This window comes from Pseudomonas sp. QD4 (assembly GCF_049199125.1).
Lineage (GTDB): Bacteria > Pseudomonadota > Gammaproteobacteria > Pseudomonadales > Pseudomonadaceae > Aquipseudomonas.
Genome location: NZ_JBLZOM010000001.1, coordinates 1,307,524 through 1,362,650 on the forward strand (window position 1 = coordinate 1,307,524; position 55,127 = coordinate 1,362,650).

A 55,127-nucleotide genomic window follows, 5' to 3' on the forward strand; every position below is an offset into this window, starting at 1 on the left:
GTTGGCGGCCTTGCCGGCAATGCCGTCGGTGATCTTGGCGCTCTCGGTGTTCTGGGTGATGGAGGCCGACATCTGCTCCACCGAGGCACTGGTCTGCTCGACGCTGGCCGCCTGCTCGTTGGCGGCCTGGCTCAGGGATTGCGAAGTCGAGCTGACTTGCTCCGACGCCGAAGACAACGCATCGGCTGCGCTGCGCACATCGCCGAGGATGCTGCGCAGGCGCAGGGTCATGTTCTGCATGGCGCTGAGCAATTGCCCGGTTTCATCCTTGCTGGTGGCTGCCAGATCCTGGCTCAGGTCGCCGGCGGCCCTGCGGTTGGCCGCCGCCACTGCGCCGTTGAGCGGACGGGTGATGCTGCGGGTGACCAGCACCCCGATCAGCATGCCCATCAAGGTGGCCACCGCCACCAGCGAGATCATCTGCACCCGGGAGTTGGCGGCAATGTCGCTGATCTGCTGGTTGGCTTCGCTGGCCCGCTCCTGCTTGTGCCGGGTCACCTGGCCGATCATCTGGTCCACCGCGTCGCCACTGACCACAGCCTTGGGCAGCAGGTCGGTGATGTCGCTGGTCTCCTGCAACTGCCCGGATTGCTGATGCATGCCCAGCACCTGCTGCACCAGCTCCTGGTACTCCTTGAGCGGGCCTTGCAGCTGGTCGATCTTGGCCTGGCCTTCCTTGGTGATAAAGCTGGTGCGGGCCTTGGCGATCAGGCTCGCGGTCTGTTCCAGGGCGGCACGCGCCTGACTGGCGGCCTGCTCGCGCCCGGCCTGGCTGGTGGCCAACAGGCTGTGGCGCATCGAGCGCCCGGCAGTGATCAGTTGGATATTGGCCTCCTGCAACTGGCTCAGGCCGGTGACGTCCAGCTCGTACATCCGGTCGGACAGGTCATTGACCTGCTCCAGGTTGCGGATGCCGATAAACCCGATGGCGGCGGTCAAGGCCACCACCACCAGGAACCCCAAGGTCAACCGGATGCCTATCTTCATGTTGCGAATGAACTGCATGGTGTTTCTCCTGAAAGGCTAGGCAAGGGTTTCTGCAAGGCCGAGTGCCGGCCGCGGGGCCCCGTCGATGCGGGTTTGCAGGTGTCGAAAGAGGCTGGGGATATCAAGAATCAGCGCCACATGACCGGAGCCGAGAATGGTCGAGCCGCTGATGCCGCGCAGGTGGCGAAACATCTGGCCCAGGGGTTTGATCACCGTCTGCAGCTCGCCCTGCAGGTGGTCGACGATCAGCCCGGCCTGTTGCCGGCCCTGGCTGACCACCACGATATTGCGCCGCCGCACGCCACTGTCGGGCAGGCCGAAATGGCGGTCCAGGGCGATACAGGGCAAGGGTTTGCCGCGCAGGTCGAGGTAGCCGTAACCGCCCTCGAAGGCGCTGTCGCTGGCCTCCATGCATTCGGTGACCATGTCCAGCGGGATCACGAAACTGTCGTCGCCCACCCCCACCAGAAAGCCGTCGATGATCGCCAGCGTCAGCGGCAGGCGCACACGAAAGGTGCAGCCCTGGCCGGCGCTGGAGTCGATCTCGATGACCCCGCGCAACTGGTCGATGGCGCTGCGCACCACGTCCATGCCCACGCCGCGTCCGGAGAGGTTGGACACCTGTTCGGCGGTGGAGAATCCGGCTTCGAAAATCAGCAGGTGGATCTGCTGCTCGCTCAGTTGCGCGTCGACCTCGACCATGCCCCTGGCCACGGCTTTTTCGAGGATGCGCGCAGTGTTCAGGCCGCGTCCGTCGTCGCTGATTTCCAGCACGATCATCCCCGAGTCGTGATAGGCGTTGAGGCTCAATTTGCCCTCGGCGGGCTTGCCCAGCGCCAGGCGTTCCTCGGGGGTTTCGATGCCGTGGTCGATGGCGTTGCGCACCAGATGGGTCAGGGGGTCGGCGATTTTGTCGATCACCGACTTGTCCAGCTCGGTCTCGCCGCCGCGGATGCTCAGCTGGATCTTTTTTTCCAGCTCCTGGCTGACATCGCGCACCACGCGGTGAAACCGATTGAAGGTCTCGCCGACCTCGACCATGCGCAGCTTCAGCGCGCTGTCGCGGATCTGCTCCACGTACTGGAACAGCGCCTGGGTGCTTTCGATGCAGGCCGGGTCGCCATTGCGCCGGGCCTGCATCTGCGCGCCGGCAGTGCTGATCACCAGCTCCCCCACCAGGTTGATCAACTCATCGAGCTTGTGCGCCGCAACCTTGACCAGGGCGGTGTCCTGGGGCCGGCGCTCGCGATTGGCCACGGTCATGGCGGGCGCGGCCAGTGGCGGCGCGACAGGTGCCACGGCCGGTTCCGCGGCGGCTGGCAGGGGTTCGAGGGGCACGATGCCCAGGCTGCAGAAGTCCTCGATAAACTGGAACACCTCGCGGATCTGCACCTCGCTCGCGGTGCTGCGCAAGGTCAGCTCCAGGCCCAGGTAACAGCTCTCGGGATCGAAGCTGTGCAGGTCCGGCAACTGCCGGGTCAGGGTCTGCAGGGTGACGATGTCCCCCAGGCGCTTGAGGTAGCGCAAAAACGCCGCCGGGTCGAAGCCATTGCGCAACAGGTCCTGGGCAAAGCCGATGGAGATCTGCCACAGCACCGCGTCGCCCTCGGCTTCAGCCAGGGCCGTGCCGGGCTCGTCGGCTTGCTCCAACGAAGGGCTGTGGGGGGCCAGGTCCTGGGCTTCGGCCAAGGCCGCCAGCAGGATCGCCTGCTGCCCCTGGTCGGTGTCGAGCAGGCCGCTGTCGGGGTCGACGCGCTCGATCATGGCAGTGAGCTCATCCATGCAACTGAGCATCAGCGAGGTCAGGGCCGGCGTCAGTTGGCGCTGGCCGTCGCGCACCGACATCAGCAGGCTTTCCAGGTGATGGGTCAGGTTGACCAGGGGCGTCAGCGAGAAGATCCCCGCCGAGCCCTTGAGCGTATGCACGGCGCGAAACAGGCTGTTGATCGCCGCGTCGTCCTGCGGGGCGCTTTCCAGGCACAGCAGGCTGTCTTCAGCGTCCTTGAGCAGGTCGCGCCCTTCGCTGAGAAAACCCTGGAGCAACTGATTCCACTGGTCGCCACTGAGCATCGCTCAATCCTCGGTTGGTGCTGCGGGGTACAGGGTTTCCAGGCGCAGCAGCTCGATCAGCTCATGCACCTGCGGCGCGCAGCCGACCACGCTGACCGGGCTGCCGTTGCTCGACAGGTTGCGTTGCAGCACCAGCAGCAACTGCACGCCGGCGCTGTCGAATTCTTCGATCGCACTCAGGTCCAGCTGCCAGGCCGGAGCGTCGAAGGGCAGCAACTGCAGGAGCGCTTCCCGGGCCTCGGCCACCTGATAGATGGTCAGGTCGCCGGCCACCTGCAACCGGGCCGGGCCGTCGAAGGCCGAGGGCGTCAGCGTGAACACCGGCTCAACCCAGCAACTTGTCGACCGCCGCCAGCAACTGCTGGGGCTGGAACGGCTTGACGATCCAGGCCCTGGCGCCGGCCGCCTGGCCTTCGGCCTTCTTCGCCTGCTCGCTTTCGGTGGTGAGCATGATGATCGGCGTGAAGCGGTATTCATTGCGCGCCTTGACCGCCTTCACCAGGCCGATGCCGTCGAGGTTGGGCATGTTCACGTCGCTGATGATCAGGTTGACCTTGCGCCCATCCAGCTTGCTCAGGGCATCGCGCCCATCGCAGGCCTCGATCACCTCATGCCCGGCCCCGGTGAGGCTCATCTTTACCAGTTGGCGCATCGACAGCGAGTCGTCGACGATCAGAATTGTCTTGGCCATATGCCGCTCCTTGGGAAATGAAAACGCTTGAAAGTCGGGGCCCTAGAAAAACGTCACCTCGTTCACAGCCGCGCCCTGGGACTGGCCGTGACGCTCTTCATGGGTGGTAAATCGCTGGCGCTGGCGTTCGAGCCAGGCCTTGGGGTCGTGCAGGCTCGGGTCATCCTGGTCGATGGCCGCCAGCAGTTGCCGCAGGTCCAGCTGTACGTGGTCGAGCATCTGGTCGGTGCGGTCCTGGAACTGCAGGTTGACCATGATCGCCTGGATGTCGTGCTGGGTATCCCGAGCCTCGCGCTGCAACGCCCCGGAGACGTCGGACAGCTGATTGAGGTTGTCGCCCAGGCGCGCCATGACGTCGCTTACCGAGCGGTTAAGGAAGTCCAGGTTGCTCTGCTCGCTGTTGCCCAGCTCGGCCGCGGCGGCAATCGTGTCCTGGATCGCGTGGTTGATTTCACCGACCTTGGCGTCCATCCCCTGCCCGGTTTCCGCCGACAGCGTGGACAGCTTGCGCACCTCATCGGCCACCACCGAAAAGCCCCGCCCATATTCCCCGGCGCGGGCGGCTTCGATGGCCGCGTTGAGGGCCAGAAGGTTGGTCTGGCTGGCTATGTCCTGGACCCGCTTGGCCATCTGCTGCAACTGACTGGTGTAGGTGTCGAGGTGGCTGATGGTGCCGAGCAGTTCCTGTTGACGCTGGCTGCTGGCCTGAAACGAAGCGCTGACTTCGTGCAGCCGCTGGTTGGCGTCGCGCAGGCTTTCGCCCACCCCGCCGCTGCCGAGCACGCCTTCGGAACTGCTCAGGCTGCCGTCCAGGCGTGCGGCGATATTGTGGAAGCTGTGGAACAGCTCGGTGATATTGGAGTGCAATAATTCCCGGCTGCGGCCGAGGCTCTCGTGCCAGCTGGGAGCAATGGCCAGCACCAGGTTCTGCAACGGTGACGCGGCGTTATCGGCGACGACTTCGATCAGCGGTTCGGTCGCTGGCGACAACGGCCGTGGCACCGGGCGCAGACCAATCAGCAACAGGGCGCTGAAGACAAGAGCAGCTATCGTAAGCGTAGGCGAGGCCAGGATCAGCCCTGTGACACTGAGCGCGAGCCCCAACCAAACCCCTAGATAAATCCGCATTGTCGGCATCCACTGCACCCGTCGAAGTGCGCAGATAGTACCGATGGCACATTGAGATCAACATAAGGATAACCCTTAATCCATTCAGCACCCCGGCTGCTGGGCACATGACGCTTCCAGGGCATAAAAATTCCGCCGCCCATGCCCGGATCGGTCCAGCCCAAAGCGCTTGCCGCTCGCGCCAAAAAAACCGCGTACAAAAAACTGTCGCCGCTTAGGGAATCGCCTTAAGGGCGCCGCAGGTTTTGGCCTGCACTCGGCCGCGCGACACCCCACGAGCAGCCGGGCCCGCCTGTGCAATTAGGACTGTTCCTATATCCATCGCGCAAAGGAAAACCTAGCCTGCCCGCCGCTACAAACACACCTTGTAAGACGCGGCCAACCGCTTAATCAGGTTAAACACACGCCTAATTCGCAGACTACCGCCCCCATGACGCGCCCATTGACCAACCGCCACCTGAACCCAACCCTGGCTAGTCTGTTACGGGCTGCCGCATTGGTTTGCGCACTGGTGCTGCCCCCCACCGTCCAGGCCGACCTGTCGTTCAACGATGGCCGCACCCGCCTGATTCTCGATGGCCGCCAACAGCGCTGGCCGGTCAACATCGTCAACCTGGGCAAGGAGCCGGCACTGATGCAACTGAGCCTCAACTGGGGCGATAAGCGAGACACCCGGAACATCCCGCTGGCGATCTCCAACCCCTTGCTGCTGATCCAGCCCGGGCAACGCAAATCCATCGAAATCTTTTATCAGGGCCACGGGCTGCCCGATGACCGCGAGACTTACCTGCTGCTCGATGTACTCAAACTGCCCGACGCTGCGGAGAGCGGGACCAACCAATTGCAGATTGCACCGCTGCATCACTTCAAGGTGTTCTACCGGCCGCCGCTGGAAAGGAATCCGGCCAGGGCTGCGGCCGAAGTGAGCTGGAAACTGCTGACCGAACAAGGGTCACCCAAGGCCCTGCTGGCCAACCCTTCGCCTTATCACGTGACCTTCACCGACATCGAGCCCCTCGATGCTCGCCACCAACCCTGTGCACCGCCCACGATCCACCTGATGCTCGCGCCCTTTTCCGAGCAGACCCTGGCCCTGGACTGCAAGCAGCCCCCAACCAGCGTCGACTACCAGGCCATCAGCGACGGCGGCAGCTCCAAGGAACAGCGAGCAAGGCTGTCAAGCAGCAGTAGCCATGGCGAGGTCAAACCTTGAGCCAGAGAATAAACCTGGAAACCGGCGCTTATACATGAACCCATTAAAACTACTATTGATCACACTGTTGCTGTTCGGCTTTATAGAGAACAGCCAGGCGACAATGAATTGTGCTTCGAACGGTATTACCCAGGCATATACCGACATACCCAATACCATCAGCGTGCCCAATGAAGCAGCAGCGGGCACCGTTCTTTGGCGCTCCACCAGTACTTCGCTGACCCTTAAATGCAGATTGGACACAAACGACTCATGGCAGTACGTAATGCTCAAGCTTAGCCCTGACGATACGAGTAACAGCAGCCTGGGCCCACATGTCGAGATGGGGGTCAACTACAACGGGACGGACTATCGGTGTTCCCAGACACAAGGCTGCCGGATAAACACCAATGTAAAAATTAACTGCAATACCGGGGGCGATGGCTGCCACGAATATGATGTGCCGATGACTTACAGTCTGTTCCTCGTAAAAAAGAGCGCACCCGGCACCAATAGCAGCGGCCCCATCACCCAACTTATAAACTACAAGGCATTCCAGATAAGCGGCGACAGCCCGGGGATGACGGACCCTAGAAAAAGTTACAGCCTGACTGTACGCAACATGAACCTCATCAACTATATTCTGTGCCCGGCCACGGTAAGTTTCTCCACTCAAAACATCGACTTCGGAACCCTCTACAGTGGGCAGGCCACTCCCAACAAAGTGGCCAGCCACCGCAAACTGACTCTTACTGCCACCAGGCGCTGTAACGACGACACCGTCTTCAGCATGAGCACCTATATGAAGCCTGCCAACTTCAGCACCATCAGCCCCGGCGAAGACCTGCTTATCCCCCATGACGTGAATAACAAACCCTTCAACTCGGTAGCCTTCGAACTGCGCAGAAACGGCATTCGCATCCCTTTCAACCGGGAATCACCCATGTTCGACGCCAGTAAGGACATATCTCGTAGTCAGGACCTGGAAGCCAACTTGATCTGGCGCACCGACAAACCCAGGATCGGCACGTTCACCGGTGGGGTGATCATGGAGTTCTTCCATCGTTAGGCTGTTTGCAATGCGCCTATCCAGCACACCTACGGCCAATGAAAGCACCCCTTTGTTCAAGGGGCTTGGCCATGTCACTCGCCTGCAACACCCACCCCAGCCCTTTAGCTGCCCCCCTCATCAGGGCCGGCCAATTGTTTAAAGTCACTCGTTGCCACGCCCACCGGCAAAGGACCAATCCTGTGCCTCGGTGCTGCTGATCACCACCATCACATCCTCCGGGTCCAGCCCCAGGGATTGCTCCAGGCGCTCGACCAACGCCCGGTAAAAACGCCGCTTGGTCTCGCCCGTGCGAGGCCGGCCAGCGGTGATCACAATCAGCAGGTAATCGTCAGTGCGCGGTCCGCCCAGGTAGTGCGCATTGAAAATCAACTCGCCCGCTTCATGTTGGTGGATCACCTGAAAGCAGTCGTCTGGCGGCACCTCGAACGCCTCCACCAAGGCCTGATGCACGCCTTCGGACAGGCGTTGCAGGTAGTCCCGGGATTTGCCCCGATGCAGGGAGATACGGGCGAATGGCATGGGCCTTACTCCTGTTCTGCGGCGGGTTGCGGGACAGGCTGCTGCTCGCCAGCGGCTTGTTCCAGCAGCATCAAGGCCGAAGCCGCTGTTGGCCAACCGGAGTAAAACGCCAAGTGGGTGATCACTTCGCTCAACTGCGCCGTGCTCACACCGTTGTCACGCGCCCGCTGCAAATGAAAGGGCAACTGCTCCAGCCGATACAGCGCCACCAACGCCGCCACCGTCACCAGGCTGCGCTCCCGTGGCGACAGCTCGGGGCGCTGCCAGATATCACCAAACAATAGGTCCTGGGTCAGTTCGGCGAACTTCCCGGTGAATGTTGGCGCAGGTCGATCTGTTGAGGTCGGGCTCATTGCGAAACTCATGGTTGGCACTCCTGAAATTGAATTTGACGGAGGCAAACTATCAAGCCAGGATCATCCCGAATATCAGATTACTCAAGATCAACAATCCCGATTTACTGGACTATCCCATGCGCCGCCCGACCTTTGATCTCGATGTATTGCGCACCTTCGTCACCGGCACCGAGCTCAACAGCTTCGCCAAGGCCGCCGACCGCCTCGGCCGCTCGACCTCGGCCGTCAGCGCCCAACTGAAAAAACTCGAAGAGCAGGTCGGCAGCCCGGTGCTGATGAAATCCGGCCGTGGCCTGGTGCTGACACCGGTGGGCGAAAGCCTGCTCGGTCAGGCCCGGCACCTGTTGCAGCTCAATGACGATATTTTCGCCGACCTGCAGGCCACGCAGATCGAAGGCAGCGTGCGGCTGGGGTTGCAGGAGGACTTCGGCGAACACCTGCTCAGCGATGTACTGCGGCGTTTTGCCAAGGTCCATCCTCGGGTCACCCTGGAGGTGCGCATCGCCCGCAACACCGAACTGCTGAGCCTGGTCGACAGCGCCCGCCTGGACCTGGCGCTGGCCTGGGACAGCGGAGCACGCACCGCCCACTGCCAGCCCCTGGGCGCCGCGCAAATGCACTGGATCGGTACTCGGGAACTGCCCGAACTGCCGGCATCACAGGAGTCGCCGTTACCCCTGGTGATGTTCGATGCACCCTGCGTGCTGCGCAGCGCCGCGACCCAGGCCCTGGACCAGGCCCGCATCCCCTGGCGCATCGCCCTGACCAGTCCCAGCGTCAGCGGCCTGTGGGCCGCCGTCAGCGCCGGGCTGGGCGTCACCCTGCGCACCCGCATCGGCCTTCCCGCTCATCTGCAGGTTCTCGACGGCCTGCCGCCGCTGCCGACCCTGGGCTACAGGCTGCACCGCGCGCAGCAACGGCCAGCGCCGGAGGTCGAGCAATTGGCGACGCTGATTGCCGCCAGCCTGGAACGCCAGACCGTGGACTAATCAAAGACCTTGGTGATGCGCAACTGCTCGACCCCAAGCCCATGCATATTGGCCGCCTCGCCTTCGCTGCGGCTGTTGGCGAACAACTTGCTGCGCAACATCCTGGCCAGGATCAAGTCGGCATACAGGCTGCCGCTGCCCATCAGGGTATAGGGCGCGGTGTACGGCGGGCGGTGCCTGACCGACTCCGCCACGAACTCCAGTTGCTCGCTGCGGGTGGCCCCATGGGCGGCCCGGGCTTGTTCTTCGAAAGCCGGCAGCAGGCTGATGTTTTCGAAGTCCAGGTCAAACACCTCATCGGCTAACAATCGGAACTCCCTTGGCACGGGCAATACCGTCAAGCGGCCCCTGGACAAGCCCGCCTCGGCACCGGCCAGGCTGGCTTCCAACAGCTTGTCCAGTTCGGCCAGCACCAGAGAGTCATTGCCCGACAAGCGCTGCATACCCCTAGTTACGTGGGCCGCCAGATCGACCCGGGCACTGAGCAAGCGATCAAACGTCAGTTCCGACGTGCACAGTTCGTAGTGGCCCAGGGCTTCACTGACGCAACCACCCTGCACCACCCGCATCAGGGCCTCGAATGTGACGACCCCGGCAATCCCTGCCTGGGAGGCGGTGTGGTGCTCAGGATGGCGATAGTCGTAGCCGAGATCGAATGCATTCCAGCGCATGGACCAGAAGCGGTCCAACTCCTGCGGATCTTCGCACTCAGGTGGCTCGGGTTGTCCGGTCATAGCCCTGAAAGACTTGGCTTGCAGCTCACGGGTAATATCGAACGTGCGCAACTCACGAACCCCAGACCGGATCACCCTGGCTCTTTCGGCATCCTGCAACCGCCACTCCCGACCGAAGACGCCGCGATTGAAGTAGAAATCGATTTTCTCAAGAGACTCCACCACCTCGTTCGACGCTTTCAGGTCGCTGATCCGATAACCCCTCGCCCACAACACCGCCTGATGCTGCAACCGCGGATTGTCAGCATTGAGCAGCACAAACAACGCCAGGCAGGCTTTATCATCAAAACTGCCGGCCATGCTGTCCAGCGCCCAGAGGCTGCGCCGTAAAGCGTCCTGGAACACCCGGGACGCGCTGATGCGGTCCTCTTCGAAATAGGCGCGCACCCTCAGCCCGCGCAATGCCTGCAAGGCCGACACCGGCTCGGCGGTCACCCCATGGAAATCGAACCCCTGAAGCTCGGGTATTTTCTCGAAAGCCTGGAGCGGCGAATTGAATGGGAAGCGCGCAATCCCCGGCAGACCAGCGCTGGATGGAAGCAGGAACGGGCTGGCCGCACGCACGTTCACCCGGCCTGGGCCAGGCTCGGTGCGGGTGGCCAGCTCGGGGCCGAGATGCTCCAGGATCGTCTGTCGGTCCACGGTTGCGCCATTGCGATTCAATTGCGTCGCCAGCAACACCAACCTCGCCCAGATAAATGTAGGCGATAGCTCGGCGCCAAAGTGGCCGGCAATCATCGCCATAATGGCGCTGTTTTCCACTGAGCCTTCGGCGTTCAGGTCGTGACGGTAAAACCACAGCGACTTCAAGAACGCCCAGAGCTGCGTGGCTTCCTCTTCGCCGCCCTGGGCCTGCGGCATGACCACGGTCCTGATGGTGTCCAGCATCTTGCTGGTTTTTTTGTACGTGCACTTGTGCACGAAATCCTGTGCACCGACGGAGGCTCTTGCCAGTTCGGTCACGTGCGCGGCGTCTTTCATGGACTCGCTCGAGGTCGCCGGATCATAGACCAGCACCAGCCGATCGACGCCGCGGGTAAAAGACCCTCCGTCGCTATCACTGCCCCCCGCAAAGTCGCCCCAGGCCCCGGTCAGCGCCTTGCAGAAAGCGCTATCGGAGGCCCGGGCATGCAAGGTGATCTTGCACTGCATATAGACCCGGGTCCGGGTATCTCCAAGCTGATGGGTGCAGATGATGTCATCGGTGGCCAGGCCGGACATCTGGCCCTGGAACTGAATCTGCACCAGCGGCCCAAGGCCCAGGCCGGTCGGATGGCCATTTATCAGCAGCAACAGGTAATAGGCCTGGACCCGATGTTCAAAGCTGTTTCCCGCGCCGCCCGTTGCCTGGGGACTTGCGTATTTCTTGCCGTCAGCCACCACGTTGACCCGCTCCCTGCCTGTTTGATCCGCTGATCCCGAGTACCGCCCTGCCAGGCTCCACCGCCACGCCCTCAGCCATCCACCTGCAGCACCTCGATCCCCTGCTGCCGATACGCCTCGATATCACCCGAGGCCAGGTAGCGCTCGGTGATCATGCTGTGCAGTCGGTTGCAGGGCGCGACGACAAAGGGCTCGACGGCACCCAGTTTGTCGGCGGTGGTGACCGCGATGACCTGGGACGCACTGTCGAGCATGGCCTGCTTGAGCGGCAGTTCATCGAAATGCAACGTGCTGATACCGACCTGGGGGTGGATCGCGCAGACCCCGGTGAACAGCAGGTCGGCCTTGATGCCCTGGATCAGCCGCAGCGCCTCGTGGCCGGTGGCCGCCATAGTAATCGGGTTGAGCTGGCCACCGGCAAGAATCACTTTGATCCCGCTGTGTTCGGCCAGGGTCATGGCGATCATCGGTGAGGCAGTGACAGCGGTGATCGTCAGCCGGGGCGCCAGGGACTGGGCGATCATCAGGGTGGTGGTGCCGGAATCGAACAGCACGATCTGCCCATCCTCCACCCGTCGCGCCGCGTGTTGCGCCAGCTGACGCTTGATCTCGCTGACTTCCCCCATGCGCGTCAGGTAGTCCTTGCCGGTGTCCCGCGGACGCGGCAGCGCGCCGCCATGCACCCGCTGCACCAGGCCGGCGCTGGCCAGTTCAGCCAGGTCGCGGCGGATGGTGTCTTCGGACACGGCGAAATGCTGGCTCAACTGCGCGGCCATGACCTTGCCGTCGCGTTCGAGCAGCAGCAGGATTTTCTGCCGACGCAGGGAAGGCAGTTCGGCGAGGGAATGTTCACTGTGCATGTTTGTGCCTGCTTATGCGGGTTTGCGCGAGATTAGCCAAACCCGGAGCCGAGCACAATGTGTCGTCGGGGCTTTCTCCGCTGCCCATGGGCAAAGCCGATAACAGGTGGCTATGATTGGCCCCATGACGCCCATTCCCCCGCTCCGTCAACCCTGCCCACCCGGTGCCTGCATCTGCGAGCGCGAGCGCCTGCTCGACCAACCCGAGGCGGACCTGCGCATCCTCGGCCTGACCCGCCAGGAAGAAAAGCGCCTGCTCGAGCGCCTGGAAAACCTCAAGAGCCTGCAGGACCTCGAATTCCTGCAACGCCGGCTCTACGAGCAATTGGGCATCCGCCTGGAGATCGCCCCGGGCTTCAACGAGGTGCGCAGCATGCGCGGCATCGGCATCCATATCGACGAGCTGCCGGGCCTATGCCGCAAGACCCGCCAGTCAATCCCCGCCGCCATTCGCCGCGGCCTGGAAAAAAACCCGGAAATCGCCTACGAACTCCTCAACTCTCGCGACTTGCTGCGTGACGCGTAATTTCAAACCCTGCCTAGCACTCCGTAATCTGCTGGTGTCGCGCCCTGCCCCGGCTGGTTTATGATCGCTCCCCCGCCCCGAGAAAACCCCAGAGTCCCCCATGCCAGGCCGCGTTCAATACCATCAGGTCACGCAAACCCCGGGGCTGGTGCTGGGTGAAGCCGACCTCGGCGGTTTTTGTTTCAAGCGCCACTTCCACCTCGACTTTCACGTCGGCCTGGTGACCCGGGGCATGGAGAAGATTGGTTATCGCGGCACGTCAGCGTGCCTGGAGCGGGGTTCGGTGTCGTTCATGCCGGCCCACGAAATCCACGACGGCGCGGGCGATACCGCCAGTGGCGCGATTCACACCCTGAAGACATTTCGCATCAGCGCCGAGCTGATGACGGCCATGGTCCGGGACATCAGTGGCGACGATCAGCCGCTGCACCTGCGACCGGCGCTGATTCGCGCGCCCCAGTGGTGGCAGCAGTTGGCGTTGGTGCACCAGAGCCTGGCGGGCAACTCATCGATGTCGGCCCTGGCCACCGATGAGCAACTGCTGCACCTGGTCAAATCACTGCTGGAGCACTCCCAGAGCGTCAAGCCGGAGGCGATCGATGAAAAACTCGGCCACCGACAATGGGCCACGCTGCTGGATTTCTGCCACGCGCACCTGGCGCAGAAGATCAGCCTGGAGGACCTGGCCGACCTCTGCGGGCTGAGCCGCTTTCAGTTTCTGCGGCGGTTTTCCAAGACCACCGGCATCACGCCCTACGCCTGGCTGCTGCGGCTGCGCCTGGAAAGCGCCTGCCGCTTGCTCGCCAGCGGGCGCCAGAGCATCGCCCAGGTCGCGGCCGAGGTCGGTTTTTACGACCAGAGCCACTTCAACCGGGCGTTCAAGCTGGCCTACAAGGTCGCGCCGTCGGATTACTGATGGATGGCGGCAGGCACCTGCCAGTCGACAACCTGCTGCGCGCTGATACTCACCCCGCCGCACACCACAATCACCACATCCCGAGCTTCGGCCAGGGCCGGGTGATCGAGGTAGGCCACCGCCAGCGACACGCCGCAGGAGGGTTCGACCAATTGCCGCAGATCATCGGCGTAGCGCACCACGCCCATGATTGCCTCGGCATCCGACAGCACCACGCTGCGGTGCTGGAACTCAGCGATCATCTGCACCGGCCCGAGTGCCACCTGACGTGCGGCCAGGGTGCTGGCGACAGTCTTGACCTCATCCAGCTGCACCGGATGCCCGGCCGCGAGCGCTGCGGCAAAGGACGCCGCGCCTTGGGTTTCACAGGCGACGATGCGGCAATCGGTGCGGCCATGGCGCTTGAGCCCGGTGAGCAGCCCGGCAAGCAGGCCACCACCGCCCACCGAGGCGACCAGGGTGTCGACCTGAGGGCAGTCTTCGAGGATTTCATCGACCATGCTGCTGTGCCCCTGCCACAGGATCGGGTGATCGAAGGCCGGCACGTACTGGCTGTCCGGGTCTTCGGCCAGCTCCAGGGCCAGTTGGTTGGACTGGTCCCAGACCGAGCCGTGGACGATCACTTCGGCGCCGATGGCGGCGATCCGTTGCCGGGTCATCGGCGAGGTGGTATCGGGCACCACGATGCAGGCGCCCAGGCCCAGGCGGGTGGCCGCCACGGCCGTGGCCAGCCCGGCATTGCCACCCGAGGCACAGATCACCCGACGCTTGCCCTGCTCCGCCGCCTGGCTGCACATCAGGCCCATGCCGCGCATCTTGAACGAGCCGCTGGGTTGCAGGTTTTCCAGCTTGAGCCAGATGCGCCGGGTCGGGCTCGAAAGGCCGGGGTGAAGAATCAACGGGGTGCGGATATGCAGCATCGGATCAGCCTTTTTTGACAGCAGGAAATAGACCCCCAGGCTACTGAGTCGATACCGCCCCCGGCTTGTAAAAAATTGCAGGCCCGGCCCCGAGTCTGGTAAATGCATGGGCGGCCTTGCTTTCGTCCCCCCCGGGGCGCCCTGAGCTGCGCAGGCTCCCCTAACCGGCCCGGCGCCGGCCACCACCATCGCCCCCTTGCCCAGCGGACTATTCGATATGCCCCAAGACTCCCTCGATGCCATACGCCACAAGGTCGCGCAGATGCCGCTCAGCCCCGCGCCGCTGCCCTGGAAGCTCGTCACCGAGATGGCCGCCGGCAGCCTGCTGGAAGTGGGTTTCGACCGCGACCTGCCGTTGCTGCTGGTGACGTCCAGCGCAGGGCGCAGCGTGATCGACTGCCACAGCGGGGAGAAAATCGCCCGCGACTACCGCGAAGGTTTCGACAGCGACCTGCACCTGGAAACCCCAGGCATCGGCCCGCTGGACGGCAAGACCCTGCGCATGAGCGGCATCAACGGCGGTGGCCTGCTGCTGGGCACCAGCGATGGCTGGATGGTCGAAAGCGTGACCCTGTGCTGGCCGGAACAGCATCTGCTTCTGGTGGAGCCGGGCTCCTGGCTGTACGGCAACCTCCAGGACCGGCCTGGCGTCATGCACAAACTGGCGATCGAACGGGAAATGCGCGCCTTCGGCTTTTCTCCCTGCGGCACGATCCTGGTCCTGGCCAGCAATAACGAGTTGACGATTTACCGCCGCGACCTGCCATCGCGTTAAGCCCTGGCCCGTCGCGCCTGGAGCAGCGCGGGGCCCTGGCCAAGCGGCGGATTCCTGCTAGCGTTTCATCCAACCTCCCGCCGTTATCAGCGATGCCGAAGGCCGTCGGCCCTCGGCGCGCTGCCAAGCGGCAACTGCCCCGCCCCCCCGGAAACCCGCCCCCCATGAGCAGCGTCGACGACCGTCTGAAACTCGGCAAGCAAGCCCGCAAGCAATGCCCGCGCAGCAGCCAGGCCGCCCCCGGCAAGATCAAGCGCGACCCGCTGCCACTGATCGAAGCCTCAAGCCAGGGCCGGGTGCGCTCGCTGGTGGAGTTGCGCTACGGGCGCATGCTGGTCTCGCCCTTCACCTTTTATCGCGGCAATGCCCTGCTCCAGGCCCATGACCTTTCCACCACCCCCGACATGGGGCTGTCCTCGACCATCTGCGGCGATTGCCACCTGATGAATTTCGGCGGTTTCGCCACCCCGGAACGCAACCTGCTGTTCAGCGTCAACGACTTCGATGAAGTCCACCCCGGGCCCTGGGAGTGGGACCTCAAGCGCCTGGTGGCGAGTTTTCTGATCGCCGCCCGCGACCTGCGCCACGGCGAAGCGGTCGAGGAAGAACTGTGCCGGCAACTGGTGGGCGCCTACCAGCGCAGCATGGCCAACTGCGCCGGGGAAAGCGCGCTGGATATCTGGTACGACGCCCTGACCTATGAAGACCTGCTGGAACAGGCGCAGTCCAACCGCGCCACCCTGGAGCACGTGCAACGCGCCATGGACAAGGCCGAGCGGCGCACCCACGCCGAGCTGCTGCCCAAGATCAGCGAGCGCGATGCCCGTGGCCGCCTGCGGATTCGCGACGATCTGCCGGAAATCTTCCACCTGCACAAGAACACCACCCTGCTCGACGCTGACGATGACTGGATGCGCCTGGGGGACTGGCGGCCGCTGTACGAGACCTTGATGCGCGACTATCGCGGCACCTTGCAGGCCGACCGGCGCGACCTGCTGGCGCGCTTCAAGGCTCGCGACCTGGCGTTCAAGGTGGTGGGCGTGGGGAGCGTCGGCACCCGCTGCCTGGTGTCGCTGCTGACCGACGACCAGGAGCGGCCGCTGTTCCTGCAATTCAAGGAAGCCCGGCGTTCGGTGCTGGCCGGCTACGTGCGCGGCAAATCGCGCCCCAGTCATAACGGCCAGCGCGTGGTCGAGGGCCAGCGCCTGATGCAGTCGGCCAGCGACCTGTTCCTGGGCTGGACCACCGGGCCCAATGGCCGGCATTTCTACGTGCGCCAACTGCGCGACATGAAGGTCTCGGCGGAACTGGAAACCTTCGACGCCGAGACCTTCGGCGCCTACGCGCGGATCTGCGGCCGGGCCCTGGCTCGGGCCCACGCCAAGGCCTCAGGGCAGGCGCCGCTGATCAGCGGCTACATCGGCAAGAGCGAGACCCTGGCCGAGGCCCTGTGGCAGTACGCCAAGGCCTATGCCACACAAAACGAGCGCGACTTCGAACGCTTCCAGCAAGCCTGTCGCAAGGGCCGTTTGCAGGCGCGTTCAGAGGCGGACTTTGCCGCCGACCATCTGCCTTGAACCTCAGTTGGGTGTGGTGTCTGCGGCCGGGTCCCGGGCGCCCAGCAGGGCCTTGATGGCCTGGGCATCCATCGGCTGGTTGAGGTAGAACCCCTGGGCCTCGTCACAACGGATGGCGCCCAGCGCCTGCAACTGATCGATGGTTTCCACGCCCTCGGCGGTGACCGTCAGCGACAGCGCGCGGCCCAGGCCGACAATCGCCTGGATGATCGAATGGTCGCCGCCGCTGGCGGTCAGGCCACCGACGAAACTGCGATCGATCTTCAGGCCGTCGAACGGGAACGAGCGCAGGTAACTCAGGGACGAGTAGCCAGTGCCGAAATCGTCCATCAGCAGCCGCACCCCCAGGGCCTTGAGGCCCTGCATGATGACCAGCGCACCCTGGGCATCGTCGAGCATCACGCTTTCGGTCAGCTCCAGCTCCAGGCGCGCCGGGTTCAGCCCGGTCTCGGCCAGCACCGCCTTGACCCGCGCCACCAGGTGCCCGCGCTGGAATTCGGTGGGCGATAGGTTGACCGAGATCATCACCTCTTCCGGCCAACTCGCCGCCGCCTCGCAGGCGTGCTGCAGCACCCAGTTGCTCAGGGGCAGGATCAAGCCGGTTTCCTCGGCGATATGGATAAACCGATCCGGCCCCAGCAGCCCACGCTGCGGATGCTGCCAGCGCACCAGCGCCTCGGCCCCGGCCAGCCGCTGGCCCTCGATGCGGTAGCGCGGTTGGAAGTCCAGGCGCAGCTCGCCATGCTTGATCGCGTGGCGCAGGTCGCTTTCGAGCTGGCGGCGCTCGATGATCCGCGCGTTCATGTCACCGGCGTAAAAGCGCCAGGTGGCGCGCCCGGCGTCCTTGGCTTCATACAGCGCGATATCGGCGTAGCGCAGCAGCTCCTCGGCCAGGATGGCGTCGGCCGGGGCCATGGCGATGCCGATGCTGGCGCTGATAAACACTTCGTGCTCGGCGATCTGGAACGGCTCCTCGATGCGTTCGATCAGGCGCCGGCACAGGCTCTCGACTTCGTCCTGGGAACGCATGCCGGCCACCACCAGCACAAACTCGTCGCCGCCGATGCGTGCCACCAGGTCGTCGCTGCGCAGGCACTGTTGCAGGCGCTGGGAGACCTGGTTCAGCACCAGATCCCCGGCGGCATGCCCGAGCAGGTCGTTGACCGGTTTGAAGCGATCGAGGTCGATGCTCAGCATCAGCAGCGGTTCCTCCAGGGTCGGCGTGGCCTTGAGCTTGCCCTCGATGAACTCCTGCATCCGCGAGCGGTTGGCCAGGCCGGTCAAGGCATCGTGCTGGGACAGGTATTCGATGCGCCTGCGGGCCTCGACTTCTTCGGTGATGTCACTGGCGGTGCCACGATAGCCCCGGCCCTCCATCTCGCGCACCGACAGGCGGCAGATCCGTGGCTGGCCATCCCCCGCGAAGTAGTTGCACTGGACGATGGCATTGGCCCGCCGCGCATGGTCCTTGAACCATTGCGACAAGGGCCCCTGGTCGGAGGTCAGCACCTCATCCACCGGACGCCCCAGGCAGGTGGTGCGAGACAGGCCGGTGATGGTTTCAAAGCGCTCGGAGAGGTAGGTAAAACGCAGTTGCCCGTCGAGTTCCCAGATCCAGTCGGAAGCCGCCTCGGCCACATCGCGAAAGCGCTCCTCGCTGGCCGCCAATGCCCAGCGGCTGGCCTGCAACGAGTTGTAGTGGGCATCCATGGCCCGGGCCGCCGCCGTGGCCCGGCGCAGGATGAAGGCGGTCATCAGGGCAAACACCAGCCCGGCGATGCCGAGCAGCGGCAAAACCAGCACCAGCAACTGCTGCCCGGGCCGCGCCGGCACCCATTGCAGCACCCCGGCGGCGTCGGGCAGGCGCAGCGCGGGCAGGTCGGCCTGCGTACCGCCGACATGCAACTGCTCGACACCAAAATCCTGACCCAGGGCCGCCAGGCGCTCAGGCCCCAGGCGCGCGACGAACACCAGCACCGAGGCCGGCCCGTTGTCGGCCTCGACCGTTGGATCGGTGCCTGGGGTCAGGGCCGCGGCAGCCATCAGGGCCGGGGTGCCTTGCAGGTCGACAAAGCGACTGGTCGCTTCATCGCTGGACGCACTCTGGCGTGCGCGCTCCAGCAACTGCGGTGGGATATCGCGGAGCCAATCCGGTGGAGCGGCGGTCTGCAACCGGCCCTCGATCAGCGAATACACCGGGCGATTGCTTGGGTCGAGCACGAACACGCCGTCAAAACCCAGGTCGCTGAACAGCGTCGACCCCAGGTTCTGCCGGCCAAATGCCCAGTCGGTATCGACGCTCTGGTGCAAGTGTCGGTAGGCGTCGCCCCAGAAGGCATAGTCCTTGACCGTGGAACGCGCGGATTTATCGAAAACCTGCAGCGCCTTGTCGATATCGAAACGGTTGTGTGCCTCGGCCTCGCGGTTCTGGCCCAGGGCGATATAGATCAGCAGGCCGCTGGTGAGCAGAAAGATCGCCAGCAACAGTAACGAACAGCCCAGCAGCGTGGCGCGGGTCAGGGACAGGTTGGAGGTCCGGGTCGCGGGTCGTTGCTCGGGGTCGACGCTGAGATTGTCCATAATCCTCCGGGTGCGAGCGCGACACCGCCGCCAACCTCGGCGACCCCGGTGCTGCTCTCACCTGCCCTTTGACGATAGACAGTTTTTTCCGCGAACCAGTGTGCAAATTGCAGAAACCCGGCCACGACCCACCCTGGCCGACGCCCGGTCTTGCGTCCGGACCCCGGCGAAGATGAGGGTCAGGCCTCTGCGGTGGCCGCCACGAATGGCGGGACCTGCTCCAGCCCACGGTAGATCGGCAAGCCCAACTGCTCACCATGGGCCACCATACGGTCGGCGCCCGCCGAGGGGCCACCGATGCGCAGCACCGCGTCGCAGCGTTGCAACAGGCCTTCGGCGTAAGCGTGGAAATGGGCGTTGTACAGTTCGTCGCCCACCGCGCGGGAACCCGCCAAACGGGTCATGGGCAACGCCACCCACTCCCCCAGCACGGGAAAATGCCCGGCCTTGAGCAGGTCGGCGGCGCATTGTTCCATGGCCTCGACGTTGGCCGCCAGGCGTGCCGGGTCATCGTCGGTGCCGGCGCGGTACGGGCCGGCGACCAGGATCATCAGGCTGCGCGGCGCCATCAGGTGCAGCTCCAGGTACTGCAAGAGCATGATGGTCTTGCCATCGACGATCTCGCCGGACTTGACCATGGCCAGGGCCTGCTCGAAGCCCAGTTCCAGGACTTCGATGTCCTCGCCCTCCTCCTCCAGCCCACCGCCGTCGCCGATGCGGTCCCGGGCCTGGTACTGGCCGATGAAGAAGTGGATACGCTCGGTGACCGAGCCCGGGCTCATGAAGGCCTGGAAGATTTTTTCCACCGCCTGCACCCGGTAGCCGGTCTCTTCCTCGGCCTCCTGGCGGATCCGCTGCTCGGGGCTGGCGTTGTCCAGCAACCCGGCCGCCGCCTCGATCAGAAATCCGCTGTGCTCATTGACGAACGCCGGCATGCGGAACTGGCGGGTCAGGAGCACGGTGCGCTGCGCCAGGTTGTACAGAAGGATGGTCGCGCCATTGCCGCGGTCATACACCTCGCGGGTCTGCGCCTGCCAACTGCCGTCGCGGCGCTGCAGGTTGAAACTGTACTTCTTGAGGATGTACCAGTTGTCCGAGAGCAATTGTTCGTCGGTGATCTGTACCCGGGGCTGACTCATGCAAGGTCCTTGTTCAGGTCGGTATGGCTCGGCACCTCTGCCAGCTGCTCGAGCATGCGGTTGATATGAGCCTGGGTCAGGGCAAAACCTGCATCGCCCTGGCGCAGCTGCTCGCCTTCAACGCGGGCGGCCCACCAGTCGGTGATAAACCCGGGGGCATAACCGCCGGTGCCGAAGCCTTTGCCGAAGGCGATCATCTCGCTGTAGATGGCCAGGTATTGCTCCTGGGTCTGCACCGGATGCCGACTCTGGTAGAGCCAGAACTGCAGGTCGTACAGCAGCTGCGACAAGGGGTCGGCGTGCAGGGCGAAATAACGTTTCTGCTCGACGATCTGCAACGCCACCCGGCGGATCGCCGCGCCGGTGTCGGGCAGCCCGTGGAAATGCCTGATCAATTCGCCCAGCACCTCGGAAAACGGCGCCTCGCAGACCTTCAGCCGGTCATCGAGATAGTCCTGCTCCGAGGTGTCATAGACCTCGGGCGACACCAGGCCACGGACGAATGCCTCGAAGTTGCGGGCAAGGACCGTCACCTGGTAATCGCCTTCCTGATCGACGTGCACCACCTGCGGCTCACCTTGCGGGCCGCACTCGCGGTAGTCGAGGGCGATCATGTCGTGCCCGGCCGAGGGGCAGTTGCAGATGTAGACGCCGAGGTCCGGGTAGCCCCACTCCTCGATCATGAACCGGCTGCCGTGCTCCCCCCCCAACGACGAGCGCTGGCGGCGGCCGATGCTGAGGAAGCTGTCGATGGCGCAATGGTCCTCGGCCCAGGACGTCCACTCCTCGGTGGGGAAGCAGCTCAGTTGGGGCCGGCCGCCATTGTGGCGTTTCATAAAGGCGATATAGGACGCCGGCAGGCGGTAGCCCAGGGCCTGTTCCAGCTCGGCGATCAGCTGATCGTCCGGAGGCTGGTCATGGCTGTCGCCGCTTGTGTTCGGCTCCCAGAAACTCGCCAGGTCGATATCGTGCAGCAGCTCGCTCATCCAGTGCATCCCTTGCGGTAAAAGGCAGGCGCCAAGGCTACCTCAACCGCTCTTCACATCCACCAGCGCAGCAGAAAAAAGAACGCCATGCTCAACAACATGCTGAGCAAGGTGTTGCGAGTGAAAACCACCAGCGCGATGGCCACCAGCGAGCTGAGCAGGTACGGGTTGTGCCATTGCAGGTTCAACTGGTGGTCGGGCATGAACACGATCGGCCCGCAGATCGCGGTCAGCATGCCCGGTACGGCAAAGCCGAGAAACTGCCGGGCGTTGCTGCCCAGGCGTAGCGGCAGGCGCGGCTCGAGAAACACGTAGCGGTTGAGGAAGACCAGGAACCCCATGCCGAAAATCACTGCCCAGACCATCATGTGCGCTCCCGATACAGCTTGTTGCAGATAAAGCCTGCGGTCATGCCCGCCAGCCCCGACAGAACCAGCGCCGACCCCCACTGCCAGTAGCTGAAGAGCACCGAGCAGAACAGCGAGACGGCGACACAGACCACGGTCGGCACGTTGCGCACCAGGGGCGTGATCAGGGCGATAAAGGTCGCGGCGATGGAAAAGTCCAGGCCCAGGTGTTCCAGCCCGGGAATGCTCTTGCCGAGGACGATGCCGGCCAGGGTGAACAGGTTCCAGGCCACGTAAAAGGTCAGGCCCACGCCCAGGGCGTACCAGCGGTTGAACTGCTCCCGGTCATGGGCGCTGATCAGGGCGAACAACTCGTCGGTAAGCAAAAAGCCCAGCCCCATGCGCCAGCGCCCCGGCAAGGGCGAAATCACCGAACGCAGGCTCATGCCGTAGAGCAAGTGCTGGGAGGTCAGGAGCAAGGTGGTCAGCAGAATCGAGAAAATCCCCGCACCGCCCTTGAGCATGCCGATCGCCACCAATTGCGCGGCACCGGCAAACACGATGCCCGACAGCCCCTGCCCTTGCAGCGGCGTGAGATTGGCCTCGATGGCCATGGACCCGGCGAGCAGCCCCCAGGGCGCGGTCGCCAGGGACAGTGGAATGATGGCAATGGCACCGCGCACAAAGGCGGCGCGCGGCAAAAGCTGGCTGGACATAGAACCCTGCATTCCCTAAATGGACAGCGACTGTGCCAGCCCCGGAGGCTATTGGCTTGAACAATCTTGCGCATTTACGCGTGATGGCGGACGCCGCCGGTGTCGGACCAGCGCTGCCTGCGGCAGCGGCTACAAAAAACGCGTGTCGCCGCTTGGCCCTCAAGGGCGCCGTGGGGTGTCATGGGCAACCCGGTTAAGGCAACGGCCACAAATGACAACGCCCCTCACGAGGGAGGGGCGTTGGGGGTCACGCGCAAGACGGTGCGGCTTACATTTGCACCAGATTAGCGATCTTCACGTCCGGATCGACGTCGGCTTCGTAGTCGACACCCGGGATCTCGAACCCGAACAGGCGCAGGAACTCTTGCTTGTAGCCGACAAAGTCGGTCATTTCGTAGAGGTTTTCACTGGTGACCTGGTCCCACAGCGCCTTGACCCGGTCCTGGACTTGCGGCTCCAGTTCCTTGTAGTCGGCACGCAGGCGGCCTTCCTGGTCGATCACCGGAGTCTCGGCGTAGAGGCTGTTTTTATACAGACCGTAAACCTGTTCGATGCAACCTTCGTGACTGCCCTGCTCTTTCATGACTTTGAACAGCAGCGACAGGTACAGCGGCATGATCGGGATCGCCGAGCTGGCCTGGGTCACCACGGCCTTGAGCACCGATACGCGGGCGTCGCCGTGCAGGTCTGCCAGTTGCTTGCGCATGCCGATGACCTTGTGGTCCAGGTCCTTCTTGGCTTCGCCAATGGAACCGTTCCAGTAGATGTCGTGGGTCAGCTTCTCGCCCAGGTAGGTGAAGGCGGTGGTTTTCGCGCCTTCGGCCAGCACGCCGGCGTCGTGCAGCGCGTCAATCCACATCTGCCAGTCTTCGCCACCCATGACCGCGATAGTGCCGTCGATTTCTTCCTGGGTCGCAGGCTGCAGCGTGGTTTCCTTGACGATTTCCTTGTCGGTGTCCACACCGCGCAGGGTCACCGACTTGCCCAGCGGCTTGAGGGTCGAGCTCAGGACTTCGCCGGTTTTCGGGTGGGTACGGCGCGGCGCAGCCAGGCTGTAGACCACCAGGTCGATCTTGCCCAGGTCACGCTTGATGGTCTCGATGGTCTCGGCCTTGACCGCATCGGAGAACGCATCACCGTTGATGCTCTTGGCGTACAGGCCTTTTTCTTCGGCAAATTTGTGGAAAGCGGCGGTGTTGTACCAGCCGGCGGTGCCGAGCTTGCCGTCAACGCTGCCGCGCTCGAAGAACACCCCCAGGGTGTTGGCGCCGCAACCGAAGGCCGCGGTAATCCGCGCCGCCAGGCCGTAGCCAGTGGATGCGCCGAGCACCAGTACGTTCTTTGGCCCAGCGTCGATGGCGCCCTGTTTAGTGACGTAGTCGATCTGTTGCTTGACGTTGGCCTCGCAGCCGACCGGGTGGGTCGTCACACAGATAAAGCCGCGAACGCGGGGTTTGATGACCATACACAATCTCCAAATTCAATATGCCAAGAGCCAATACGGGCTGTAGCAGTGTCACGAGTTCAAGTTCATAGACGCTCGGAACGCCTTCGCGTCACGGCGAGATTGGCAATGCAGCCAATTTAGACTCGTTATTCAACTGATCACGGTGGGTACAACCCGGGGATTCTAGTGCCCCGGACCCGGATTGCGTAGCCGCAAGCGGCGAAACTCTACCAGTTACCCTGCGCCCACGGGGTGCCGCGCGCGAAAATCCCGAAGCACGCCGGGCTATCGAGCCGATCGCGGATTGGCCACAATGGTCCACCTGACGCGCCTTGCCCGCGTCAGCCCCGAATGAAGCCCAAGGAAAACACTCGCGTCATGGATACCCAAGTACTGGCAAAACTGCTGCATGACGCCGGCTGCAACCCACGCTCGTACAGCATTGGCTCCGACCGGGGCGCCTCCGACGCCTTCTGCCTGGTCAAGCACGGCCCGCAATGGCGCGTGTTCTACACCGAACGCGGCCAGGCGGAGCCGCCGGAGTATGTGTCCAAGGATGAAGACCAGGCCTGTCGCTACTTTCTGCAACTGATACTGGAATTGCCCCATAACCACTGCGTCGGTTTTTTCCGCAGCCAGGCCCGGGCCGACCAGTTGTATGCCGAGCTGCACGCGGCGGGACTCAATCCCACCCAGGACCGGATTCCCTACGGCGGCCCCGACGACCCGCGGTTTCGCGTATTCGTCAGCGGCCCGGCGATTTTTGGCGCCCGCGAACTGCTGGGAACCCTGCCTCGGGAAGACGCCTGAACTTGCTCACCTCCCCCCTACCTCAGCCTCGTACTTGCTAGCACAAGGAGCCCTCGCCGATGGATGCCAAGACCCTGGTCGCCAACTGCAAAAAGCAAAAAGACCACTACCTGCACAGCCTGCACGACGACCAGACTCAGGTCGGCCAGCAGTTGCAGGCCCTGGCGCTGACCGCGCACCAGAAGGCCCAGGTCCTGGCGGTGATTGATGGCGCCTTGACCGACCAGTTGTACAGCCTGTTGCTGGGCCTGGACGGCGCCGCCAGCATCGGCGACGAACAGCATGACTTTGCGCTGTACAACGAAACCGGCGAAGCCATCAGCGGCAGCGGCGAACTGGAAGCCCAGGCCTATGCGCAACTGATCGAGGCGACCACGGGCTGACTAGCCCTGGGGTCGGTCGAGGGCGGCATCCAGCGCCGCCTCCAGCTCAGCCTCGGCGACCGCCTGGCCATCGAGCCACAGGCTCAGGTCGGCCAGGTGAATGTTCAGGGTCACTTCCCGGCGATCCCCGGGGTACTTGCGCAGGCGCAGATCGAGGCCCAATGCCGACTCATCCGCCGCCAGCAAGTCCCATTGCCCGGCGCTCAGATCCAGCAGCACCCGGCCCTGGCTCAGGTCCTCGACCTTGGGCCCATACAGCCAGTGACTCATGCGCATTTCCCGAGGTTCCAGGCTAATGCGCAGGCGGCCGTTGCAGTAGTTTTGCGGGGTGCACATGGGGGCAGGTCCTCGGAACAATTTCAGGGGTTGGGGATCATAACCTGGCCCCTGAAAAAACCTCAGCGGCACGGCACAATCCCTCGTCCGTAGGTGTGGGATTCGCTACTATGTCTTCCCGTTTTCCTGCCTGTGCAGTCAAGCCACCCTGGAGCCCGAATGCCCAATCCCAAGGACATCGCCACCGACAATGGCGCGCCGATGATTCCGGAGCAACGTCGCGAGCAGATCCTGCGTCAGTTGCGCAAGCACCAGGTGCTGAGCGTGCATCAGTTGATGGAAATGTTCGATTGCTCGCACATGACCGTGCGCCGCGATATCGCCCTGCTGGAGCAGGAAGGCCGGGCCTATTCGGTAACCGGTGGGGTGCGCATCGCCAGCCAGTTGCACAGCGAGCCAAGCCACCAGTCCAAGGCGGTGGTCGAGCTGCCGCAGAAGCAGGCCATGGCCAAATTGGCCGCCCGCCTGTTGCGCCCGGACATGACGGTGTACCTGGACGCAGGCACCAGCACCCTGGAAATCGTGCCCTACATCAAGGCGCTCTCGGGCATGACCGTGGTCACCAATGACTTCGGGGTGGTGCAAGCGTTGATGGAGGCGCCGCAGGTGACGGTGATCCACACCGGTGGCCAGCTCGACCACTCCAACCATTCCTGCGTCGGCGGCCTGGCCGTGACCACCCTGCGCCAGATGGTGACCGACATTGCCTTTATGTCCACCAGTTCCTGGGATCTGCGCCGTGGCATCACCACTCCTTCGGCGCTGAAGGTCGAGGTCAAGCAGGTGGCCATGCAGTCGGCGTCCCAGGTGGTGCTGGTGGCCAGCAGTTCGAAATACGGCACCTTCAGCATGTACCGCATCGCCGGCCTGGAGCAGTTCGACGTCATCATCAGCGACGCCGCCCTGGCCCCGGCAGCGGCAGACGGGATTCGCAAACAAGGCGTCGAGCTGCTGCTCCCCGAGTAAACGACCCTGCAGCCGCTGACGCGACATCCATACACCTGACACACCACGGCGACAGCCCCGGCCAGCGCAGCCTCATGCCTCGGCAGCGGCTACAGGGGGCGGCTTTTTTCGGTTTGTTGCATGAACTGGCCCAGCTCCCTGGCGTAGAACCTGGCCATGCCGGTGGTGCCGTGGCCGCGGGTCTCGGCGCTGGCCGGGATCAGCACTAGCCGCGCGTTCTTGAGCTGGCGCAGCGAGGCTTCCAGGGTTCCGGTTTCCGGCGGGTTGCGCTCGTCATCAGCCGAGTTGATCGCCAGCACCGGGGCCTGGATTTTGCCGAGGCCCGGGGCCGCGTTGTAGTCGGCGGACGATTGCCACTGGTAGATAAAGTCATTGGCGTCGGCGCTTTGCGCCGCGGCGAGGCGTTCATCCACCAGTTTGTCGGCCAGGGCCCGGGTCGGTGCAGCCGCCTGATACGCCAGGGTGCCGCCGCTGGTGCCGACGCTGAACAGCGCATTGGCCAGGCGCAGGGACGGCGGCTGGGCGCTGTAGTTGCCGTTGTTCCAGGCCGGGTCCTGCTTGATCGACTCCACCAGCAGCCGGCGCATCATCCAGTTGCGCGACGACATCTCGGTCGGCTGCGAAGCCATGGGCACCAGGGCATCCATCATCTGCGGCCAGGTCTGGCCCCACATCCAGGTCTGCATGCCACCCATGGAATTGCCGATGACCAACCGCAGGTGCTTGACCCCCAGGCCCTCGGTCACCAGCCGGTATTGGGCCTGGACCATGTCCGCGTAGTTGTACGCGGGGAATTTGGTGCGCAGCCCGTCCGAGGGTTTGCTCGACTGGCCGACGCCGATGCCATCGGTGGAAATGATGTAGTACTTGCTGGCGTCCAGCGGCTGGCCGGGGCCGAACAGTTCGCCGCCAAAATCCTTGCTCAGCACATCGCTGCCAGGGCGGTAGGTGCCGTGCAGGTAGAGGATGGCCGGGTTTTTCGGATTGCCGAGGGTGATGTAGTGCAGTTTCAGGTTGGCCAGCTTTTCACCGCTATGGAAGGTGAACTCGGGGGCTACCCAGTCTCCTTCGGTGGCCGCCGGCAAGGGCGCGGCGCTGAGGGTGGAGCCGGCGAAAAGCAGGGAAAACAGCAGCCCGATAGCGGGCCGGGAAGCGAAGCGCTGCATGGGATGAGTCCTGTTGTTTTTGTTCTGGGAGCCCCTGCGCGAGCGGCGCGCAGGGGGTGCATCGAGGGTTTAGCGGGCCTTCCAGTCGCGCAGCCATTGCAGGCCGGCCGAGGTGTCGCCCCGTGGGCGGTATTCGCAGCCGATCCAGCCGTCATACCCCAGCTCGTCGATGAGGTTGAACAGGTACGGGTAGTTCAGCTCCCCGAGGTCCGGCTCGTGACGGTCCGGCACGCCGGCGATCTGGATATGGCCAATGCCGGCAAAATCCCGACGCAGCTTGACCGCCAGGTCGCCTTCGACGATCTGGCAGTGGTAGCAGTCGAACTGCACCTTGAGGTTGCTGGCCCCGACTTCCCGGCAGATGGCCTGGGCCTGGTCCTGGCGATTGAGGAAAAAGCCCGGCATGTCACGGGTATTGATCGGTTCGAGCAATACCGTGATCCCGACCTTGGCCGCCTGGGCACTGGCATAGGCCAGGTTTTCCAGGTACACGCCGTGGTGCCGCGCGCGGTCGCTTTCGGACGGCAGCAAGCCGGCCATCACGTGGATCCGCGAGTTGCCCAGCACGGCGGCGTATTCCAGGGCGCGGTCGAAACCGGCGCGGAATTCGCTCTCGCGCCCGGGCAGGCTCACGGTGCCCCGCTCGCCCGCCGCCCAGTCGCCCGGTGTCGCGTTGAACAAGGCCTGGACCAGGCCGTTGTCGCTCAGGCGCTGCTTGAGTTCCTGGGCGCTGTAGTCGTACGGAAACAGGTACTCCACCGCTTCGAAACCATCGGCCGCGGCGGCGGCGAAACGGTCGAGAAACTCGTGTTCCGGGTAGAGCAAGCTGAGGTTGGCAGCAAAACGAGGCATGTTAACTCCTGGGACAAAGGGTCAGACAAAAGGCCAGATCAACAGGGTAATCAAGAAACCCAAGGTGCCGAGCAAGGTGGTGATCACGGTCCAGGTACGCAGGCCGTCGGCGACATTAAGCCCGGCCAGCTTGGTGAAGATCCAGTAGCCGGCGTCGTTGATGTGGGACATCGCCAACCCGCCACCGCCCATGGCCAGGCACAGCAGGGCCATGTGGTTGGGGGTCAGGTTGAGGGTCGCGATCAGCGGCGCGATGATCCCGGCGGTGGTCACCAGGGCCACGGTGGTCGAACCTTGCACCGCACGCAGCAGCATGGTCAGCAAAAAGCCCAGGGCCAGCACCGGCAGGCCGGTGGTGCGCAACATGTCGGAGACCACGGCACCGATCCCGGTGTCCACCAGGACCTTGCCGAACACACCGCCGGCACCGGCGATCAGGATCACCATGGCCACGCCCGGCAGGGCCGAACCGATCACATCCGACACCTGGGAACGGCTCCAGCCGCGACGCGAACCCAGCAGCCAGGCACAGAGCAAGGTGTCGATCAACAGCGCCACCAGGGGCGCGCCGAGCACGGTCATGATCCCGCGCAAGGTCGACTCTGGGGGCAACAGCGAAGTGGCCAGGGTGCCCAGGAGAATCAGGATGATCGGCAGCAGAATCAGGCTGACGATCAGGCCGAAACCCGGTGGTGGCGCCGGCGGCAGCTTGGATACGATGCTGCTGGTGGACTCTTCCAGGCCCATGTGGGACACGGCCGCGGTGGCCTGGGCGCTGGTTTGGCTGGAGCCGTTGTTCCAGGCTTCGAGGTCGGCGTTGGTAACGTGGGGGCCATAGACTTCCGCACGGATATCGTCAGTCATCGGGTAGAAGCGACGGGTCATGCGCCCGGCCACACGGTAGCCGACGTAGCACAGGAAAGCGGTCAGCGGCAGGCCGAACATCAGCACCCGGCCCAGGTCCGCGCCCAGTTGGCTGGCGGCGGCCACGGCGCCCGGATGAGGCGGCAGGAACGCGTGCACGGTGAGCAGCGCCGCACACATCGGCAGGGCGAAGATCAGCAGCGGCTTGCGCGCCTTGCGGGCCAGGCCATAGGCCAGCGGCATCAGGATGATGACCCCGACCTCGAAGAACACCGGCACGCCGATGATGAAGCCGGCAATGGTCAGCGCCAGCGGCGTACGGCGGTTGCCGAAGCGTTCGATCAGGGTCTTGGCCAGGGCCTCGGCACCACCGGAAAGCTCGATGATGCGTCCGATCATCGCGCCCAGGGCAATGATGATCGCGATGTGGCCCAGGGTCTTGCCCATGCCGCCTTCAATGGTGGCCACCAGGTCTGCCGGTTTGACCCCGGCCACCAGCGCCACCAGGATGCTCACCAGCATCAGCGCGACAAAGGGCTGGAACTTGTACTTGAGCACCAGGAACAACAGCATGGCGATGCCCACGCCGGCGATCAGCATCAGGATCAGCGGGCTCATGATGCCAGCCCTCCGTCGCAGACCAGGGGTAGTGTGTTAACGAGACTGCAGTCGGGATACGTCATGGGTGAAGTCCTGTTGTTATTGTTTTTCAGGCAGACCGGTCTCCACTGGAGTCGCGACGCGTCTCCCATGGCCTGCCTGCATTTACGTTGGGTCAAGTGAATACCGGTGCCCTACCAGGCGGCACCGAAGGTCTCGCGCAACTCGTCCAGGGCCGCCTGGCTCAGCGGTTCCGGCCGGGGCTGGGTCATCAGCCACAGGCGCGCGGTTTCTTCGAGTTCTTCCAGGGCGTAGCTGGCCCTGGACACCGAGCTTTCCCAGACCACCGGGCCCAGGCGCTCAAGCATCACGCCACGCACTCGGTTGGCCAGTTGCGCAACCTGCTCGGCGACCTTCGGTGAACCGGGGCGCTGGTAACCGATCAACGGGATGTGCCCGACCTTCATTACCTGGTACGGGGTCAGCGGCGGCAGGATGTCATCCGCCTGCCAGACACCGGCCAGGGTCAGTGCCACCAGGTGCGTGGAATGGGTGTGCACCACCCCGCCCACGCCCGGGTTGCGATCGTAGACCTGGCGATGCAGGGCCAGGGTCTTGGACGGCTTGTCGCCGGACACCCACTCCCCCGCCAGGTTGACCTTGGCGATGGCCGCCGGGTCCAGGCGCCCGAGGCAGACATCGGTCGGGGTGATCAGCCAGCCATCGTCCAGGCGCGCACTGATATTGCCCGCGCTGCCCACGGTATAGCCGCGTTGATAGAGGCTGCGACCGACGTCGCAGATCTCTTCGCGCAGGGCGTTTTCCTTGCTCAGGGCGCTTTTGACTGCCGTGCTCATTGGGCATCTCCAGCCAGTTGCTTGAGGGCCTTGGCGAAGAAATCCCGACCGCCGAAGTTGCCGGATTTCAAGGCCAGGGCCAGCGGCTCGTCGCCCCCGCTGACAGTGGCCGGCACGCCTGGGTCAATCTGCGCGCCGATCTGCAACAGTTGCACGCCCAGGGCCTTGACCACTGCACCGGAAGTTTCGCCACCGGCAATCACAAAGCGCCGCACGCCAGCCTGGCGCAGCCCCTTGGCGATCTCGCCCAGGGCATTTTCCACCAGGGCCCCGGCACGCTCGACACCCAGTTGCTGCTGCACCGCCTTGACCTCGTCCGGGGTGCTGGTGGCGTAGATCAACACGGTGTGCTGGTGCTCGCGGGCAAAGGCCAGGGCTTGCGCCACCACCGGTTCGCCGGCCGCCAGGGCCATCGGATTGATACGCAGGGCCGGGCGATCGGCTTCAAGCCAGGCCGCAACCTGGCCAATGGTCGCCACCGAGGCACTGCCGGCCAGGACCACTTCGCCACCGGCCACAGTCGGCAGGCTCGACACATCGAAGTCACGCAGCTTGCCGGCCCGGCGGAAGTTCTCCGGCAGGCCCAGGGCCAACCCCGAGCCACCGGTCAGCAACGGCAGGTCGGCGCAGGCGGCGCCCAGGGTATAGAGGTCCTGGTCGGACAGCGCATCGGCGATGGCCATGCCCACGCCCTGGGCCCGCAGTTCGGCGATCCTCGTCCGGACCGCCTCGACGCCCTGGGCGATGCTGTCGTAACGCAACAGGCCAACCTTCTGCGTGGTCTGGGATTGCAGCACGCGCACCAGGTTGGCGTCGGTCATCGGCGTCAACGGGTGATGCTGCATGCCCGACTCGCTGAGCAACTGGTCCTGGACAAACAGGTGGCCACGGAAAAGGGTCCGGCCGTTCTCCGGAAATGCCGGGCAAGCCAGGGTGAAGTCACTGCCCAGGGCCTTGAGCAAGGCCTCGCTGACCTGGCCGATATTGCCGGCGGCGGTGGAATCGAAAGTCGAGCAGTACTTGAAGAAGATCTGCTCGCAACCTTGCTCGCGCAGCCAGTTCAGGGCGGCGAGGGACTCGGCCACCGCGTCATTGACCGGCGTGGTGCGGGATTTGAGGGCGATGACGATGGCGTCGGCATCCAGCTCCGCCGCCACTTCGCGACTGGGGATGCCGATGCTTTGCACCGTGCGCATGCCGCCGCGCACCAGCATGTTGGCCAGGTCGGTGGCGCCGGTGAAGTCATCGGCGATGCAGCCCAGCAACGGGCGGGAAAGGGTCGGGCTCATGGGGCGGTCCTCACACAGACTCGGGCTTGGCGGTCGGCAACTCGATGCCCGGGAAAATCTTGATCACGGCCGAGTCATCCTCGCGCCCGAAACCGGCGCTGGAAGCCTGCATGAACATCTGGTGCGCGGTGGCCGACAGCGGCAGCGGGAATTTGCTGGCGCGGGCGGTATCCAGGACCAGGCCCAGGTCCTTGACGAAAATATCCACCGCGGACAGCGGCGTGTAGTCGGCCTTGAGGATGTGCGGCACGCGGTTTTCAAACATCCACGAGTTGCCAGCGCTGTGGGTGATCACTTCGTACAGGGCGTCGGCGTCGACCCCTTCACGCAGGCCCAGGGCCATGGCTTCGGCGGAGGCGGCAATGTGCACCCCGGCCAGCAACTGGTTGATGATCTTGACCTTGGACCCCAGGCCATGGGCATCGCCCAGGCGGTAGACCTTGCCCGCCATGCCGGCAAGGATCGCCTCGGCCTTGGCGTAGGCTTCGGCCGGACCCGACGTCATCATGGTCATTTCGCCGGCCGCAGCCTTGGCCGCACCACCGGAGATCGGCGCATCGAGGTACAGCAGGCCTTGCTCGGCCAGGCGCTGCCCGAGGTCCACGGCGTAGGTCGGGGCCACGGTGGCACAGCCGATCACCAGGCTGCCGGGGCGCAGGGCCGCAACCGCCGCACCGTCGCCGAACAACACGCTTTCAGTCTGCTCGGCGTTCACCACCACGGTGATGATCACGTCACATTCGGCGGCCATCTGCGCGGCGCTGGCACAAGCCACCCCGCCTTCACTGGCGAATTGCTCGGTGACCGCGGCGCGCACATCGCAGGCATGCACATTGAAGCCGCTGCGCAACAGCGAGCGGGCGATACCCAGGCCCATGGCACCGAGACCGACGACACCGACGTTTTTGTTATTCATGAGCAACTCCAGAAATAGGCGACGGCGTACCCTGCGCGGCAGCGCGCAGGCGGCGGGCCGCGTCGAGGGAATAGAGGTTGGCGCTGATCAGCGCGCTCCCGGGCAGCGCCTGTGCGGCGACGGGAGCTGCGAGCAGCGATACGGCGTGCCGGATTACCGCGGGGCTGACGCCAAAGGCGGCGGCCAGCAGCTCGGCGGGTTCGGGGCGGGCAACGCGCAGCGAGGCATGCAAAGAGTGGGTGTGGGTCGACCGAGGAGCCTTGACGCTCGGCGGGTGCAACGGGGCCTTGTCGTACATGAGGGCCATCCTGCTTGGTTTTGTTGTCAGGTTGGAACAGATAATCCACCAATGAACGGATTATGTGAAGTTATTTTTCAATCTAACATTTTTTAACATCGCCACTCACACACCCACCCTCCCCAACCTGCCTCGCTGCGCAGCCGCCACCACCGATACCGCCCGCTCGGCGTCAGGGACGCGACGGTTCTACCGCGCGTCGGCCAGCCTCGATAATCGGCCGAACAGCGCCTGCAACCCTGACCTGGATCAGTTCAAGCGCCCAGGGCCGGGTCGATGCTCAGGACACAGGGCCACCGACTGACGGTAGCGCCCCTCATCGCACTGGCGTTGACCCCCTTGCCGGGCTGGTGCCTGATGCTGAGTCCCGCAATGTTTGGATAAGGATGATTCGACATGGCAACGATCCAAGTTCTCGCAGGTGACTTCCTGCAAGGTGATGGCGAATACCGCAACGGCAGCTTCAAGCTGAAGACCGCCTTCAATACTTCCCCCGGCGTGGTGCTCAAGGCCTCGGCCTTCAAGACCCTGGAAATCGCCACCCAGGATTCCGTCGCCAACAAGGATGCACTGGGCTTCGGCATCGCCGGGGCCATGCTCCTGGGGCCGGTGGGCGCAATTGCCGGTTACCTGATGGCAGGCACCCAGACCGAAGTGACGTTTCTCGGCACCTTCAATGACGGTCGGCAATTACTGGCTGCCACCGACAGTCAGACTTATCGGGATATATCCCGGCAATTGAGCGCGCCATAATCTCCCTTCATTAATTACAACAGTGCTCACGGATATAGTCCCTGAGCACTGACTTGTAATAACGGCGCAATGAACCACGACAACAAATAGCACACTGCCATAAATCAGCCGACTTCCTGTCCATTTCCTGTCTGACGCCAATTAATACACTCATCCGGGTGGTTTTAATGTTGACTTCAACCCCCCTCGCCAGTAAATTGCGCGGGCCGGCAACACCGGCCATTTTTCAACTCACTAAAGAAGCCAATGGACACAGTATCTAGACGCTGTCTGGCCGCTGCCTCTGCGCAGAACCAGGCACTAACCCAGGCAATGACGGGACTCGACTCTTCGGTCGGGTGAGCTGCGCTAGAGCTTGATGCTCCATCGTAACTTGCCTCTACCGGAGCCAGTCCGGTCGCGAGGTAATGTTATGAACTTCAAATCCACAGTAATGCCAGGCGTACGCGCCTTTGCTTCGACGATGCGCGTTAAGCTGTGCCGTGAGCGCAGCGTCGCGGCACGCTCGCCCTTCTCCACCCCCTGCGCCCGTACCCAGGCCCACCTGCGGTCCAATTGGCGCGTCTGCCCGGCCACCGGTCAGCTCCAGCAACGCTGGTGTGTCGATGACAGCCAGGACCCACCGAGTCGGAGTATCGCGCAGCTGTTCCAGCAGGCCGGGATGATCTACAGCCTGTACCTCGGAACCCGCACTTTCCACTGATCCGAAGACACTTCGTGTTCTTCCCGAGCGTTTTCCTTATATAAGGAATTCGGCAACTTACTGTTGCCCGCTTTAAATCAAATCAATGGGAGCCTGTTATGGAAGAGGCCAGTAGTAGGTTCGCTGTATATCCATTATCACGGAGTATGCAGCGAACGTTAAAACCAATAACACGCAACTACCTGAATCGATCGCTTACTTGCGGCTCGACATACTTTCGCTCGTCTTTAATCAGGTGAGTTGTTTGTGTGTCGTGCCGCAAGACTGCGGCAGGAGCACACGCAATGACTACAGCAGTAAAAAAACCCAAGGCCCACAACGGCAACGCGTCCAGCGACGAAAACAAGCTGTCGATGCGTGCGGCCCGGGAAGCCCAGAACAGCCTTGACGTGACCCTGGGCAACGTCAAATCCAACACCAATGGCCTGACCGAACTCGACGCCGAGGGCCGACTGCACCGGGACGGCTTCAACGAAGTGGCCCACGACCACCCACCCCACGCCCTGGTGCAATTGCTCCAGGCCTTCAACAACCCCTTCATCTATGTGCTGATGACCCTGACCGGCATCAGCTTCATCACTGACTTCTGGCTGCCGCTGCAAGACGGTGAAGAAACCGACCTCACCGGGGTCATCATTGTCCTGGTCATGGTCCTGGCCAGCGGCCTGATGCGCTTCTGGCAGGAACACCGTTCGGCCAAGGCCGCCGAGGCCCTCAAGGCCATGGTGCGGACCACCGCCGCAGTCCTGCGCCGCGAGCAGATGGGCATGCAGGCCCAACTGCGCGAAGTGCCGATGCGCGACCTGGTCGTGGGCGACATCGTGCGCCTGTCGGCGGGCGACATGATCCCGGCCGATATCCGCCTGATCGAATCCCGTGATCTGTTTATAAGCCAGGCCGTGCTGACCGGCGAAGCCTTGCCGGTGGAGAAGTACGACACCCTGGGCGCGGTCCAGGAAAAGTCCGCCAGCAGCGTCGCCGCCGACCAGCAGGACCTGCTCGACCTGCCGAACATCTGCTTCATGGGCACCAACGTGGTCAGCGGCACCGCCACGGCCGTGGTGGTGGCCACCGGTTCGCGCACCTACTTCGGTTCCCTGGCCCGCTCCATTGTCGGCACCCGCACCCAGACTGCGTTCGACCGTGGGGTGAACAGCGTCAGCTGGCTGCTGATCCGCTTCATGCTGGTGATGGTGCCGATCGTGCTGCTGATCAACGGCTTCACCAAGGGTGACTGGACCGAAGCCTTCATGTTCGCCCTGGCGGTGGCCGTCGGCCTGACCCCGGAAATGCTGCCGATGATCGTCAGCGCCAACCTGGCCAAGGGCGCCGCCGCCATGGCCAAACGCAAGGTGGTGGTCAAGCGCCTGAATGCGATCCAGAACTTCGGCGCCATGGACGTGCTCTGCACCGACAAGACCGGCACCCTGACCCAGGACCGGATCATCCTCGAACGTCACGTCGACATTGCCGGCGGGCGCTGCGACCAGGTGCTGCAACTGGCCTGGCTCAACAGCTACCACCAGAGCGGCATGAAAAACCTGATGGACCGCGCCGTGGTGCGCTTCGCCGAAGAAAACCCCAAGTTCAGCCCGCCCCAGGCCTGGACCAAGGTCGACGAACTGCCGTTTGACTTCGTGCGTCGCCGTCTCTCGGTGATCCTCGCGGACGACACCGGCCATCACCTGATGGTGTGCAAGGGCGCGGTCGAGGAAATGCTCGAAACCGCCACCCAGGTACGCCAGGACGGCAAGGTCGTCGAACTCGACGCCCAGCGCCGCGCCGCCCTGCTGGAGCAGGCCGAGGAATACAACCGCGACGGTTTCCGCGTGCTGCTGGTGGGCACCCGCGACCTGGCACCCGACGCGATCCGTACGCAGTACAACGCCAGCGACGAACGCGAGCTGGTCATCGAAGGCCTGCTGACCTTCCTCGATCCGCCCAAGGAAACCGCTGGTCCGGCCATTGCCGCCCTGCGTGAAAACGGCGTAGTGGTCAAAGTCCTGACCGGCGACAACCCGATCGTCACCGCCAAGATCTGCCGCGAAGTCGGCCTGGAAGTCGGCGTGCCGGTACTGGGTCGCGACATCGAGCAAATGGATGACGTGTCCCTCAGCCGCCTGGTGGAAGAGCGCACGGTCTTCGCCAAGCTGACCCCGCTGCAGAAATCCCGGGTGCTCAAGGCCCTGCAGGCCAACGGGCACACCGTGGGCTTCCTCGGCGACGGTATCAACGATGCTCCGGCGCTGCGCGATGCCGACGTCGGTATCTCGGTGGACAGCGGGACCGATATCGCCAAGGAATCGGCAGATATCATCCTCCTGGAAAAGAGCCTGATGGTGCTGGAGGAAGGGGTGATCAAGGGTCGCGAGACCTTCGGCAACATCATGAAGTACCTGAACATGACCGCCAGCTCCAACTTCGGCAACGTGTTCTCGGTGCTGGTGGCCAGTGCCTTCATCCCGTTCCTGCCGATGCTGGCGATCCACCTGCTGTTGCAAAACCTGATGTACGACTTCTCCCAGCTGGCCCTGCCGTGGGACAAGATGGACAAGGAATACCTGAGCAAGCCGCGCAAGTGGGACGCCAACAACATTGGCCGTTTCATGCTGTGGATCGGGCCAACCTCGTCGATCTTCGACATCTCCACCTTCGCCCTGATGTGGTTCGTGTTCGCCGCCAACAGCGTGGAAATGGCCGCCCTGTTCCAATCCGGCTGGTTCATCGAAGGCCTGCTGTCGCAGACCCTGGTGGTGCACATGCTGCGGACCCGCAAGATCCCGTTCATCCAGAGCACCGCTGCGTTGCCGGTAATGCTGGCCACCGGCCTGGTGATGGCGCTGGGGATCTACGTACCGTTCTCGCCGCTGGGCGCGATGGTCGGCCTGGTACCGCTGCCGTGGGAATACTTCCCGTGGCTGGTCGGCACCCTGCTCTGCTACTGCGTCGTGGCCCAGACCATGAAGACCATCTACATCCGCCGCTTCAAGCAGTGGTTCTAAGCACCTGAGCCCAGGGTGGCCGGCCGGTTTGGCGGCCACCCTGGATCGGCAACGGCTCCTCCCAACACCCTGGGGAGAACAGCAATGCGACTGATCCAATACCTGTGGCAACCACTTGATCGGGCCCTGCGTGCACTGCTGGTGATCGGCCTGTCGAACAGCGCCAGGCTACTCACCGCCCTCAGCGTCCGGCTCTATGCCAGGGGCTGGCTGAGCGCGGTTGAAGTCCGATTTCTCCTGGCGTTCAGCAGCGCCATCAACCGCACCTCGATCCGGGTTGCGGCCCGCTAGACAATGAAACAGTTCAAGGAGAGTCCTCATGTCGGGAACTACTCTGCTAATCAATCTCGCTGGTTCCATCGCCCTGTTGCTGTGGGGCACCCATATGATTTCCTCGGCCCTGCTGCGCGGTTTCGGCACGCAGTTGCGTCAGTGGCTGGGGCAAAACCTGACTAACCGCTGGATGGCCCTGGCCTGTGGCATCGGCATCACTGGGGTGCTGCAGAGCAGCACCGCCGTCAGCCTGATGGCCACCTCTTTTACCGCCGCCGGGACCCTGAGCCTGGCGCCGGCGCTGGCAGTGATGCTGGGCGCCAATATCGGCTCGACCCTGGTGGTGCAACTGCTGAGTTTCGATATCTCGATCGTCACCCCTCTGGTGCTGCTGGTCGGCTTTATCGTGTTCCGCCTGCGGGACGACTCACGCTTCGAAAGCCTGGGCTGCGCCCTGATCGGCCTGGGCCTGATGCTGCTGGCCCTGCGCATGCTCGGCGCCACCCTGGGCGACGTCGAAGGCTCGGCGATATTCCAACTGCTGATGCGCAGCCTGGACGGCGAACTGCTGCTGGCGCTGCTGGTGGCCACGGTGCTGGCCTGGGTCTGCCACTCCAGCGTCGCGGTGGTGTTGCTGGTTGCGTCCCTGGCCGGCGCCGGCCTGCTTTCACCCTCCACCAGCATGGCCCTGGTGCTGGGGGTGAACATCGGCGGCGCGCTGCCTTCGCTGGTCAACGCCGGCTCCAGCGTGGCCCGGAGCCTGCCCCTGGGCAATTTTCTGGTGCGCCTGAGCGGGGTGCTGATGCTGTTGCCCTGGGTGCCGTTGCTGGCCCAGCCCCAACTCCTCGGCCAACTGCCACCGGCACTGCTGGTGGTGGGTGTGCACAGCGCCTTCAGCCTGGTGCTGGCCCTGCTGTTCATCGGTCTCACCGGGCCCCTTGCCGCCCTGCTCACCCGGCTGCTGCCGGAGCCCGAGCGGGTGGTCGACCCCGGGATGCCGCTGTACCTGGACGAATCCGGCCTGGAAGTGGCCAACATCGGCCTGGCCAACGCCGCCCGCGAAGCCCTGCGCATGGCCGACATGCTGTCGAGCATGCTCAGCCGGGTGCTGCAACTGCTGCGCACTTCGGAGCAGGCCAGCGCCGATGAAGTGCGGCGCATCGACCAGTCCCTGGACTTGCTCAGCGCGGCGATCCGCGCCTACCTGGCGGATATCGGCAAGGAAGGCATCAGCGACCAGGATGCCGACCGTTCCCAGGAGATCCTGATGTTCGTGATCAACCTGGAACACGCCGGCGACATTCTCTCCACCAGCCTCGCGCAATTGGCGGCGCGGCGCCTGCGTCGGGGCGAGCACTTCTCGGCCTTTGAACTCGGCACCCTGTACCCGTTGCACCGTGAAGTCCTCGAAAGCCTGAGCCTGGCGGTGACCGTGTTCCTGCGCGAAGACCTGCCCACCGCACACCAGCTGGTCAGCCGCAAGGAAGTGGTGAGAAGGCTCGAAGCCATGGCCAGTCGCGAGCACTTCCGGACCTTGCGCGAAGACAAGAGCGCCTGGGCCGAGTCCGGCGATATTTTCCAGCGCCTGCTGCGCGACTACCGCCGCGTGCATCACCACATCGCCGCCCTGGCGTACCCGGCCCTGGAACGCGCCGGGGAACGCGACATCAACAGCAGCCTGGCCGGTGACGGCCTGGCAGACGCTCCCGACACCATTGACCGCAAGGAACCAGAGCAATGCGCATCCTGATCTGCGCCGGGCGCCACTACGCCGACACCCACCTGTGCCGGCGGGTGCTGGAAGCCTTCCAGCGCATGCACGAAGTGCGGGTGCTGATTCACGGCGGCAGCCAGTTCCTGGGGGCGGAAATCGAAGACTGGGCCCGAGAGATCGGTGCCGACATCGTGCGCTATCCGCCCAACTGGCAGCTCCACGGCAAGCACGCCGAGCGCCTGCGCAATGCCTTCATGCTCAAGGACAGTCGCCCGGACCTGGTGATTGCCTTGCCCGGCGGCGAGGACACCGAAGAGCTGCTGGCCCGGGCCAAGGCCCAGGGCATTCAGACCCTGTCGGTCACTGACCGGCAATAACCCACCCCTTTCCACCCACAACGAGCCTTCCTCATGAACGAAGAACCCAGCAGGCGCTGTGCCCCCTTTGCGGGCCTTGATCCGCTCACCACCTGCGTCCCCTTTCGAACGCCCCCTGCGTGCCAGCACGCAGGGCGCATCGCCCCGACCCTGACGGAGTTCCACCATGCTCAAGCCCAAGCGTCATAGCGCCCCCAACCCGGGCCCATTCACGTCCATCAGCAACAGCCTGCCGCCGTCCCGGGTACGGATGCTGCGGCGTAACCTGCAGTTCATCAGCCTGATCCTGGTGTTGATCGTGCTGCTGTCCCTGTTCTCCACCGCCCGTGCCGCGGGGGGTGCCTATGTGGTGGACGATGGCGGGATCAACGCCCCGGGGGAATGCAACGTCGACCTCTGGCACCAGAGCAATCGGCATGACCATTCCAGCCAGCAGACCGTGCTGTCGCCGGCCTGCACCTTCCAGGCCCTGCCCTGGGCCCAACTGGGCGTCGAAGTGCAGCACGGCCGGGAAGACGGCGCGTCCGAGACGCAACTGAGCCCGCAGCTCAAGGCGCAACTGTGGGACCGTGAAGACCTCGGCCTGCAACTGGCCCTGGCCACCTCGGCGCACGTGGCCCTGAACCGCAGCCACGCCTTTGACGGCGCCGACTTCAACCTGCCCCTGACCTACTCGCCCATCCAGGCCCTGCGCCTGAACCTCAACGCCGGCTGGAGCCATGCCTACGATGACGGCCAGCGCAATCACCGCTGGACCTGGGGTACAGGACTGGAGTACGACCTGGCCGAGAGCCTGACCCTGATCGCCGAACGCTACGGCCAGCGTGGCGGCGATAACGCCTGGCAAGCCGGGCCCAGGCTGCATGTTGGTCAACGCATCGACCTCGACCTCGTGCTCGGACAAAACCTCAACCAGACCCGCGACCGCTGGCTAAGTACCGGCGCCACCCTGCGCTTCTAACCCTGTAGCCGCTGCCGAGGCACAAGGCTGCGCTGGCCCTCATGGGCGCCGTAATCCACCCGAGAGAAATACGGCGTTTTACAGGGCCAGCGTCCGAATGCGGCCGAGCCTGCGGCAGCGGCTACAAGGTTATTGGCGGTAATCGGGGGCGGTGCGGTCGAGGAGGCGCAGCAGAGCGGACCAGGCCAATTGCATCGCATCGGGGTCGTTGAGCTCACCCTCTTCCAGGGGCCTTGCGGGGTCATTGAACTGGCGTTCGGTGTATGCGCACACATCCGCCGGTGGCAACACCAGCTCTCCCGCAGCCTGGGCCGCAAGCTGGATCTCGCAGGCTTTCTCCAGGTAATACATGCGCAGAAACGCCTGGCTGACGCTCTCGCCCACGGTCAACAGACCATGGTTGCGCAGCATCAGCACCGGCTTGTCTCCCAGGTCCGCCACCAACCGTTGCTGCTCGCCCATGTCCAGGGCCACGCCTTCGTAATCGTGATAGGCCACGCGCCCGTAAAACTCCATGGAAATCTGGTTCACCGGCAGCAAGCCGCACTTGAGCGCCGCCACCGCGCAACCGGAGCGGGTGTGGGTGTGCAGCACGCACTGGGCATCCTCGCGGGCGCCGTGGATCGCACTGTGAATCACGAACCCCGCCGGGTTCACCGGGTATGGTGAGGCCTCCACCGCACGCCCGTCGAGGCCGATCTTGACCAGGTTCGACGCGGTGATTTCGTCGAACATCAGGCCATAGGGGTTGATCAGGAAATGGTGTTCCGGCCCCGGCAGGCGCACCGAGATATGGGTAAAGATCAGGTCGGTCATGCGAAAGTGCGCAACCAACCGGTAACAGGCCGCCAGCTCTTCGCGCAGGCGCTGTTCAGTGGCGCTGCGCTCGGGGCCGGCAGTTGCAGGGACGGCGCCAAGCGGCGGTGCAAGGGTGTTCATCATCAGGTTCTCCAGGCTGATCGGCTGCGCGAACAATAGGGCTGGACGCCAACGGACGTCCAGCCCGCCCCGCCACTACTTGCTGGCCCAGGCGTTGAAGCGCTCTTCGAGCTCCTCGCCATGATCGACCCAGAACTCGACGTTCATCGACAACGCCCCCGTCAGGTTCTGCGCCGAGGTCGGCACCCATTGCGCCAGCTTCGGATCGAGCTGCGCCGCCGCCTGGGTATTGGTCGGCCCATAGGGGATCTGCTGCACGTAATTGACCTGCACCTCAGGCTGGTTGGCGAAGGCGATAAAGCGTTTGGCCTGGTCGACATGTCGCGAGCCCTTGATGATCGCCCAGTAATCCATGCCATACAGGCTGCCCGGCCAGACCAGCGCCAGGGGGCTGCCACCCTGGGCCGCCGAAGCGATCCGGCCGCTGTAGGTCGAGGTCATCACCACATCGCCGGCGCTCAGCCATTGCGCCGGTTGCGCGCCGGCCTCCCACCACTGGATGTAGGGCTTGAGCTCACCCAGCTTGGCGAACGCGCGGTCGACACCGGCGGGGGTCGCCAGGACCTTGTACACGTCCTCGACCTTGACCCCGTCCGCCATCAGGGCGAACTCCAGGTTGTACACCGCGCGTTTGCGCAGGCCACGCTTGCCGGGGATTTTCTTCACGTCCCAGAAATCCGCCCAGGAGGTTGGCGCCTGGGCCAGCTTCTGGCGGTCATAGGCAATCGCCACGCTCCAGACCAGGGCCGCTGAGCCACAGTCTTGCGCGGCATCGGGAATCAACTGCTCGGCATGCCCCAGGACCTTCCAGTCAAGGCGCTCGTACATGCCCTCCTCGCAGCCGCGCATCAAATCCGGGCCTTCGATCTGCACCACGTCCCAGTCGACGCTGCCGGTGTCGACCATGACTTTGATCCGCGCCATCTCGCCGTTGTATTCGCTCTGGATCAGCTTGCTGCCGTCGGCCTTGCTGAAGGGCTGGAAGATCGCCACGTCCTGGGCTTTTTGTCCGGCTCCGCCGTACCCGACCACCACCATGTCCGGCGCTGCCTGGGCGCTGCCCAGCCCGGCAGCCAGCAGCAGGAACAACGGATAAAGGCCCTGTTTGCGCGTGTTCGATTTCATCATTGGTTCCTCGTGCAGGTCCCCCTTGGGTCATCGCCGCCAGGGTCCTTTTTTATTGTTGTGAGGGTGGCCCCAGGAGCGGGCACAAAACGAAGCTACTGCAACCTCAAGTAAAAAAACAAGTTGATTTTTTACTGAGGGTAAATTTCTATAGGCCAATAATAAAAATGCCGAATACCCGCCTTCGCGTCTTCGGCCCGCCTGGAGCTTTCCCATGTCGACGCCGTCCTCCGCCTTCACGCACCTGTTCGAGCCGTTGCAGATCCGTGGCAAACGCCTGAAGAACCGCATCATGTCCAGCGGTCACGACACCTCCATGCCCACCGATAACCTGGTCAACGAGCAGTTGATCGCCTACCACCGGGCGCGGGCCGAGGGCGGCGTCGGGTTGATCGTGCTGCAGGTGGCCGGGGTCCATGACAGTGCGCGCTACACCTCCCACGTGCTGATGGCCACCGATGACGCCTGCATCGACGGCTACCGGCGCCTGGCCGAAACCTGCCACGCCCACGGCACCCTGGTGCTGTCGCAGATCTTCCACCCGGGGCGCGAGATCATGGAGTCCAGCGACGGCCTGCTGGCCGTGGCCTATTCGGCCTCGGCGGTGCCCAATGAACGGTTCCGGGTCATGCCCCGGGCCCTGGACCAGGGGATGATCGACGAAATCATCCGCGGTTACGCCAGCGCCGCCCGGCGCCTGCACCAGGCCGGACTGGATGGCGTGGAGGTGGTGGCCAGCCATGGCTACCTGCCGGCGCAATTCATCAACCCCCGGGTCAACCAGCGCAGCGATGGCTACAACGGCGACCTGGAGCAACGCCTGCGATTTGTCCGCGAGGTGATCGCCGCGATCCGCGCCAGCACCGACGAGCAGTTCATCATCGGCCTGCGCATCAGCGCCGATGAACGCGACCCCGAGGGCCTGAGCGAGGACGATTCCCTGGCCGCGGTGCAGGCCCTGCAACGGGAGCTGGATTACGTGCACATCGTCGCCGGCACCTCGGCATCCCTGGGCGGCGCAGTGCATATCGTGCCGCCGATGGCGATCGAGGCCGCGTACCTGGCCCGAGAGGCCGGGACCTTCAAGGCCGGCCTGCAGATTCCGCTGTTTGTCACCGGGCGCATCAACCAGCCCCAGGAAGCCGAACTGATCCTGGCCCGTGGCCAGGCCGACGTGTGCGGCATGACCCGTGCACTGATCTGCGACCCGCAAATGCCCAACAAGACCGACAGCGGGCGCGCTGAAGATGTGCGCGCCTGCATCGCCTGCAACCAGGCCTGCATCGGCCACTTCCATAAAGGCTTGCCGATTTCCTGCATCCAGCACCCGGAAACCGGGCGCGAATTGCAATTCGGTACCTTGCACAGCAGCGCCCGTCCCAAGCGAATCATGGTCGCCGGCGGCGGCCCGGCCGGGATGAAGGCCGCCGCGGTGGCCGCGCAACGGGGGCATGAGGTCACGCTCTACGAGGCCAGTGCGCAACTGGGCGGCCAGGTGCTGCTGGCGCAGTTGCTGCCACGGCGCAGCGAGTTCGGCGGCGCCAGCACCAACCTGCAACGCGAGATGCAACTGGCCGGGGTGCGGGTGGTGCGCAATACCCGGGTCGACCGGGCGCTGGTGGAACGCGAGCGCCCGGACCTGGTGATCATTGCCACCGGCGCCGAGCCCTATTGGCCAGCCTTCGAGCGTGGCGGCGAACTGCAAGTGGTGGATGCCTGGCAGGTGCTGCGCGACGAGGTGCAACTGGGGCGTTCGGTGGTGGTGGTGGACTGGCGCTGCGACTGGATCGGCCCCGGCATCGCCGAACGTCTGGTGCGCGCCGGGCATCAGGTGCAACTGGCGGTCAACGGCACCCACTGCGGGGAAAACCTGCCGCTCTACGTGCGCGACCAACTGGCCGGCGAGCTGCATCGACTGGCCATCCCGATCATTCCCTATGCGCGCCTGTACGGCTGCGACGACAACACGGTGTACCTGCAACACACCGCCAGCGGCGAACCCATGCTCCTGGAAAACATCGACAGCCTGGTGCTGTGCCAGGGTCACCAAGTCGTCGACACCCTGGGCGACGAGCTGCAGGGGCTGGTGGAGTTTCGCCGGATCGGCGACTGCCTGGCGCCGCGCACCGCCGAAGAAGCGATCTACGAAGGCTTGAAAGTCGCCTGGGAGCTGTAAGGCTGTTTTATACTCCGCACCTTTTCCAGGATCGGGCGCCCCGGCGCGCCCACCTCCACGGTTCGGAGCACGCCATGAGCAACAGCAGCAAGATGCCGCCTGCCACCAGCGCGCCCCCGCCCGACGGCAACGCGGCGGGCCCGCAGTTTCTCGGCACACGGATCCGCGGCCTGCGCAAACGCCGCGGCATGACCCTGACCGAGCTCGCGCAAAACAGCGAGCTGACTGCGGGTTACATCAGCCAATTGGAACGCAACCTGGCGTATCCGTCGATTCCGGCGCTGTTCAACATCGCCCGCAGCCTGGGCGTGACCATCCAGTGGTTCTTCGCCAGCGAAACCAATACCGCGCCTGAAGACCAGGGTTACGTGGTGCGCCGGCAAAACCGCATGAGCGTGCATTACGAAAACGGCATCGTCGACCAGTTACTGACCCCGCAGCCGACAAGGCAGCTGGAGTTCCTGCATTCGCGTTTTCCTCCGGGCACCTACAGCCAGCTCAGCTACAGCCACGAAGGCGAAGAAGCCGGCTACCTGCTGGCCGGCAGCTTTGAGCTGTGGGTCGGTGAACGGCACTTCCAGCTCAACGAGGGCGACAGCTTCAGTTTTTCCAGCCAGGAACCCCATCGCTACGGCAACCCGGGCCAGGTCGATGCGCTGGTGCTGTGGGTCATCACCCCCCCAACCTTTTAGTTTTCAGGCCATAAGTCATGCACCATTTGATCCGGCACAACGCCCCATGAGCCGCCTGCCCTCGCTCCAGATCGACCTGGCCAACATCCAGGACGCACCGCAGCTGCATGCACTGCTGCGCGATGCCCTGGGTTTCCCGCATTGGTATGGCTGCAACTGGGACGCCTTCTGGGACGCCATCAGCGCCCTGGTGGAGATGCCCGAGCAGCTGGTTTTCGAGCACTGGCCGGGGTTCGCCGAACGCCTGCCCCGCGAGGCGCGGATGATTCAGGAGTGCCTGGAGCGACTCAAGCAGCTCTATCCCGAACAGGCCTGCCAAACCCATTACCGCTAAGCCACACCCCTTATCCAACAAGGAAGAAGATCCCTCGAATGGCCTTTATCTCCCGCAACAACACCCTGGCTGGCCTGCTGCTGGCCGCGGCCACCCTCCACGGTTCGCTGGCTCAGGCCCAGACCAAGTCCTTCGAAGAGCGCAAGCAGCAGATCCACGCCATGGACCAGCAGGTCTCGGCCGAGGGCAGCGCCCGCAAGGAGCGCTCCGAAGCCCTGCTGCGTGCAGAGGGCGTGCCGCTGCCGGCGGGCCTGCCGGCGATCGCCACCCAAGCCAACGCCCACCCGCGCAGCACTGATGCCGTCGCCTACCGCGCCATGGCCTTGCTGGTGGTCTCGGCCAAGGGCAGCGGCCTGGACCAGCCGACGGTGGACAAATTGGTTGAGGGTTACAACCTGACCCCGCGCTTTACCCCGGAAGAAAGCCTGTTTATCGCCAACCCCCAGCCCTCCGAAGAGCAGCGCATCAAGTTCTCCTGGCGCTACGAATCGGCCTGGGTCCTGCTCTGGGCCCTGGGCTATGTCGACACCCTGGACAAGCCGCAGAACGTCTGCGACGTCAACAGCGCCGCGGCCATCATGCTCAAGCGCACCCCTGAGGAGTTTATCGCCGACGCCAAGCCGCGCCCGCTGCAAGAAGTCCTCGACCAGACCGACCGCACCTACCGCTATGACTGGAATGTGGTCGAAGCCCGCATGAAAAACACCGCGCCCCCGGCCGGCCTCGACGCCAGCGTGACCTATGAACGCCACTACGCATTCAACTGGTTGATGGGCTACATGGGTCAGGAATGGGACGACGTCAATACCGATACCTGACAGGAAAACCGCCTGCGCTACGGCCCCATTGCTTGGCCGCTGCGCAGCGCCGGCCGGCCCAGCAGCAGCCAGCACCCTCGCCCCACCTGAAGCGCTGGCTGCCCACTGATAGGCCTGACGCACGACCCTGTTTTTTTCAAGGAGCCATCGGATGGTCAATGTGTTGTTTATCTGCAGTCAGAACCGCCTGCGCAGCCCCACTGCCGAGCAGGTGTTCGCCGATTGGCCGGGGGTCGAGACCGCCTCGGCCGGGATCAACCACGATGCCCAGGTGCCGGTGTGCCCGGAACTTCTGGAGTGGGCGGACCTGATCCTGGTCATGGAACCCCGGCACCGCAGCAAACTGTCGAGCAAATTCAAGCCGCACCTGCGGGACAAAAAGATCATCTGCCTGAACATCCCCGATGATTTCGAGTTCATGGCCCCGGAGTTGATCGAGATCCTGCGCAAGCAGGTGCCGCAGTTTTTGCCAGACTGAACCCCACCGTCACTCAAGGATCGAGCCGCTATGGCCCTGGAACTGTTCGACCTGCCGACCTGCCATGTGCTGCTGGAGATCGAGAACTATCAGTTCCCCGGGCACACGGATCGCCTGGATGCCAACTGGCTGCAGGTTCGCGGCCGGATCGAAGACCCGCGCGGCAGCTGGAGCTTTGTCGACCCCTGCCTGACCACCCAGGAACTGCTGAAACTGGAACGTTGGCTGGGGGCCCTGGATCCCGGCGCGCCGGCCATCCAGTCCTGCTACTTCACCGAGCCTTGCCTGGCGTTTCACTTCAACCCCGGGCCGCACCCGGTCCTGGAGCTGGTGTTGTCCCACGAGGCCGCGCCCCCCTGGGCCAGCGCCGAGCAACGCCTGGAAGGCGTGTCGTTGCAGGTGCCGCTGTCCACCAACAGGCCCGAGGTGCTGCAAGCCAGGGTCCAGGGATTGATCGCACGCTTCCCGGTTGTGCCTTGAACCGCTGAGCGACATCAGCGCGCCAGCAAGGCCTCACTCAAGGCCGCCGAGGCGTTGTACAGCGCCATCCTGCCGCGCACCAGCACCTGGGCGCTGCGCCGATAGGCCGCCGCGTCGATCAGCACCTGCTCGCCGTCCAGGCGTGCGGTGATCAGGGTGTCGAGCACGCCGGCAGGGTTTTCGATCGACAGCGGGAATTCACCCACGCTGGCGCCCAGGGCCTGGGGCGCGCTGAGCACGTCATGGGCCACCGTGCCCTCGATCAGGCACGCCGCCGCCAGGCAGCAGCCACCGGAAACCGCCAGGGACGGATGGGCGCTTTGCGGGGTGAAGTAGCGGGTGTTGATGTGGCCACCGGCCTGTGCCGGGCTGACGATGCAGATTTTTGGCAGGGTCTCGCTGCGCCGCAGTTCATCGGCGCTCATCAGGGCGCCGCTGCGATTGCGCAGTTGCATGCGCTGGCCGCCTTCGACCAGCAGATCGCTCAGGGCCGACTTGAACACCGGATCGGCGTCCAGTTGCGCTGGCGTTTCATAACCGCTTTTGCCCAGGTCGGCGGCGTTGACGATGATCATCGGCACCGCGACATCGATGCAGGTCGCGGCAATGCCATTGAGCCTGTCGCGGCGCAGGCCGCTGGGAAACAACGCCCCGGTCTTGGCCCCCACCGGGTCGTGCAGAAACAGATCGACCCCGGGAAACACCCCGTTTACCCCAGGGATCCGGGTGTCGCTGAGCAGACGGCCATTGGCAAATCCCAGGCGCGCATAGAGCGTGGTCCGGGTGTTGGTATTGAAGATTTCGATCTGCGCCGTCGGCTCCTCGGGTGCCAGCCAGCCCCGGGCCAGGGCATAGAGCGGCAAGGCGGCCGACATATTGCCGCAGTTGACGCTCCAGTCGATGTGGCTCTTGCCGGCCGCCAGTTGCGCCAGGGTGCTGGTCATGCGCGTCTCGCCGGGCCTGCGCTCGACGATAAACACCTTGTTGCTGGTGGGGATGCCCCGGCCCAGCCCGGTGATCTGGGTGTTGCCCGGCCAGTCCCCCACCAGCGGCACGCCCATCAGGTGGCGCAGCAACTCCTCCAGCAGCGCTTCGTCTTCGGGCACCGCCTCCCGGGCCAGGACCAACCCGGTCGAGGTGCCGCCGCGCATGTGAAACACCGGAAACTGAAGAATGCCGGCGTCAAGCGTGCAGCGCTGCGGGTCTGTGTTCATGGTCGGCTCGGGGCGATTGGCGAAGTCAGGGGGCAAAGCCTAAAGCCGTTGCCCGGCCTTTGACCAGCCCTGCGCCGGCGCCGCTCATGAATAGGCACCCACCACCCGCCGCACCTTGAGCAAGGCCTCGCGTAGCGCCCCCATCTCCAGCGAGCCCAAGGCCAGGCGCAGCGCATGGGGAACATGGGCCGAGGTGGCGAACGGTTCGGCCGTGGACACCGACACCTGCTCACGCAGCAACTCCATGGCGATCTGGTCCGCGCGGACCTCTTCGGCCAGGGGCAGCCACAAAAAGTACGAAGAGGGGTGGCGCACCACCGGCAACCCCGCCAGCACCTGGTCGGCCAGGGCCTGCCGGGCCTCGGCGTCGGCGCGTTTTTGCGCCTCCAGCCGAGCGACCGTGCCATCGTCGATCCAGGCACAGGCAATCGCCGTCAGCATCCCTGCGGTGTTCCAGGTGGTGGCCCTGATACTGCGCTCCAGCGCCGGTACCTGCGGCAGGGGCGCGGCGATAAAACCAACCCGCAGGCCGGTGGCGACACTCTTGGAAAACCCGGACACATACAGCGTTCTTTCCGGCGCCAGGGCGGCAATCGGCGGCGGCGCCTCGGCGGCCAGAAACGCATAGGCCCCATCCTCGATGATCGACAGCCCATGCTCGCGCGCAATCGCCACCAGTTGCCGGCGCTGTTCCAGCGCCATCACCCAACCCATGGGGTTGTGCAGGGTCGGCATGGTGTAGACCGCCCGCACCGAACGCTGGCGGCACAGTTGGTCGAGGGCGTCGAGGTCCGGCCCCTCGGCCGTTGCAGGGATCGGCAGCACTTCAAGGTGCAGGGATTCGGCCAGCACCTTGAACCCCGAGTAGGTCAGCGCGTCGGCGGCGATCACATCCCCCGGTTGCAGCAGCGCCATCAGCGCCACCGCCAAGCCATGCTGGGCGCCGCTGACGATCAGCACCTGCTCGGCCTGCACCTGCAACCCGCGGCTCAGCAGGTGATGTGCGACGCCAGCCCGCTCATGCAAACGCCCGGCATGGGGCTGGTAGCGCAGCAGGGATTCCAGGTCACCGGACAACGCCAACTGGCGCAGGGCCGTGCGCAGCAGGTCGGCCTGCCCGGGAACCGAGGGGTAGTTGAAGTTGAGGTCGAGCATGCCCGCCACCACATCCGGCTGGTCGATACCCTGACCCGGTGGCAGCGCGGTCTCCCGGACAAAGGTGCCGCGCCCGGTTTCGCCGCTGACCAGGCCCATGGCCTCCAGTTCGGCGTAGACCCGGCTGGCAGTGACCAGGGCCAGCCGGTGCTCGGCCGCCAGTTGGCGATGGGTCGGCAGGCGCGTACCGGGCGCCAGGCGCCCAGCACGAATGTCGGCGGCGAAGCTATCAACCAGGGCTTTATAGCGGGCGCGAGGCATGAGCAATGTATCCATGACAATTTTTTGATTGTATCGGGAGCGGGTCATAGCATGCGCTTCATGCCACCCGTCATGCCACTGCAATCCTGACCTTGGCCCTGCCCTTTCCCTCCCTGCAATCGAGTGTGACCCTGATGGAACAGACATCGACCCCAACCCACCCGACTCTGGAAAAAACCTCCAGCGGCTGGCTCAACGGATTGATCGGCGTGATTATTTTCAGTGGCTCGCTGCCCGCGACCCGGGTCGCGGTGCTGGAGTTCGACCCGGTGTTTCTGACCGTCGCCCGGGCCACCATTGCCGGCCTCCTGGCGCTGTGCATGCTGCTCGCGTTCAAGCAGCCGCGCCCTGCCCGCAGCCAGGTGCTGCCGTTGTTGATTGTCGCCATCGGCGTGGTGCTGGGTTTTCCGCTATTGACCGCCCTGGCCCTGCAATATGTGACCTCCGCCCACTCCATCGTGTTTCTCGGCATGCTGCCCTTGGCGACGGCGGTGTTCGGCGTATTGCGCGGCGGCGAACGGCCGCGTCCGGTGTTCTGGCTGTTCTCGATCCTGGGCAGCGCGCTGGTGATGGGTTTCGCCCTGTCCCAGGGCCTGAGCGCAGCGCCTGAAGGCGACATCCTGATGCTGTTGGCGGTGCTGATCTGTGGCCTGGGTTACGCCGAAGGCGCCCGCCTATCGCGAAGCCTGGGCGGCTGGCAGGTGATCTGCTGGGCGCTGGTGCTGGCCTTGCCGGTCATGGCCGGGGCTACCTGGCTGCTGGCCCCGGCCCGCATTGCCGGCATCAGCCTGCCGGCCTGGCTGAGCCTGGGCTACGTGTCGCTGTTCAGCATGCTGATCGGCTTCGTGTTCTGGTATCGCGGCCTGGCCCAGGGCGGCATTGCCGCCGTCGGCCAGTTGCAGTTGCTGCAACCCTTCTTCGGCCTGGCGCTGGCCGCGACCCTGCTCCACGAACAGGTCAGCCTGGGCATGCTCGGGGTCACCGTGGCCGTGATCGCCTGCGTGGCCGGGGCCAAGCGGTTTTCCCGCTAGCCCGGCGCACCTCTCAAAGCTCAGGCGCGGCGCGCCAGCAACAGCACCGAGGCCGCCGCCGACAACAAGGCGGCGCAGCAGCGATTGAAGATGCGCTTGCCCGCGGGCAGGGCAAACCAGCGCCGCATGTACAGCCCCATAAAGGCGTAGCCACTGATGGCGATCCACTCCAGCACCAGGAACAACCCGCCCAGCACCAGGAACTGCGCAGAGATCGGTGCAGTCGGATCGACGAACTGCGGCAGGAACGCAGTGAAAATCAGGATGGCCTTGGGGTTGCCGATGGCCACCAGGAACTCCTGTCGCGCCAGGGCCAGCAACCCCAGGGACGCGGTGTTGCTCTCGGCCTCGACCCGGGTATCGGCACGCCATAACTGATACGCCAGGTACAACAGGTAGCCCGCACCGAGGATCTTGATCCCGTAGAACAGCAGCTCCGAGGCTTGCAGCACCACCGCCAGCCCGGCCGACGCCAGGGCGATCATCAGCGAAAACGCCAGCAGCCGACCCACGCCAGCCAGGCACGACGTGCGAAAGCCGTAGGTCGTGGCATTCCTGACCGACAGCAGGTTATTCGGCCCGGGGGCCATATTCAGGGCGAAGCAGGCCGGAAGGAACAGCGCCAGGGTGGCCAGGTTCATGGGAGCTCCAAGTGCAGGTGGGGTGACGGTTTTTAGTCAAGACCGGAAAACTTAAAGAGCATCCGGGCGCGATGCAAGCGCCAGTGCAAGCCACCCTTCCATAGTCCCCCCCATCACTCATTCAGGGTTTCGTTGGCCGCCCTGTGGGTTTTAACCAACCGCGCTTCAAACCGTTTTACGCTGCAGATCCAGCGTGGTGCCGATCAGTCGGGTGAAGATACTCAGCAACTCCATGGTCTCCGGGTTTTCCAGTTTTCTGGGCAACGCATCGAGGGCGCATAAGGTGCCGAAAACCGTGCCGTCGGCGAAAACGATCGGCAGTGAGATGTAGCTTTCAAAACCATGGTGCTTGGGCAGCGGGTGTTCGGAGAACACCGGGTCAAGGCTGGCGTGTTCGATCACGATCGGCTTGCGGGCCAGGCGCAGCTGATTGCACAGGGTGGCCTCGATCAAGAGTTCATCGCCCACATTCACGCCGAACTGCAATTCGTCATGCACCGCGCAGGCGACCCAATGGGTGTCGGTCATCTTGGAAATCGCGGCGAATCGCATACGGGTCAAACGGGTGGTCAGCCTCAGAATATTTGAGGTGACTTCTATTTCAGCAATCGCAGCCCGTTCTTCAGCGGTAAGATTTTTTATGACCAACACTCCTGACAATAATGGATAAAACACCCTCCCCCGGCATGGACGCCATAGCGCCCCCTGAAAGTCCTGCGGTTGCCATCGGCCGCTTGCGGGTTGTGCCGAACCGCTCGAGGCATAACAGGCCAGTGCTATGAAATGATCGGCAACAGCACCCTCGGCTTGAGCCTGCCGCGACGAATGACCGGCTACGTGCAAGACCCCGGGCGCCGGGGAGCGGTGATTTGGGATAGAAAGCGGCCGAGGGAAAAGGTTCAGGCTGGCCAGGTGCTAATCTGCCCGCCACATCCCGCCGCGAAACCTTGCCATGACCATTGCCGACAGCCTCCTGGCCTTTACCCTGGCCGCCACGCTCCTGACTATCACCCCCGGGCTCGACACCGCCCTGGTGCTGCGCACGGCCACGGTCGAAGGCAAGCGCCAGGCGATTCAGGCGGCCCTCGGGATCAACGCCGGCTGCCTGCTGTGGGGCGCGGCGGTGGCGTTTGGTCTGGGCGCGTTGATCATGGTTTCCGAACTGGCCTACACCGCCCTCAAGTACTGCGGCGCGGCTTATCTGTGCTGGCTCGGGCTGAACATGCTGCTGGCGCCGCGCAGCACCATGGCGGCGGCCAAGACCCCGGGCCAGCGCGGCGCCAACTGGTTTCTCAAGGGCATGCTGGGCAATGTGCTCAACCCCAAGATCGGCATCTTCTATGTGTCATTCCTGCCGCAATTCATCCCTCAGGGCAGCCCACTGGTGCCGTGGACCTTTGGCCTGGTGGCCATCCATGTGGTGCTGGGGTTGGCCTGGTCGCTGCTGTTGATCGGCGCCACCCGCCCGCTGAGTGCCGTCCTGCAACGAGCGCCGGTGATGCGCTGGATGGACCGCACCACCGGCACGCTGTTTCTGTTGTTCGCCGCGCGCCTGGCCTTCAGCAAACGCTGAGCCGCGGCCTCAAGCCCGGTCGGCGTCTGGTGCGGCGGCGTCGCTCAGGGTGGTTTGAAAGCGCCGGTCGAAATCCTCGGCCAGCTCGGCCAGGGTCACCCGCCCCAGGCGCTCGAGCAGCAGCGCCTGGGCCGCATCGAAGGCGTCGGTGAGGGCTGCATTCACCGCCTGCTCCACCAGGCACTCCGGGTGGTCGGTGGACAGGCCGATGGAGAAGATCGAGGTCGCGCCCAGTGCCTGGTGAATGTCCAGCAGGGTCATGTCGGCGAGGCTGCGGGTCAGGGTCCAGCCGCCCTGATGGCCTTTTTCGGAACGCACATAACCTTGCTCCTTGAGCAGCCCCATGGTCCGGCGCACCACCACCGGGTTGGTTCCGAGCATGCGGGCGATGGTCTCGGAAGTCGCGCATTGCTGGTGGCGGTCCATGTGGATCAGCACATGCAGCATGCGGGAAAGTCGGGTGTCGGTTCTCATCCTGTCCTCGTGGTCGGCCTGAATCGGGGCGGGTCGAGTATCGCTTGCAACCAGTGAAGTTACGAGAGTGTTGACAGACAACTTTCACGTAACTTACGGTGTGTCGTGAAATCCTTGAAGCCCTTCAAGGGACCCCACTGAAGGTGTATTGCATGGTGTACGACGTGATTATTGTGGGCGGCAGCTATGCCGGGCTGTCTGCCGGCTTGCAGTTGGCGCGGGCACGACGAACGCTGCTGGTGCTGGATTCGGCGCAACGGCGCAACCGTTTTGCCGGCAACTCCCACGGCTTTCTTGGCCAGGACGGACGCCCCGCCGCCGACATCGCCAACGATGCGCGCAACCAGTTGCTGGCCTACCCCACGGTGACCTGGGTCTCGGCAATCGCCAGCCATGGGCGCCAGGAAGCCGGGTTGTTCGAGGTCGACACCCTCGATGGCCAGCGCTACAGCGCCCGGCGGCTGATCCTCGCCAGTGGCGTGGTCGACGAACTGCCGGCAATCGAAGGCCTGGCATCGCGCTGGGGTCAAAGCGTCTTCCACTGCCCCTACTGCCATGGCTATGAACTCGAGGGCGGGCCGATCGGCGTGCTGGCCAACTCCGAATTGGCCATGCATCACGCCCTGCTGCTGCCCGAATGGGGCCCCACCACGTTCTTTACCAATGGCGTGTTCGTGCCCGATGCCGAGCAACGGGCACAACTGGC

The 55,127-nt window shown here is 64.2% G+C and carries 57 protein-coding genes (2 of these 57 only partly in view); 26 read left to right on the forward strand and 31 right to left on the reverse strand.

Going from position 1 to position 55,127, the window contains the following annotated elements:
- The 5 genes in view from ACOZJV_RS05530 to ACOZJV_RS05550 are tightly spaced (at most 42 nt apart) and all read right to left on the reverse strand, a layout consistent with a single transcriptional unit that may run on beyond the window.
- Nucleotides 1-1,005: the 5' portion of a methyl-accepting chemotaxis protein gene (locus ACOZJV_RS05530; RefSeq protein ID WP_421547040.1), read on the reverse strand. 630 nt of this gene lie to the left of the window's left edge; only the first 1,005 of its 1,635 coding nucleotides appear in the window; it begins with the start codon at nt 1,003-1,005; its stop codon lies off the left edge, out of view.
- A gap of 18 nt (nt 1,006-1,023) precedes the next feature.
- Nucleotides 1,024-3,057 (reverse strand): chemotaxis protein CheA, encoded by a 2,034-nt coding sequence (locus tag ACOZJV_RS05535; protein ID WP_421547041.1) that lies wholly within the window; start codon nt 3,055-3,057, stop codon nt 1,024-1,026.
- A gap of 3 nt (nt 3,058-3,060) precedes the next feature.
- A complete protein-coding gene (locus tag ACOZJV_RS05540; protein WP_078471350.1) occupies nt 3,061-3,378 on the reverse strand; it encodes an STAS domain-containing protein in 318 nt (105 codons plus the stop codon).
- A gap of 4 nt (nt 3,379-3,382) precedes the next feature.
- The gene (locus tag ACOZJV_RS05545) at nt 3,383-3,748 is read right to left on the reverse strand and encodes a response regulator (protein WP_020294535.1); all 366 of its coding nucleotides are present in this window, start codon (nt 3,746-3,748) and stop codon (nt 3,383-3,385) included.
- A 42-nt stretch (nt 3,749-3,790) separates the two neighbouring features.
- The gene (locus ACOZJV_RS05550) at nt 3,791-4,885 is read right to left on the reverse strand and encodes a methyl-accepting chemotaxis protein (protein WP_421547042.1); all 1,095 of its coding nucleotides are present in this window, start codon (nt 4,883-4,885) and stop codon (nt 3,791-3,793) included.
- A 421-nt stretch (nt 4,886-5,306) separates the two neighbouring features.
- On the opposite strand from ACOZJV_RS05550, the gene ACOZJV_RS05555 reads away from it, so the two are divergent.
- Both ACOZJV_RS05555 and ACOZJV_RS05560 read left to right on the forward strand, forming a co-directional pair.
- On the forward strand, nt 5,307-6,089 hold the full coding sequence (locus tag ACOZJV_RS05555) for a fimbrial biogenesis chaperone (RefSeq protein ID WP_201130694.1): 783 nt from the start codon (nt 5,307-5,309) through the stop codon (nt 6,087-6,089).
- 34 nt (nt 6,090-6,123) lie between these two features.
- Nucleotides 6,124-7,137, forward strand: coding sequence for a hypothetical protein (locus tag ACOZJV_RS05560; RefSeq protein WP_238596155.1), 1,014 nt, complete (start codon nt 6,124-6,126; stop codon nt 7,135-7,137).
- A gap of 144 nt (nt 7,138-7,281) precedes the next feature.
- Here ACOZJV_RS05560 and ACOZJV_RS05565 read toward each other — a convergent pair whose 3' ends face one another.
- Both ACOZJV_RS05565 and ACOZJV_RS05570 read right to left on the reverse strand, forming a co-directional pair.
- Nucleotides 7,282-7,659 carry a tautomerase family protein gene (locus ACOZJV_RS05565; protein ID WP_078471352.1) on the reverse strand — a complete coding sequence of 126 codons (378 nt, stop codon included), beginning with the start codon at nt 7,657-7,659 and terminating at the stop codon, nt 7,282-7,284.
- A 5-nt stretch (nt 7,660-7,664) separates the two neighbouring features.
- On the reverse strand, nt 7,665-8,024 hold the full coding sequence (locus tag ACOZJV_RS05570) for a carboxymuconolactone decarboxylase family protein (protein ID WP_421547043.1): 360 nt from the start codon (nt 8,022-8,024) through the stop codon (nt 7,665-7,667).
- A 107-nt stretch (nt 8,025-8,131) separates the two neighbouring features.
- Between ACOZJV_RS05570 and ACOZJV_RS05575 the strand changes: the two genes are divergently transcribed.
- Entirely contained in the window at nt 8,132-9,004 is an 873-nt protein-coding gene (locus ACOZJV_RS05575; protein WP_421547044.1) for a LysR substrate-binding domain-containing protein, read from the forward strand.
- Here the strand turns inward: ACOZJV_RS05575 and ACOZJV_RS05580 are convergent.
- Both ACOZJV_RS05580 and ACOZJV_RS05585 read right to left on the reverse strand, forming a co-directional pair.
- The gene (locus ACOZJV_RS05580) at nt 9,001-11,121 is read right to left on the reverse strand and encodes a hypothetical protein (protein ID WP_421547045.1); all 2,121 of its coding nucleotides are present in this window, start codon (nt 11,119-11,121) and stop codon (nt 9,001-9,003) included. The two genes, ACOZJV_RS05575 and ACOZJV_RS05580, sit on opposite strands and share 4 nt — an antisense overlap.
- A gap of 71 nt (nt 11,122-11,192) precedes the next feature.
- Entirely contained in the window at nt 11,193-11,981 is a 789-nt protein-coding gene (locus ACOZJV_RS05585) for a DeoR/GlpR family DNA-binding transcription regulator (protein ID WP_201130690.1), read from the reverse strand.
- A gap of 124 nt (nt 11,982-12,105) precedes the next feature.
- Here ACOZJV_RS05585 and ACOZJV_RS05590 point away from each other — a divergent pair, with 124 nt between their 5' ends.
- Nucleotides 12,106-12,507 (forward strand): hypothetical protein, encoded by a 402-nt coding sequence (locus ACOZJV_RS05590; protein WP_078471357.1) that lies wholly within the window; start codon nt 12,106-12,108, stop codon nt 12,505-12,507.
- A gap of 100 nt (nt 12,508-12,607) precedes the next feature.
- On the forward strand, nt 12,608-13,423 hold the full coding sequence (locus ACOZJV_RS05595) for a helix-turn-helix domain-containing protein (RefSeq protein ID WP_421547046.1): 816 nt from the start codon (nt 12,608-12,610) through the stop codon (nt 13,421-13,423).
- Here the strand turns inward: ACOZJV_RS05595 and ACOZJV_RS05600 are convergent.
- Nucleotides 13,417-14,343, reverse strand: a complete 927-nt coding sequence (locus ACOZJV_RS05600; protein ID WP_421547047.1) for a pyridoxal-phosphate dependent enzyme — start codon at nt 14,341-14,343, stop codon at nt 13,417-13,419. The two genes, ACOZJV_RS05595 and ACOZJV_RS05600, sit on opposite strands and share 7 nt — an antisense overlap.
- A 217-nt stretch (nt 14,344-14,560) precedes the next feature.
- Here ACOZJV_RS05600 and ACOZJV_RS05605 point away from each other — a divergent pair, with 217 nt between their 5' ends.
- The gene (locus ACOZJV_RS05605) at nt 14,561-15,118 is read left to right on the forward strand and encodes a hypothetical protein (protein WP_421547048.1); all 558 of its coding nucleotides are present in this window, start codon (nt 14,561-14,563) and stop codon (nt 15,116-15,118) included.
- Between the two features lie 164 nt (nt 15,119-15,282).
- Nucleotides 15,283-16,695 (forward strand): DUF2252 domain-containing protein, encoded by a 1,413-nt coding sequence (locus ACOZJV_RS05610; protein ID WP_421547049.1) that lies wholly within the window; start codon nt 15,283-15,285, stop codon nt 16,693-16,695.
- 3 nt (nt 16,696-16,698) lie between these two features.
- Here the strand turns inward: ACOZJV_RS05610 and ACOZJV_RS05615 are convergent, their stop codons facing one another.
- The 6 genes from ACOZJV_RS05615 to fabV form a co-directional block, all read right to left on the reverse strand.
- On the reverse strand, nt 16,699-19,275 hold the full coding sequence (locus tag ACOZJV_RS05615; RefSeq protein WP_421547050.1) for a bifunctional diguanylate cyclase/phosphodiesterase: 2,577 nt from the start codon (nt 19,273-19,275) through the stop codon (nt 16,699-16,701).
- Nucleotides 19,276-19,454: 179 nt separating this feature from the next.
- On the reverse strand, nt 19,455-20,414 hold the full coding sequence (locus tag ACOZJV_RS05620) for an NUDIX domain-containing protein (RefSeq protein WP_020298335.1): 960 nt from the start codon (nt 20,412-20,414) through the stop codon (nt 19,455-19,457).
- Entirely contained in the window at nt 20,411-21,400 is a 990-nt protein-coding gene (locus ACOZJV_RS05625) for an SMI1/KNR4 family protein (RefSeq protein ID WP_421547051.1), read from the reverse strand. Before ACOZJV_RS05625 ends, ACOZJV_RS05620 begins: the two co-directional genes overlap by 4 nt.
- Nucleotides 21,401-21,453: 53 nt before the next feature.
- Nucleotides 21,454-21,765 (reverse strand): AzlD domain-containing protein, encoded by a 312-nt coding sequence (locus ACOZJV_RS05630; protein ID WP_020298333.1) that lies wholly within the window; start codon nt 21,763-21,765, stop codon nt 21,454-21,456.
- On the reverse strand, nt 21,765-22,463 hold the full coding sequence (locus tag ACOZJV_RS05635; RefSeq protein ID WP_078471365.1) for an AzlC family ABC transporter permease: 699 nt from the start codon (nt 22,461-22,463) through the stop codon (nt 21,765-21,767). Before ACOZJV_RS05635 ends, ACOZJV_RS05630 begins: the two co-directional genes overlap by 1 nt.
- 268 nt (nt 22,464-22,731) lie before the next feature.
- Nucleotides 22,732-23,928 carry an enoyl-ACP reductase FabV gene (fabV, locus tag ACOZJV_RS05640; protein WP_421547052.1) on the reverse strand — a complete coding sequence of 399 codons (1,197 nt, stop codon included), beginning with the start codon at nt 23,926-23,928 and terminating at the stop codon, nt 22,732-22,734.
- 360 nt (nt 23,929-24,288) lie between these two features.
- Here fabV and ACOZJV_RS05645 point away from each other — a divergent pair, with 360 nt between their 5' ends.
- Together ACOZJV_RS05645 and ACOZJV_RS05650 are read left to right on the forward strand one after the other, a co-directional pair.
- A complete protein-coding gene (locus ACOZJV_RS05645; RefSeq protein ID WP_201130684.1) occupies nt 24,289-24,720 on the forward strand; it encodes an SPOR domain-containing protein in 432 nt (143 codons plus the stop codon).
- A gap of 59 nt (nt 24,721-24,779) precedes the next feature.
- Complete coding sequence (locus ACOZJV_RS05650; protein ID WP_421547053.1) at nt 24,780-25,103, forward strand: hypothetical protein; 324 nt, start codon at nt 24,780-24,782, stop codon at nt 25,101-25,103.
- Here the strand turns inward: ACOZJV_RS05650 and ACOZJV_RS05655 are convergent, their stop codons facing one another.
- Entirely contained in the window at nt 25,104-25,439 is a 336-nt protein-coding gene (locus ACOZJV_RS05655) for a hypothetical protein (RefSeq protein WP_421547054.1), read from the reverse strand.
- 159 nt (nt 25,440-25,598) lie between these two features.
- On the opposite strand from ACOZJV_RS05655, the gene ACOZJV_RS05660 reads away from it, so the two are divergent.
- Nucleotides 25,599-26,405: a DeoR/GlpR family DNA-binding transcription regulator gene (locus tag ACOZJV_RS05660; RefSeq protein WP_078471369.1), complete on the forward strand. Its 807-nt coding sequence runs from the start codon at nt 25,599-25,601 to the stop codon at nt 26,403-26,405.
- Nucleotides 26,406-26,494: 89 nt separating this feature from the next.
- Here the strand turns inward: ACOZJV_RS05660 and ACOZJV_RS05665 are convergent, their stop codons facing one another.
- The 7 genes from ACOZJV_RS05665 to ACOZJV_RS05695 all read right to left on the reverse strand — a co-directional run bounded on the left by ACOZJV_RS05665 (nt 26,495) and on the right by ACOZJV_RS05695 (nt 33,247).
- Complete coding sequence (locus ACOZJV_RS05665) at nt 26,495-27,571, reverse strand: alpha/beta fold hydrolase (protein WP_421547055.1); 1,077 nt, start codon at nt 27,569-27,571, stop codon at nt 26,495-26,497.
- Nucleotides 27,572-27,640: 69 nt separating this feature from the next.
- On the reverse strand, nt 27,641-28,423 hold the full coding sequence (gene otnI / locus ACOZJV_RS05670) for a 2-oxo-tetronate isomerase (RefSeq protein ID WP_421547056.1): 783 nt from the start codon (nt 28,421-28,423) through the stop codon (nt 27,641-27,643).
- A gap of 21 nt (nt 28,424-28,444) precedes the next feature.
- On the reverse strand, nt 28,445-29,905 hold the full coding sequence (locus tag ACOZJV_RS05675) for an SLC13 family permease (RefSeq protein ID WP_201130679.1): 1,461 nt from the start codon (nt 29,903-29,905) through the stop codon (nt 28,445-28,447).
- Between the two features lie 176 nt (nt 29,906-30,081).
- Entirely contained in the window at nt 30,082-30,720 is a 639-nt protein-coding gene (locus ACOZJV_RS05680; protein WP_078471552.1) for an aldolase, read from the reverse strand.
- Nucleotides 30,721-30,740: 20 nt separating this feature from the next.
- Nucleotides 30,741-32,033, reverse strand: a complete 1,293-nt coding sequence (otnK, locus tag ACOZJV_RS05685; RefSeq protein ID WP_421547057.1) for a 3-oxo-tetronate kinase — start codon at nt 32,031-32,033, stop codon at nt 30,741-30,743.
- Between the two features lie 10 nt (nt 32,034-32,043).
- A complete protein-coding gene (gene ltnD, locus ACOZJV_RS05690) occupies nt 32,044-32,949 on the reverse strand; it encodes an L-threonate dehydrogenase (protein ID WP_020298321.1) in 906 nt (301 codons plus the stop codon).
- Nucleotides 32,942-33,247, reverse strand: a complete 306-nt coding sequence (locus ACOZJV_RS05695; RefSeq protein ID WP_421547058.1) for a hypothetical protein — start codon at nt 33,245-33,247, stop codon at nt 32,942-32,944. Before ACOZJV_RS05695 ends, ltnD begins: the two co-directional genes overlap by 8 nt.
- 396 nt (nt 33,248-33,643) lie before the next feature.
- Here ACOZJV_RS05695 and ACOZJV_RS05700 point away from each other — a divergent pair, with 396 nt between their 5' ends.
- The 7 genes from ACOZJV_RS05700 to ACOZJV_RS05730 all read left to right on the forward strand — a co-directional run bounded on the left by ACOZJV_RS05700 (nt 33,644) and on the right by ACOZJV_RS05730 (nt 41,030).
- Nucleotides 33,644-34,000 (forward strand): hypothetical protein, encoded by a 357-nt coding sequence (locus tag ACOZJV_RS05700; protein ID WP_201130677.1) that lies wholly within the window; start codon nt 33,644-33,646, stop codon nt 33,998-34,000.
- A gap of 412 nt (nt 34,001-34,412) precedes the next feature.
- Complete coding sequence (locus ACOZJV_RS05705; RefSeq protein ID WP_078471375.1) at nt 34,413-34,703, forward strand: hypothetical protein; 291 nt, start codon at nt 34,413-34,415, stop codon at nt 34,701-34,703.
- 284 nt (nt 34,704-34,987) lie between these two features.
- Nucleotides 34,988-37,705: a magnesium-translocating P-type ATPase gene (gene mgtA / locus ACOZJV_RS05710; protein WP_421547059.1), complete on the forward strand. Its 2,718-nt coding sequence runs from the start codon at nt 34,988-34,990 to the stop codon at nt 37,703-37,705.
- A gap of 84 nt (nt 37,706-37,789) precedes the next feature.
- Nucleotides 37,790-37,996 (forward strand): hypothetical protein, encoded by a 207-nt coding sequence (locus ACOZJV_RS05715; RefSeq protein ID WP_078471377.1) that lies wholly within the window; start codon nt 37,790-37,792, stop codon nt 37,994-37,996.
- Nucleotides 37,997-38,024: 28 nt separating this feature from the next.
- Entirely contained in the window at nt 38,025-39,728 is a 1,704-nt protein-coding gene (locus ACOZJV_RS05720) for a Na/Pi cotransporter family protein (protein ID WP_421547060.1), read from the forward strand.
- The gene (locus ACOZJV_RS05725; RefSeq protein ID WP_078471379.1) at nt 39,716-40,069 is read left to right on the forward strand and encodes a DUF2493 domain-containing protein; all 354 of its coding nucleotides are present in this window, start codon (nt 39,716-39,718) and stop codon (nt 40,067-40,069) included. Before ACOZJV_RS05720 ends, ACOZJV_RS05725 begins: the two co-directional genes overlap by 13 nt.
- Before the next feature lie 166 nt (nt 40,070-40,235).
- Complete coding sequence (locus ACOZJV_RS05730) at nt 40,236-41,030, forward strand: hypothetical protein (RefSeq protein ID WP_078471380.1); 795 nt, start codon at nt 40,236-40,238, stop codon at nt 41,028-41,030.
- Nucleotides 41,031-41,159: 129 nt separating this feature from the next.
- On the opposite strand, the gene ACOZJV_RS05735 is transcribed toward ACOZJV_RS05730, so the two are convergent.
- Together ACOZJV_RS05735 and ACOZJV_RS05740 are read right to left on the reverse strand one after the other, a co-directional pair.
- The gene (locus ACOZJV_RS05735; RefSeq protein WP_421547061.1) at nt 41,160-41,972 is read right to left on the reverse strand and encodes a class II aldolase/adducin family protein; all 813 of its coding nucleotides are present in this window, start codon (nt 41,970-41,972) and stop codon (nt 41,160-41,162) included.
- 72 nt (nt 41,973-42,044) lie between these two features.
- On the reverse strand, nt 42,045-43,094 hold the full coding sequence (locus ACOZJV_RS05740) for an ABC transporter substrate-binding protein (protein ID WP_078471381.1): 1,050 nt from the start codon (nt 43,092-43,094) through the stop codon (nt 42,045-42,047).
- A 214-nt stretch (nt 43,095-43,308) separates the two neighbouring features.
- On the opposite strand from ACOZJV_RS05740, the gene ACOZJV_RS05745 reads away from it, so the two are divergent.
- The 6 genes from ACOZJV_RS05745 (at nt 43,309) to ACOZJV_RS05770 (ending at nt 48,072) form a co-directional block, all read left to right on the forward strand.
- Complete coding sequence (locus ACOZJV_RS05745) at nt 43,309-45,270, forward strand: FAD-dependent oxidoreductase (protein ID WP_078471382.1); 1,962 nt, start codon at nt 43,309-43,311, stop codon at nt 45,268-45,270.
- A 92-nt stretch (nt 45,271-45,362) separates the two neighbouring features.
- On the forward strand, nt 45,363-45,962 hold the full coding sequence (locus ACOZJV_RS05750; RefSeq protein WP_201132164.1) for a helix-turn-helix domain-containing protein: 600 nt from the start codon (nt 45,363-45,365) through the stop codon (nt 45,960-45,962).
- A 46-nt stretch (nt 45,963-46,008) separates the two neighbouring features.
- Nucleotides 46,009-46,296 carry a barstar family protein gene (locus ACOZJV_RS05755; RefSeq protein ID WP_421547062.1) on the forward strand — a complete coding sequence of 96 codons (288 nt, stop codon included), beginning with the start codon at nt 46,009-46,011 and terminating at the stop codon, nt 46,294-46,296.
- Between the two features lie 38 nt (nt 46,297-46,334).
- A complete protein-coding gene (locus ACOZJV_RS05760) occupies nt 46,335-47,114 on the forward strand; it encodes a DUF4272 domain-containing protein (protein ID WP_421547063.1) in 780 nt (259 codons plus the stop codon).
- A 151-nt stretch (nt 47,115-47,265) separates the two neighbouring features.
- Complete coding sequence (locus tag ACOZJV_RS05765) at nt 47,266-47,592, forward strand: low molecular weight protein tyrosine phosphatase family protein (RefSeq protein ID WP_020298306.1); 327 nt, start codon at nt 47,266-47,268, stop codon at nt 47,590-47,592.
- Between the two features lie 30 nt (nt 47,593-47,622).
- Nucleotides 47,623-48,072 carry a WapI family immunity protein gene (locus tag ACOZJV_RS05770; protein ID WP_178102964.1) on the forward strand — a complete coding sequence of 150 codons (450 nt, stop codon included), beginning with the start codon at nt 47,623-47,625 and terminating at the stop codon, nt 48,070-48,072.
- A 14-nt stretch (nt 48,073-48,086) separates the two neighbouring features.
- Here ACOZJV_RS05770 and ACOZJV_RS05775 read toward each other — a convergent pair whose 3' ends face one another.
- Both ACOZJV_RS05775 and ACOZJV_RS05780 read right to left on the reverse strand, forming a co-directional pair.
- Complete coding sequence (locus tag ACOZJV_RS05775; RefSeq protein WP_421547064.1) at nt 48,087-49,286, reverse strand: PrpF domain-containing protein; 1,200 nt, start codon at nt 49,284-49,286, stop codon at nt 48,087-48,089.
- Between the two features lie 84 nt (nt 49,287-49,370).
- Entirely contained in the window at nt 49,371-50,702 is a 1,332-nt protein-coding gene (locus tag ACOZJV_RS05780; protein WP_078471388.1) for a PLP-dependent aminotransferase family protein, read from the reverse strand.
- 134 nt (nt 50,703-50,836) lie between these two features.
- On the opposite strand from ACOZJV_RS05780, the gene ACOZJV_RS05785 reads away from it, so the two are divergent.
- Entirely contained in the window at nt 50,837-51,733 is an 897-nt protein-coding gene (locus tag ACOZJV_RS05785) for a DMT family transporter (protein WP_421547065.1), read from the forward strand.
- A gap of 20 nt (nt 51,734-51,753) precedes the next feature.
- Here the strand turns inward: ACOZJV_RS05785 and ACOZJV_RS05790 are convergent, their stop codons facing one another.
- Entirely contained in the window at nt 51,754-52,374 is a 621-nt protein-coding gene (locus ACOZJV_RS05790; RefSeq protein ID WP_421547066.1) for a LysE family translocator, read from the reverse strand.
- Between the two features lie 165 nt (nt 52,375-52,539).
- Nucleotides 52,540-53,016, reverse strand: a complete 477-nt coding sequence (locus ACOZJV_RS05795; RefSeq protein WP_421547586.1) for a GAF domain-containing protein — start codon at nt 53,014-53,016, stop codon at nt 52,540-52,542.
- 310 nt (nt 53,017-53,326) lie between these two features.
- Here ACOZJV_RS05795 and ACOZJV_RS05800 point away from each other — a divergent pair, with 310 nt between their 5' ends.
- Entirely contained in the window at nt 53,327-53,947 is a 621-nt protein-coding gene (locus ACOZJV_RS05800; RefSeq protein WP_078471392.1) for a LysE family translocator, read from the forward strand.
- Between the two features lie 9 nt (nt 53,948-53,956).
- On the opposite strand, the gene ACOZJV_RS05805 is transcribed toward ACOZJV_RS05800, so the two are convergent.
- A complete protein-coding gene (locus ACOZJV_RS05805) occupies nt 53,957-54,421 on the reverse strand; it encodes an Rrf2 family transcriptional regulator (RefSeq protein ID WP_421547067.1) in 465 nt (154 codons plus the stop codon).
- A 152-nt stretch (nt 54,422-54,573) separates the two neighbouring features.
- Here ACOZJV_RS05805 and ACOZJV_RS05810 point away from each other — a divergent pair, with 152 nt between their 5' ends.
- Nucleotides 54,574-55,127, forward strand: the 5' portion of a protein-coding gene (locus ACOZJV_RS05810; RefSeq protein ID WP_078471394.1) for an NAD(P)/FAD-dependent oxidoreductase. It continues 334 nt past the right edge of the window; the window shows 554 of its 888 coding nt (coding positions 1-554); it begins with the start codon at nt 54,574-54,576; its stop codon lies off the right edge, out of view.

Coding starts and splice junctions, on each gene's coding strand:
- ACOZJV_RS05535 (WP_421547041.1), bottom strand. CDS start 3,057: ATGCTCAGTGGCGACCAGTGGAATCAGTTGCTCCAGGGTTTTCTCAGC.
- ACOZJV_RS05545 (WP_020294535.1), bottom strand. CDS start 3,748: ATGGCCAAGACAATTCTGATCGTCGACGACTCGCTGTCGATGCGCCAA.
- ACOZJV_RS05550 (WP_421547042.1), bottom strand. CDS start 4,885: ATGCCGACAATGCGGATTTATCTAGGGGTTTGGTTGGGGCTCGCGCTC.
- ACOZJV_RS05555 (WP_201130694.1), top strand. CDS start 5,307: ATGACGCGCCCATTGACCAACCGCCACCTGAACCCAACCCTGGCTAGT.
- ACOZJV_RS05560 (WP_238596155.1), top strand. CDS start 6,124: ATGAACCCATTAAAACTACTATTGATCACACTGTTGCTGTTCGGCTTT.
- ACOZJV_RS05565 (WP_078471352.1), bottom strand. CDS start 7,659: ATGCCATTCGCCCGTATCTCCCTGCATCGGGGCAAATCCCGGGACTAC.
- ACOZJV_RS05570 (WP_421547043.1), bottom strand. CDS start 8,024: ATGAGTTTCGCAATGAGCCCGACCTCAACAGATCGACCTGCGCCAACA.
- ACOZJV_RS05575 (WP_421547044.1), top strand. CDS start 8,132: ATGCGCCGCCCGACCTTTGATCTCGATGTATTGCGCACCTTCGTCACC.
- ACOZJV_RS05585 (WP_201130690.1), bottom strand. CDS start 11,981: ATGCACAGTGAACATTCCCTCGCCGAACTGCCTTCCCTGCGTCGGCAG.
- ACOZJV_RS05590 (WP_078471357.1), top strand. CDS start 12,106: ATGACGCCCATTCCCCCGCTCCGTCAACCCTGCCCACCCGGTGCCTGC.
- ACOZJV_RS05595 (WP_421547046.1), top strand. CDS start 12,608: ATGCCAGGCCGCGTTCAATACCATCAGGTCACGCAAACCCCGGGGCTG.
- ACOZJV_RS05600 (WP_421547047.1), bottom strand. CDS start 14,343: ATGCTGCATATCCGCACCCCGTTGATTCTTCACCCCGGCCTTTCGAGC.
- ACOZJV_RS05605 (WP_421547048.1), top strand. CDS start 14,561: ATGCCCCAAGACTCCCTCGATGCCATACGCCACAAGGTCGCGCAGATG.
- ACOZJV_RS05610 (WP_421547049.1), top strand. CDS start 15,283: ATGAGCAGCGTCGACGACCGTCTGAAACTCGGCAAGCAAGCCCGCAAG.
- ACOZJV_RS05615 (WP_421547050.1), bottom strand. CDS start 19,275: ATGGACAATCTCAGCGTCGACCCCGAGCAACGACCCGCGACCCGGACC.
- ACOZJV_RS05620 (WP_020298335.1), bottom strand. CDS start 20,414: ATGAGTCAGCCCCGGGTACAGATCACCGACGAACAATTGCTCTCGGAC.
- ACOZJV_RS05625 (WP_421547051.1), bottom strand. CDS start 21,400: ATGAGCGAGCTGCTGCACGATATCGACCTGGCGAGTTTCTGGGAGCCG.
- ACOZJV_RS05630 (WP_020298333.1), bottom strand. CDS start 21,765: ATGGTCTGGGCAGTGATTTTCGGCATGGGGTTCCTGGTCTTCCTCAAC.
- ACOZJV_RS05635 (WP_078471365.1), bottom strand. CDS start 22,463: ATGTCCAGCCAGCTTTTGCCGCGCGCCGCCTTTGTGCGCGGTGCCATT.
- fabV (WP_421547052.1), bottom strand. CDS start 23,928: ATGGTCATCAAACCCCGCGTTCGCGGCTTTATCTGTGTGACGACCCAC.
- ACOZJV_RS05645 (WP_201130684.1), top strand. CDS start 24,289: ATGGATACCCAAGTACTGGCAAAACTGCTGCATGACGCCGGCTGCAAC.
- ACOZJV_RS05650 (WP_421547053.1), top strand. CDS start 24,780: ATGGATGCCAAGACCCTGGTCGCCAACTGCAAAAAGCAAAAAGACCAC.
- ACOZJV_RS05655 (WP_421547054.1), bottom strand. CDS start 25,439: ATGTGCACCCCGCAAAACTACTGCAACGGCCGCCTGCGCATTAGCCTG.
- ACOZJV_RS05660 (WP_078471369.1), top strand. CDS start 25,599: ATGCCCAATCCCAAGGACATCGCCACCGACAATGGCGCGCCGATGATT.
- ACOZJV_RS05665 (WP_421547055.1), bottom strand. CDS start 27,571: ATGCAGCGCTTCGCTTCCCGGCCCGCTATCGGGCTGCTGTTTTCCCTG.
- otnI (WP_421547056.1), bottom strand. CDS start 28,423: ATGCCTCGTTTTGCTGCCAACCTCAGCTTGCTCTACCCGGAACACGAG.
- ACOZJV_RS05675 (WP_201130679.1), bottom strand. CDS start 29,905: ATGAGCCCGCTGATCCTGATGCTGATCGCCGGCGTGGGCATCGCCATG.
- otnK (WP_421547057.1), bottom strand. CDS start 32,033: ATGAGCCCGACCCTTTCCCGCCCGTTGCTGGGCTGCATCGCCGATGAC.
- ltnD (WP_020298321.1), bottom strand. CDS start 32,949: ATGAATAACAAAAACGTCGGTGTCGTCGGTCTCGGTGCCATGGGCCTG.
- ACOZJV_RS05695 (WP_421547058.1), bottom strand. CDS start 33,247: ATGTACGACAAGGCCCCGTTGCACCCGCCGAGCGTCAAGGCTCCTCGG.
- ACOZJV_RS05700 (WP_201130677.1), top strand. CDS start 33,644: ATGGCAACGATCCAAGTTCTCGCAGGTGACTTCCTGCAAGGTGATGGC.
- ACOZJV_RS05705 (WP_078471375.1), top strand. CDS start 34,413: ATGAACTTCAAATCCACAGTAATGCCAGGCGTACGCGCCTTTGCTTCG.
- mgtA (WP_421547059.1), top strand. CDS start 34,988: ATGACTACAGCAGTAAAAAAACCCAAGGCCCACAACGGCAACGCGTCC.
- ACOZJV_RS05715 (WP_078471377.1), top strand. CDS start 37,790: ATGCGACTGATCCAATACCTGTGGCAACCACTTGATCGGGCCCTGCGT.
- ACOZJV_RS05720 (WP_421547060.1), top strand. CDS start 38,025: ATGTCGGGAACTACTCTGCTAATCAATCTCGCTGGTTCCATCGCCCTG.
- ACOZJV_RS05725 (WP_078471379.1), top strand. CDS start 39,716: ATGCGCATCCTGATCTGCGCCGGGCGCCACTACGCCGACACCCACCTG.
- ACOZJV_RS05730 (WP_078471380.1), top strand. CDS start 40,236: ATGCTCAAGCCCAAGCGTCATAGCGCCCCCAACCCGGGCCCATTCACG.
- ACOZJV_RS05735 (WP_421547061.1), bottom strand. CDS start 41,972: ATGATGAACACCCTTGCACCGCCGCTTGGCGCCGTCCCTGCAACTGCC.
- ACOZJV_RS05740 (WP_078471381.1), bottom strand. CDS start 43,094: ATGAAATCGAACACGCGCAAACAGGGCCTTTATCCGTTGTTCCTGCTG.
- ACOZJV_RS05745 (WP_078471382.1), top strand. CDS start 43,309: ATGTCGACGCCGTCCTCCGCCTTCACGCACCTGTTCGAGCCGTTGCAG.
- ACOZJV_RS05750 (WP_201132164.1), top strand. CDS start 45,363: ATGCCGCCTGCCACCAGCGCGCCCCCGCCCGACGGCAACGCGGCGGGC.
- ACOZJV_RS05755 (WP_421547062.1), top strand. CDS start 46,009: ATGAGCCGCCTGCCCTCGCTCCAGATCGACCTGGCCAACATCCAGGAC.
- ACOZJV_RS05760 (WP_421547063.1), top strand. CDS start 46,335: ATGGCCTTTATCTCCCGCAACAACACCCTGGCTGGCCTGCTGCTGGCC.
- ACOZJV_RS05765 (WP_020298306.1), top strand. CDS start 47,266: ATGGTCAATGTGTTGTTTATCTGCAGTCAGAACCGCCTGCGCAGCCCC.
- ACOZJV_RS05770 (WP_178102964.1), top strand. CDS start 47,623: ATGGCCCTGGAACTGTTCGACCTGCCGACCTGCCATGTGCTGCTGGAG.
- ACOZJV_RS05775 (WP_421547064.1), bottom strand. CDS start 49,286: ATGAACACAGACCCGCAGCGCTGCACGCTTGACGCCGGCATTCTTCAG.
- ACOZJV_RS05780 (WP_078471388.1), bottom strand. CDS start 50,702: ATGCCTCGCGCCCGCTATAAAGCCCTGGTTGATAGCTTCGCCGCCGAC.
- ACOZJV_RS05785 (WP_421547065.1), top strand. CDS start 50,837: ATGGAACAGACATCGACCCCAACCCACCCGACTCTGGAAAAAACCTCC.
- ACOZJV_RS05790 (WP_421547066.1), bottom strand. CDS start 52,374: ATGAACCTGGCCACCCTGGCGCTGTTCCTTCCGGCCTGCTTCGCCCTG.
- ACOZJV_RS05800 (WP_078471392.1), top strand. CDS start 53,327: ATGACCATTGCCGACAGCCTCCTGGCCTTTACCCTGGCCGCCACGCTC.
- ACOZJV_RS05805 (WP_421547067.1), bottom strand. CDS start 54,421: ATGAGAACCGACACCCGACTTTCCCGCATGCTGCATGTGCTGATCCAC.